At 58.1% G+C, this 57671-nt stretch carries 50 protein-coding genes, 4 tRNA genes and 1 rRNA gene; 24 read left to right on the top strand and 31 right to left on the bottom strand.

All coding sequences use genetic code 11. The annotated features are described in order from the left end of the window. Positions 1-57: 57 nt before the first annotated feature. From OXR61_RS12935 to nnr, 11 genes are all read right to left on the bottom strand, one after another. Positions 58-1356 (bottom strand): adenylosuccinate synthase, encoded by a 1299-nt coding sequence (locus tag OXR61_RS12935; protein ID WP_021509759.1) that lies wholly within the window; start codon positions 1354-1356, stop codon positions 58-60. A 175-nt stretch (positions 1357-1531) separates the two neighbouring features. After that, a complete protein-coding gene (locus tag OXR61_RS12930) occupies positions 1532-1732 on the bottom strand; it encodes a DUF2065 family protein (protein ID WP_031280157.1) in 201 nt (66 codons plus the stop codon). A gap of 57 nt (positions 1733-1789) precedes the next feature. Further along, positions 1790-2794 carry a protease modulator HflC gene (gene hflC, locus OXR61_RS12925; RefSeq protein ID WP_021509761.1) on the bottom strand — a complete coding sequence of 335 codons (1005 nt, stop codon included), beginning with the start codon at positions 2792-2794 and terminating at the stop codon, positions 1790-1792. A gap of 3 nt (positions 2795-2797) precedes the next feature. Further along, complete coding sequence (gene hflK / locus OXR61_RS12920; RefSeq protein WP_021509762.1) at positions 2798-4033, bottom strand: FtsH protease activity modulator HflK; 1236 nt, start codon at positions 4031-4033, stop codon at positions 2798-2800. A gap of 79 nt (positions 4034-4112) precedes the next feature. Beyond that, complete coding sequence (gene hflX / locus OXR61_RS12915) at positions 4113-5393, bottom strand: ribosome rescue GTPase HflX (protein ID WP_021509763.1); 1281 nt, start codon at positions 5391-5393, stop codon at positions 4113-4115. 80 nt (positions 5394-5473) lie between these two features. Next, positions 5474-5788, bottom strand: coding sequence for an RNA chaperone Hfq (hfq, locus tag OXR61_RS12910; protein WP_010618006.1), 315 nt, complete (start codon positions 5786-5788; stop codon positions 5474-5476). A 110-nt stretch (positions 5789-5898) separates the two neighbouring features. Further along, complete coding sequence (gene miaA / locus OXR61_RS12905) at positions 5899-6840, bottom strand: tRNA (adenosine(37)-N6)-dimethylallyltransferase MiaA (protein WP_031280158.1); 942 nt, start codon at positions 6838-6840, stop codon at positions 5899-5901. Next, entirely contained in the window at positions 6833-8692 is a 1860-nt protein-coding gene (mutL, locus tag OXR61_RS12900) for a DNA mismatch repair endonuclease MutL (protein ID WP_267412310.1), read from the bottom strand. The genes miaA and mutL overlap by 8 nt, the downstream gene beginning before the upstream one ends. Before the next feature lie 42 nt (positions 8693-8734). Continuing rightward, positions 8735-10393, bottom strand: a complete 1659-nt coding sequence (gene amiB / locus OXR61_RS12895; protein ID WP_021508128.1) for an N-acetylmuramoyl-L-alanine amidase AmiB — start codon at positions 10391-10393, stop codon at positions 8735-8737. Next, positions 10390-10866: a tRNA (adenosine(37)-N6)-threonylcarbamoyltransferase complex ATPase subunit type 1 TsaE gene (tsaE, locus tag OXR61_RS12890; protein ID WP_021313354.1), complete on the bottom strand. Its 477-nt coding sequence runs from the start codon at positions 10864-10866 to the stop codon at positions 10390-10392. Before tsaE ends, amiB begins: the two co-directional genes overlap by 4 nt. Positions 10867-10869: 3 nt before the next feature. Then, positions 10870-12387, bottom strand: coding sequence for a bifunctional ADP-dependent NAD(P)H-hydrate dehydratase/NAD(P)H-hydrate epimerase (nnr, locus tag OXR61_RS12885; RefSeq protein WP_031279820.1), 1518 nt, complete (start codon positions 12385-12387; stop codon positions 10870-10872). On the opposite strand from nnr, the gene queG reads away from it, so the two are divergent. Further along, the gene (gene queG, locus OXR61_RS12880; protein WP_031279821.1) at positions 12386-13525 is read left to right on the top strand and encodes a tRNA epoxyqueuosine(34) reductase QueG; all 1140 of its coding nucleotides are present in this window, start codon (positions 12386-12388) and stop codon (positions 13523-13525) included. The genes nnr and queG overlap by 2 nt on opposite strands. A gap of 431 nt (positions 13526-13956) precedes the next feature. On the opposite strand, the gene OXR61_RS12875 is transcribed toward queG, so the two are convergent. The 4 genes from OXR61_RS12875 to orn all read right to left on the bottom strand — a co-directional run bounded on the left by OXR61_RS12875 (position 13957) and on the right by orn (position 15262). Continuing rightward, positions 13957-14032: transfer RNA gene (locus OXR61_RS12875), tRNA-Gly, on the bottom strand. A 199-nt stretch (positions 14033-14231) separates the two neighbouring features. Further along, positions 14232-14307, bottom strand: a tRNA-Gly gene (locus OXR61_RS12870). Between the two features lie 91 nt (positions 14308-14398). Continuing rightward, positions 14399-14474, bottom strand: a tRNA-Gly gene (locus tag OXR61_RS12865). Between the two features lie 239 nt (positions 14475-14713). Further along, the gene (orn, locus tag OXR61_RS12860; protein ID WP_021508132.1) at positions 14714-15262 is read right to left on the bottom strand and encodes an oligoribonuclease; all 549 of its coding nucleotides are present in this window, start codon (positions 15260-15262) and stop codon (positions 14714-14716) included. Positions 15263-15364: 102 nt separating this feature from the next. On the opposite strand from orn, the gene rsgA reads away from it, so the two are divergent. The 3 genes from rsgA to mscM all read left to right on the top strand — a co-directional run bounded on the left by rsgA (position 15365) and on the right by mscM (position 20757). Next, a complete protein-coding gene (gene rsgA, locus OXR61_RS12855) occupies positions 15365-16414 on the top strand; it encodes a small ribosomal subunit biogenesis GTPase RsgA (RefSeq protein WP_031279822.1) in 1050 nt (349 codons plus the stop codon). A gap of 93 nt (positions 16415-16507) precedes the next feature. Further along, complete coding sequence (gene asd, locus OXR61_RS12850) at positions 16508-17404, top strand: archaetidylserine decarboxylase (protein WP_021508134.1); 897 nt, start codon at positions 16508-16510, stop codon at positions 17402-17404. A gap of 17 nt (positions 17405-17421) precedes the next feature. Then, the gene (mscM, locus tag OXR61_RS12845) at positions 17422-20757 is read left to right on the top strand and encodes a miniconductance mechanosensitive channel MscM (RefSeq protein WP_267412309.1); all 3336 of its coding nucleotides are present in this window, start codon (positions 17422-17424) and stop codon (positions 20755-20757) included. 46 nt (positions 20758-20803) lie between these two features. Here the strand turns inward: mscM and mdh are convergent, their stop codons facing one another. Next, entirely contained in the window at positions 20804-21739 is a 936-nt protein-coding gene (gene mdh, locus OXR61_RS12840; protein ID WP_021508136.1) for a malate dehydrogenase, read from the bottom strand. Between the two features lie 420 nt (positions 21740-22159). Here mdh and argR point away from each other — a divergent pair, with 420 nt between their 5' ends. The 4 genes from argR to yhcN (OXR61_RS12820) all read left to right on the top strand — a co-directional run bounded on the left by argR (position 22160) and on the right by yhcN (OXR61_RS12820) (position 24113). After that, positions 22160-22630, top strand: a complete 471-nt coding sequence (gene argR, locus OXR61_RS12835) for a transcriptional regulator ArgR (protein ID WP_021508137.1) — start codon at positions 22160-22162, stop codon at positions 22628-22630. Positions 22631-23122: 492 nt separating this feature from the next. Continuing rightward, positions 23123-23386 (top strand): peroxide/acid stress response protein YhcN, encoded by a 264-nt coding sequence (gene yhcN / locus OXR61_RS12830; RefSeq protein ID WP_021508138.1) that lies wholly within the window; start codon positions 23123-23125, stop codon positions 23384-23386. A gap of 90 nt (positions 23387-23476) precedes the next feature. Continuing rightward, positions 23477-23743 (top strand): YdgH/BhsA/McbA-like domain containing protein, encoded by a 267-nt coding sequence (locus OXR61_RS12825; protein WP_021508139.1) that lies wholly within the window; start codon positions 23477-23479, stop codon positions 23741-23743. 103 nt (positions 23744-23846) lie between these two features. Next, positions 23847-24113 (top strand): peroxide/acid stress response protein YhcN, encoded by a 267-nt coding sequence (gene yhcN, locus OXR61_RS12820; RefSeq protein WP_021508140.1) that lies wholly within the window; start codon positions 23847-23849, stop codon positions 24111-24113. 59 nt (positions 24114-24172) lie between these two features. Here yhcN (OXR61_RS12820) and OXR61_RS12815 read toward each other — a convergent pair whose 3' ends face one another. The 5 genes from OXR61_RS12815 to aaeX all read right to left on the bottom strand — a co-directional run bounded on the left by OXR61_RS12815 (position 24173) and on the right by aaeX (position 29129). Then, a complete protein-coding gene (locus OXR61_RS12815) occupies positions 24173-24442 on the bottom strand; it encodes a hypothetical protein (protein WP_021508141.1) in 270 nt (89 codons plus the stop codon). Between the two features lie 15 nt (positions 24443-24457). Further along, on the bottom strand, positions 24458-25912 hold the full coding sequence (locus tag OXR61_RS12810; RefSeq protein WP_021508142.1) for an NAD-dependent succinate-semialdehyde dehydrogenase: 1455 nt from the start codon (positions 25910-25912) through the stop codon (positions 24458-24460). A 111-nt stretch (positions 25913-26023) separates the two neighbouring features. Then, complete coding sequence (gene aaeB / locus OXR61_RS12805; RefSeq protein ID WP_021508143.1) at positions 26024-27976, bottom strand: p-hydroxybenzoic acid efflux pump subunit AaeB; 1953 nt, start codon at positions 27974-27976, stop codon at positions 26024-26026. 11 nt (positions 27977-27987) lie between these two features. Beyond that, on the bottom strand, positions 27988-28917 hold the full coding sequence (gene aaeA / locus OXR61_RS12800; RefSeq protein ID WP_021508144.1) for a p-hydroxybenzoic acid efflux pump subunit AaeA: 930 nt from the start codon (positions 28915-28917) through the stop codon (positions 27988-27990). Positions 28918-28925: 8 nt separating this feature from the next. Beyond that, entirely contained in the window at positions 28926-29129 is a 204-nt protein-coding gene (aaeX, locus tag OXR61_RS12795) for a p-hydroxybenzoic acid efflux pump operon protein AaeX (protein WP_021508145.1), read from the bottom strand. 258 nt (positions 29130-29387) lie between these two features. Between aaeX and aaeR the strand changes: the two genes are divergently transcribed. Beyond that, the gene (aaeR, locus tag OXR61_RS12790; RefSeq protein ID WP_031279824.1) at positions 29388-30305 is read left to right on the top strand and encodes an HTH-type transcriptional activator AaeR; all 918 of its coding nucleotides are present in this window, start codon (positions 29388-29390) and stop codon (positions 30303-30305) included. A gap of 150 nt (positions 30306-30455) precedes the next feature. On the opposite strand, the gene tldD is transcribed toward aaeR, so the two are convergent. From tldD to csrD, 8 genes are all read right to left on the bottom strand, one after another. Continuing rightward, on the bottom strand, positions 30456-31901 hold the full coding sequence (tldD, locus tag OXR61_RS12785) for a metalloprotease TldD (RefSeq protein ID WP_021508147.1): 1446 nt from the start codon (positions 31899-31901) through the stop codon (positions 30456-30458). Positions 31902-31965: 64 nt separating this feature from the next. Continuing rightward, positions 31966-35784 (bottom strand): AsmA2 domain-containing protein YhdP, encoded by a 3819-nt coding sequence (yhdP, locus tag OXR61_RS12780; protein WP_031279825.1) that lies wholly within the window; start codon positions 35782-35784, stop codon positions 31966-31968. 47 nt (positions 35785-35831) lie between these two features. After that, positions 35832-37301 (bottom strand): ribonuclease G, encoded by a 1470-nt coding sequence (gene rng / locus OXR61_RS12775; RefSeq protein ID WP_021508149.1) that lies wholly within the window; start codon positions 37299-37301, stop codon positions 35832-35834. Beyond that, the gene (locus OXR61_RS12770) at positions 37291-37884 is read right to left on the bottom strand and encodes a Maf family protein (RefSeq protein WP_021508150.1); all 594 of its coding nucleotides are present in this window, start codon (positions 37882-37884) and stop codon (positions 37291-37293) included. The genes rng and OXR61_RS12770 overlap by 11 nt, the downstream gene beginning before the upstream one ends. 8 nt (positions 37885-37892) lie before the next feature. Continuing rightward, the gene (mreD, locus tag OXR61_RS12765) at positions 37893-38381 is read right to left on the bottom strand and encodes a rod shape-determining protein MreD (protein WP_031279826.1); all 489 of its coding nucleotides are present in this window, start codon (positions 38379-38381) and stop codon (positions 37893-37895) included. Beyond that, complete coding sequence (gene mreC / locus OXR61_RS12760; protein WP_021508152.1) at positions 38378-39412, bottom strand: rod shape-determining protein MreC; 1035 nt, start codon at positions 39410-39412, stop codon at positions 38378-38380. The genes mreD and mreC overlap by 4 nt, the downstream gene beginning before the upstream one ends. Before the next feature lie 268 nt (positions 39413-39680). Continuing rightward, entirely contained in the window at positions 39681-40724 is a 1044-nt protein-coding gene (mreB, locus tag OXR61_RS12755) for a rod shape-determining protein MreB (RefSeq protein ID WP_003855260.1), read from the bottom strand. A gap of 311 nt (positions 40725-41035) precedes the next feature. Further along, the gene (gene csrD / locus OXR61_RS12750; RefSeq protein ID WP_058759881.1) at positions 41036-42982 is read right to left on the bottom strand and encodes an RNase E specificity factor CsrD; all 1947 of its coding nucleotides are present in this window, start codon (positions 42980-42982) and stop codon (positions 41036-41038) included. 305 nt (positions 42983-43287) lie between these two features. Between csrD and msrP the strand changes: the two genes are divergently transcribed. The 15 genes from msrP (at position 43288) to OXR61_RS12675 (ending at position 57286) form a co-directional block, all read left to right on the top strand. After that, complete coding sequence (gene msrP / locus OXR61_RS12745; protein WP_021508154.1) at positions 43288-44292, top strand: protein-methionine-sulfoxide reductase catalytic subunit MsrP; 1005 nt, start codon at positions 43288-43290, stop codon at positions 44290-44292. Beyond that, positions 44293-44895 carry a protein-methionine-sulfoxide reductase heme-binding subunit MsrQ gene (gene msrQ / locus OXR61_RS12740; protein WP_021508155.1) on the top strand — a complete coding sequence of 201 codons (603 nt, stop codon included), beginning with the start codon at positions 44293-44295 and terminating at the stop codon, positions 44893-44895. A 232-nt stretch (positions 44896-45127) separates the two neighbouring features. Then, positions 45128-45580 carry a type II 3-dehydroquinate dehydratase gene (gene aroQ, locus OXR61_RS12735; RefSeq protein ID WP_021508156.1) on the top strand — a complete coding sequence of 151 codons (453 nt, stop codon included), beginning with the start codon at positions 45128-45130 and terminating at the stop codon, positions 45578-45580. A 21-nt stretch (positions 45581-45601) separates the two neighbouring features. Then, positions 45602-46069: an acetyl-CoA carboxylase biotin carboxyl carrier protein gene (accB, locus tag OXR61_RS12730; RefSeq protein WP_021508157.1), complete on the top strand. Its 468-nt coding sequence runs from the start codon at positions 45602-45604 to the stop codon at positions 46067-46069. Between the two features lie 11 nt (positions 46070-46080). Continuing rightward, positions 46081-47430 carry an acetyl-CoA carboxylase biotin carboxylase subunit gene (gene accC / locus OXR61_RS12725; RefSeq protein ID WP_021508158.1) on the top strand — a complete coding sequence of 450 codons (1350 nt, stop codon included), beginning with the start codon at positions 46081-46083 and terminating at the stop codon, positions 47428-47430. A 71-nt stretch (positions 47431-47501) separates the two neighbouring features. Further along, positions 47502-47744, top strand: a complete 243-nt coding sequence (locus tag OXR61_RS12720; RefSeq protein ID WP_021508159.1) for a YhdT family protein — start codon at positions 47502-47504, stop codon at positions 47742-47744. After that, positions 47734-49179: a sodium/pantothenate symporter gene (gene panF / locus OXR61_RS12715; RefSeq protein ID WP_021508160.1), complete on the top strand. Its 1446-nt coding sequence runs from the start codon at positions 47734-47736 to the stop codon at positions 49177-49179. The genes OXR61_RS12720 and panF overlap by 11 nt, the downstream gene beginning before the upstream one ends. 12 nt (positions 49180-49191) lie before the next feature. Beyond that, complete coding sequence (prmA, locus tag OXR61_RS12710) at positions 49192-50073, top strand: 50S ribosomal protein L11 methyltransferase (RefSeq protein ID WP_021508161.1); 882 nt, start codon at positions 49192-49194, stop codon at positions 50071-50073. A gap of 195 nt (positions 50074-50268) precedes the next feature. Further along, positions 50269-50997 (top strand): carbonic anhydrase family protein, encoded by a 729-nt coding sequence (locus OXR61_RS12705; RefSeq protein WP_031279827.1) that lies wholly within the window; start codon positions 50269-50271, stop codon positions 50995-50997. Between the two features lie 308 nt (positions 50998-51305). After that, on the top strand, positions 51306-52271 hold the full coding sequence (gene dusB / locus OXR61_RS12700) for a tRNA dihydrouridine synthase DusB (RefSeq protein ID WP_040679767.1): 966 nt from the start codon (positions 51306-51308) through the stop codon (positions 52269-52271). A 24-nt stretch (positions 52272-52295) separates the two neighbouring features. Continuing rightward, positions 52296-52592 (top strand): DNA-binding transcriptional regulator Fis, encoded by a 297-nt coding sequence (fis, locus tag OXR61_RS12695; RefSeq protein ID WP_003855228.1) that lies wholly within the window; start codon positions 52296-52298, stop codon positions 52590-52592. A 537-nt stretch (positions 52593-53129) separates the two neighbouring features. Next, the gene (locus tag OXR61_RS12690) at positions 53130-54155 is read left to right on the top strand and encodes an amino acid ABC transporter substrate-binding protein (protein WP_021508164.1); all 1026 of its coding nucleotides are present in this window, start codon (positions 53130-53132) and stop codon (positions 54153-54155) included. A gap of 66 nt (positions 54156-54221) precedes the next feature. Beyond that, complete coding sequence (locus OXR61_RS12685) at positions 54222-55400, top strand: amino acid ABC transporter permease (RefSeq protein ID WP_021508165.1); 1179 nt, start codon at positions 54222-54224, stop codon at positions 55398-55400. 15 nt (positions 55401-55415) lie between these two features. Next, on the top strand, positions 55416-56516 hold the full coding sequence (locus OXR61_RS12680) for an amino acid ABC transporter permease (RefSeq protein ID WP_021508166.1): 1101 nt from the start codon (positions 55416-55418) through the stop codon (positions 56514-56516). 8 nt (positions 56517-56524) lie between these two features. Then, on the top strand, positions 56525-57286 hold the full coding sequence (locus tag OXR61_RS12675) for an amino acid ABC transporter ATP-binding protein (RefSeq protein ID WP_031279829.1): 762 nt from the start codon (positions 56525-56527) through the stop codon (positions 57284-57286). 152 nt (positions 57287-57438) lie between these two features. Here OXR61_RS12675 and rrf read toward each other — a convergent pair. Next, a 5S ribosomal RNA gene (gene rrf, locus OXR61_RS12670) occupies positions 57439-57554 on the bottom strand. Positions 57555-57586: 32 nt separating this feature from the next. Continuing rightward, positions 57587-57662: transfer RNA gene (locus tag OXR61_RS12665), tRNA-Thr, on the bottom strand. Positions 57663-57671: the final 9 nt, after the last annotated feature.

The following is a 57671-nucleotide window of genomic DNA, read 5'->3' as shown; positions in this document are numbered from 1 at the left end:
GCGGAGTCAAAGAGCAGATAAACGAAGGCCGGACAGTGTCCGGCCTGCAAAACGTGATTAAGCGTCGAACGGATCGCGCAGAATCATGGTCTCACTACGGTCAGGACCGGTTGAAATAATATCAATCGGCACGCCAGTCACTTCTTCAACACGTTTGATGTAATCACGTGCTGCCTGCGGCAGGCCTTCCAGTGTTTTAACACCAAAGGTGTTTTCACTCCAGCCCGGCAGAGTTTCATAAATCGGCTCGATGCCTTCCCAGCCTTCTGCCGCCAGCGGCGTGGTGATCATTTCGCGGCCATCCGGCATACGGTAACCGACGCAGATTTTCACCTCTTTCAGGCCATCCAGCACGTCCAGTTTGGTCATGCAGAAGCCGGACAGGGAGTTGATCTGCACCGCGCGGCGCACAGCTACCGCATCCAGCCAGCCGGTACGACGACGACGGCCGGTGGTGGCACCGAACTCGTTACCTTTCTTACACAGGAATTCGCCGGTTTCATCAAACAGTTCGGTCGGGAATGGACCGGCACCGACGCGGGTCGAGTAAGCTTTGACGATGCCCAGCACGTAATCCACGTAGCGTGGACCGATACCTGAACCGGTCGCCACGCCACCAGCAGTGGTGTTGGACGAAGTCACGTACGGATAGGTACCGTGGTCGATATCCAGCAGCGTACCCTGTGCGCCTTCGAACATGATCAGGTCGCCACGCTTACGCGCGCCGTCCAGCAGTTCAGACACGTCAACGACCATGCCGGTCAGGATGTCGGCCACCGCCAGTACATCGCTCAGCACTTTATCGTAGTCTACTGCATCTTCTTTGTAGTAGTTCACCAGCTGGAAGTTGTAGAAATCAACGATCTCTTTCAGCTTCACGGCGAAGGTTTCTTTGTTGAACAGGTCGCTGACGCGCAGACCGCGACGGGCAACTTTATCTTCGTAGGCTGGGCCGATACCACGACCGGTGGTACCGATAGCTTTGGCACCGCGCGCTTTTTCACGCGCCAGGTCCATCGCCACATGGTATTGCAGAATCAGCGGACAAGCTTCAGAGATCAGCAGACGTTCACGTACCGGCACACCGCGCGCTTCCAGACCGTTCATCTCTTTCATCAGGGCTTCAGGCGACAGCACAACACCATTACCAATGATGCTGGTGACGTTTTCACGCAGGATGCCAGAGGGAATTAAGTGGAGGACGGTTTTCTCACCGTTGATGACAAGTGTATGGCCTGCATTGTGGCCACCCTGGTAACGCACAACATATTTCGCGCGTTCAGTCAGAAGGTCTACGATCTTACCTTTACCTTCATCACCCCATTGGGTGCCCAGTACGACGACGTTCTTACCCATTTTCTAAAATCACCGATTGCTTAAAAATGGATTCTACCATCGGATTTTCACTCTTTCAGCACTTTTAGCATACGATTGCGCTGTTTTTTGCCTGAGTTTTGATCACTACAACATGTTGGGGGCAATGCTCTGCAGCAGACACAATTTAGCCGTGCGGCAGCGTGCAGATTTTTGCTCAGCCATTCGCGTGCGTGCTCAGCATGGCGTAAATCACCACGCCCGCCACCACCAGCCCGCCGCCAAAACGGTGCAGTATACGGTCCGGTAACTGCGTCATCGCCAGAATCATGCGACGCCACAGGCGCGGCAGCAGCATCGGTCCTAATCCCTCCAGCACCAGCACCAAAGCCAGCGCCATCCAGACGGTTGTGTTCATTCTGTTTTCCCAAAAAAAAGGCCGACATCAGTGTCGGCCTCAAGGTTATAACAGTTATTAACGCGAGACGTTAGTTGGCGCCTTCATATAGCGGAAGAAATCGCTATCCGGGCTCAGCACCATCACGTCCTGATTGTCCGCGAAGCTGTTCTCATAGGCACGCAGGCTGCGGATAAAGGCATAGAAATCAGGATCCTGGCTGAAGGCGTCAGCGAACAGCTTGGCCGCTTCACCATCCCCTTCACCACGGCTGATCAGCGCCTGACGCTGCGCTTCTGCCAGCGTACGGGTTACCTGATAATCGGCCTGGGCGCGCAGTTTTTCCGCCTCTTCCTGACCCTGTGAGCGCTGGCTACGTGCTACCGCTTCACGCTCGGCGCGCATACGGTTGTAGATCGCGTCCGACACTTCGGTCGGCAGGTTGATCTGCTTGATGCGCACGTCGACCACCTGAATACCCAGCGCCGCCATACTGTTCGGGTTTGGCGCTGGCTCATTGCTGTTGGTCTCGCGCTCAACGCGGGCAGCCGCGCTGGCAATCGCATCGTCAGCGGCTGGCGTCTGCACTTCGTCGTCATTGCCGGCACTGCCGGTGTTCAGCGCATCGCGTACGTCGGTAGTCAGACGGCCACGCGAGTCGGTGACGATATCTTTCACATCAAGACGGCCCATTTCTGAACGCAGACGGTCGCTGAACTTACGTTTCAGCAGTACTTCCGCCTGAGATACATCGCCACCGCCGGTCGCGAGGTAGTAACGGCTGAAATCGCTGATGCGCCACTTGATGTAAGAGTCCACAATCAGGTCTTTCTTCTCTTTGGTGACGAAACGATCGGCCTGGTTATCCATGGTCTGGATGCGCGCATCCAGCGACTTCACGGTTTCAATAAACGGAATTTTGAAGTGCAGGCCCGGTGCGTACACCTGCGGCTTGTTCTCATCATCACGCAGCACTTTACCAAAGCGCAGCACGATACCGCGCTGGCCTTCCTGCACCACGAACAGTGAGGCGTACAGCACCACCAGAACAACAATAATTACGGCGATGATTGGCTTACGCATCGATTACTCCCTCCCTTCGCGCTGGGTATCGTTACGCAGCGCATTGGCGCGACGCTGATCCATGATGCTGTCCGGACTGTAGGATGAAGTGTCGCCGCGGCCGGCATTGCTGCCCGGTGACGACGGTAACTTCATCAGATTGGCATTGTTCTGACCGCTCTGGCCGCCTGCCTGGCCGCCACGCATCAGCTGATCCAGCGGCAGCACCATCAGGCTGTTGCCACGGTCGTTAACCAGCACTTTGCGGGTATGGCTGAGCACGCGCTCCATGCTTTCAATGTAGAGACGTTCTTTGGTGATCTGCGGTGCGGCTTTGTACTCCGGCAGCAGACGCGCGAACCGCGCCACTTCACCCTGCGCTTCCAGCACGGTACGCTCTTTGTAGGCTCGCGCCTCTTCAAGAATACGCTGCGCCTGGCCGTTAGCACGCGGCTGCACTTCGTTGGCGTACGCTTCAGCTTCACGCACGTACTGCTCGCGGTTTTCGCGGGCGGCAATCGCATCGTCAAACGCGGCTTTGACCTCTTCCGGTGGACGCGCCGCCTGGAAGTTGACGTCAAGCAGCGTAATACCCATGTTGTAAGGACGAATGGTTTCGTCGATTTCACGCTGGGTATCGCTACGCACGACGGTACGGCCTTCGGTGAGGATACGGTCCATGGTCGAGCGGCCAATCACGCCGCGCAGCGCGCTGTCAGTAGCCTGACGCAGGCTGTCATCGGCACTGGTCACCGCATACAGGTAGCGCTCCGGATCGGTCACGCGGTACTGCACGTTCATCTCCACGCGCACCACGTTCTCGTCCGAAGTCAGCATCACGCCAGACGCCGCCAGCTCACGCACCGCTTCGACGTTGACGGCCCGCACCTGATCGATAAAGGTCGGTTTCCAGTTGAGGCCAGGCTCAACCAGATGGCTGAATTTGCCGAAACGCGTCACGACCCCGCGTTCCGCTTCTTTAATGGTGTAGAAACCACTGGCTGCCCAGATGACCACTGCCGCCACGGCGACAATGCCAACCAGTTTGCCACCGCTGCCGCCGCTGCGCTGGCCGTTATCGCTCTGTTTGCCACCGCCCAGTCCGCCGAGTTTTTTACTCAGCTTACGGAAGATATCATCCAGATCAGGAGGTCCCTGATCGCGACCTCCTTTATTTCCCCCAGAGTTGCCGCCTTGGTTATTGCTGCTTCCCCACGGGTCGCGGTCCTGTCCGTTATTTCCGGGCTGATTCCACGCCATGTCTCTACTCCATTTATTGTATATAAGTTTACCCTGCCACGTGCCGGGCACGTCTTGGGGTAAATGAGTTGGGCAACGGTCAAACAATATAACTGGCGAGCTGCGGTTCCTGCTTGCACAAGCGGCGCCAGTCAACAATCGGCATTCGCACCTGCAAACCTACGCAGCCATCTTCTTCATTCCACTCTTTTTCAATCGCCTGCAGCTGATAGAAGCGGCTGCGCAGGCGGCCCGCTTCCGGCGGCAGACGTAAATCATACTGCGCCACTTCACCGGCTAAGCGCTCGGACAGCGCCTGCCACAGCAGCGGCAAACCGGCACCGCTCTGCGCCGACAGCCACACGCGCGTCGGCCGGTTTTCTTCGTCGCGATCGATACGCGGCTCAAAGCCATCCAGCATATCGATCTTGTTCATCACCAGCAGCACCGGAATCTCATCGGCTTCAATCTCTGCCAGCACTTCGTTTACGGCGTCGATGTTGTCATTGACGCGCAAATCCGCGGCGTCAATCACGTGCAGCAGCAGCGACGCCTGACGGGTTTCCTGCAGGGTGGCTTTAAACGCCGCCACTAAGTCATGCGGCAGGTGACGGATAAAGCCTACCGTATCCGCCAGCACCACTTCGCCGACATCGGCCACATTCAGGCGGCGCAGCGTCGGGTCCAGCGTGGCGAACAGCTGGTCGGCAGCATATACGTTGGCTGAAGTGATGGCGTTGAACAGGGTGGATTTGCCGGCGTTGGTGTAGCCCACAAGGGAGACGGTCGGCACATCGGCTTTCGCACGCGCCTGACGTCCCTGCTCACGCTGTTTTTCCACGCGTTCAAGGCGGGACAGAATCTGGCTGATGCGGCCGCGCAGTAAGCGACGGTCGGTTTCCAGCTGGGTTTCACCCGGTCCACGCAGGCCGATACCGCCTTTCTGCCGCTCAAGGTGTGTCCATCCGCGCACCAGACGGGTGGCAAGATGGCGTAACTGTGCCAGCTCGACCTGCAATTTCCCTTCATGGGTGCGGGCGCGCTGGGCAAAAATATCGAGAATTAAGCCGGTGCGATCGATTACGCGACATTCGCACAGCCGCTCAAGATTACGTTCCTGAGCAGGGGATAAGGCATGATCGAATAAAACGACCGATGCTCCACTCGCTTTCACCGCATCGGCAATTTCAACTGCCTTTCCTTCACCGACAAAATATTTGGGATGTGGCGCTTTACGGCTGCCGGTAATCACTTGCAGCGCATCGACGCCCGCAGAAGAGACAAGAGTTTCAAACTCCTGCAAATCTTCCAGCTCTTTGTCTTGGGAGAACCAGATGTGTACCAGTACGGCCTGCTCACCGGCATCATAACGGTCAAACAAGCTATAACCTCGCTAAAATAAAATAACCAGGACGGGAAAACGCACTCGCTCCCCAGCCCTGGCTTTACGGCCGTGCAGAATTACTCTGCGTTATCGCCGTCTTGTTGTGGCTGCGACTGAGCGCCCTGGTTGCTTCCGCCATGGTGGTAGTTACTGCCACCGCTGCCGCCCGCGTTGTTGCTATGGTGCGAAACCGGACGAGAAGGAACCACTGTAGAGATGGCGTGCTTATACACCATCTGGCTTACCGTGTTTTTCAACAGAATGACGAACTGATCAAAGGATTCAATTTGTCCCTGCAGCTTAATACCATTCACCAAATAGATCGAAACCGGTACACGTTCACGACGCAATGCGTTCAAAAACGGGTCTTGTAATGATTGCCCCTTAGCCATTCTATCTTTTCCTTATATGCTTGTTGTTTGTTACTTTGTGAACCGTGGTTCAGAAAAACTGCGTAAAAATTTGCGCACGATAACGGACCAATTGTACACAATCATCCCTGCTACGCACTAACAACCTGAAGCACCGCATTACGCGCTAATTCTGGCGCGTCACTGTCTAACCAGTGGACGTCGGGCCAGCCACGTAACCAGGTCATCTGGCGTTTAGCGAGCTGCCGGGTGGCGCAAATTCCCCGATAAACCATTTCGTCGTAATCGATTTCGCCAGACAGATAAGACCACATCTGACGGTAACCAACACAGCGAATGGAAGGCATGTCCGTATGCAAATCACCTCGTGCAAACAGTGCCCGAGCCTCCGCTTCAAAACCTGACGCTAACATCTGGTCGTAACGCAACGCGATGCGCTGGTGTAACAGTTCGCGGCTCGCCGGAGCGATAGCAAACTGGTACACATCGTAGGGTAACGCTTCACCGGCCGTTTTTGTCAGTTCCGTTAAAGTTTTACCCGAAATAAAAAAAACTTCCAGTGCTCGCGAAAGTCTCTGCGGATCATTCGGATGAATACGACTACCGGCGACCGGATCGATTTCACACAGCTGGCGGTGCAGGGCTTCCCAGCCTTTTTCCGCCGCCATTTGCTCTATTCGCTGACGCACTTCCGGATCGGCCGAGGGCAGCGGCGACAATCCTTCCAGCAACGCTTTGAAGTAAAGCATGGTTCCACCAACAAGCAGCGGAATCTTACCTTTTTGGGTAATCTCCGCCATTTCTGCCAGCGCATCGCGACGAAACTCAGCAGCGGAATAGCTCTCCGCCGGGTCGCGAATGTCCAGCAAGCGATGGGGTGCCTGCGCCAACTCCTGTGCCGACGGTTTCGCCGTGCCAATATCCATCCCGCGATAGATTAAGGCAGAGTCAACGCTAATAAGTTCCACCGGAAGTTGCTGACGCAGCGCAATGGCTAATGCCGTCTTACCGGAGGCGGTCGGCCCCATCAAAAAAATTGCCTTTGGCCGGCTAGCCTGGTTCAGTTCACTCATGCTTCAACGCGTTTAGCGCGCTCTCAATCTCAAGGGTCTGTAACAGACCTGAAGGCGGCGATTTCAGCAGATGCGGACAGAGCCGTTCGAGCTCTGCCAGCAGCGTGATCGCCTGCGAGTGATTCCAGTGAGGTTCTGCCGCATCGTCGCGTCGCGCCAGCCACTGGGCCAGTGCGGAAGCAGAAACCTCTTGCTGCCGGGCGAGATAGCCTAACAGGTCTGGAATCAAGATTTGTAAATTTTGTGTTCGTAACGGTAAAGGGACAGCGCGCAGCGTCACATGCTGTCCTTCCCGTTGTAAATCAATGCCCATCTGGCTTAACAGCGCCGCCTGGGCATCAATCACGCTTAACTCTTCGTGAGCGATTTTCAGCCGTACCGGGATCAGCAGCGGCTGCGGTTTGAGCCCCTCATCGCCGGGTTGCAGCTGGGCCTGTTTGAGCCAGCGCGCCGCCACGCTTAATGACAGCAGCTGCAACGTCTCCCCGCGCTCCAGCAGCGCATAGCGCTCGCGTACCACGCTGAGCACCCGGCCAAAACTTTGCGTGTGGGTGGCCAGCGGCGCTTCACGCGCGGGTGCCGGGCGTGGCGCGGGCGCGGGTTCAGCGGCCGGTGCGCGTGGCGTCTCCGCCGCCGGTGTTTTTATCAGCTGCTGATAAACCGCCCCTTCACGCGCGCGATAGCCCGACTCTTTCGGCTGCCACTGGCCGCCCGTGCCGCCAGATGCCGCACTGCCACCGCTGCGCGCACCGGTTGCCGGCTGGGCAAAGTGATTCGCCCCGGCGGCCTGGCGGTTCTCTGGCTGCCACTGCGGCGGCGGCTCTTCGGCATGGGCCAGCGGCAATTCGGCGCTGCGACTGGCCTGCAGCACGCTCATCACGCCCTGCCAGATAAAGTCATGCACCAGACGCGACTGATGAAAACGCACCTCATGCTTCGCGGGATGCACGTTGACATCCACCTGGTGCGGGTCAATCTCCAGATACAGCACGTAGGCTGGCTGCTGATCTTCACCGAGCTGGGTTTGATAGGCCTGGCGGATGGCGTGATTAATCAGCTTATCGCGCATCATGCGACCGTTAACGTAGCAGTACTGCAGGTCGGTAACCTGACGCGACCCCGCCGGATCGGCCACCCAGCCGCGCAGCGCCAGATCGTCGTGCTGCCAGTCAATGCGCAGCGCATGCTGCATGAAAGGTGTCCCGCAGATGGCGCCCAGACGCCGCTCGCGCTGCGCCTCCTGCGTCACGCCGCGATACTGACGCACCAGCTTGCCGTTGTGCGTCAGCGAAATGGCGACGTCGAAACGCGCCAGCGCAATGCGGCGAATCACCTCATCAATGTGGGTGAACTCGGTCTTTTCGGTGCGCATGAATTTACGGCGGGCAGGCGTGTTGTAGAACAGATCGAGCACTTCCAGCGAAGTCCCCACCGGGTGGGCAGCGGGTTTGACCGTCACCGCCATATCGCGCCCTTCGGCATAGGCCTGCCAGGCTTCCTGCTGATCGGCGGTGCGCGACGTCAGCGTCAGGCGCGACACCGAGCTGATACTCGCCAGCGCTTCGCCGCGAAAGCCGAGGCTGACAATCGCCTCCAGATCATCCAGCGAGGCGATTTTGCTGGTGGCGTGGCGGGCCAGCGCCATCGCCAGTTCATCTCTGGCAATGCCGCAGCCGTTGTCGCGGATGCGGATCAACTTTGCACCGCCCTTCTCAATATCGACCTCAATGCGCGTCGCTCCGGCATCAAGGCTGTTTTCCACCAGCTCTTTTACGACCGAGGCCGGACGCTCAACCACTTCGCCAGCGGCAATCTGGTTCGCCAGCTGAGGCGGTAAAATCTGTATTGGCATGGTGGTGATCCTTATCAGGTATGGGCTGCGCGCAGCCCCTCATCAGGATTGTGGAATCTTTAAATTTTGCCCCAGCATCACGTTGCTCGACTTCATGTTATTCGCCTGCATGATGGCTTTCGGGCTGACGCCGTACTTCGCGGCAATCGCCGTCAGCGAATCACCGCGCACCACTTTGTGCCGCGCCGGACGGCTGGCCGCGCTGCTGACGCCGGAACCGGCCGGCACTTTCAGCCGCTGGCCGACCCAAACCACATCGCGCTTCAGGTTATTCAGCTCGCGCAGCGTCGCCATGCTGACCCCGTATCGCGCGGCAATGCCGGACAGCGTCTCGCCGCGCGTCACGGTATGGCGCTGGGTAGCACCGGTGTATTGCACGGTGCCGGTGGCCGGGTTGCTGGCGACGCTAACCGCTGGTGCGCGATCCAGCGGCCGGTTTTCCTCCTTTGGGACCGATTGCAGCGGATGCGCGAGGAAATAGTTACGCAGTCCTTTGTAAATCGACTGGGCAATCTTTTCCTGATACGCGCTGCTGCCTAGCAGCCGCTCCTCCCCGGCGTTACTGATAAAGCCGGTTTCAACCAGTAAAGAAGGGATGTCCGGCGAACGCAGCACGCCGAGGCTGGCATGTTCCGGCAGACGCTTGTGCAACGGCGTTACGCCGCGCAGCTGCTGCAGCACTTTGACCGCCACGTCATAGCCGACGCGCTGTGAATGGCCAAACTGCAGATCCAGCACCGCCTGGCTCAGGTAGGGATCGGCCTGGCTGTTCGCCAGCAGATCGCCCGCACCGCCCAGCAGCTCAGACTGTTTCTCTTTCTGCTCCAGCCAGTTAGCCATTTCGCTGTTGGCGCGACGGTTGGACAGCACCCAAACCGAAGCCCCGGTGGCAGAGTGATTCGGTGCGGCGTCGGCGTGAATCGATACCAGCAGGTTAGCGTTCTCTTTACGCGCCACCTCGGAACGGCCCATCACCGAAATAAAGTAGTCGCCGTTACGCGTCAGCACCGGTTTAAACATTGGGTCCTGATCCATCAGCGCTTTGAGCTTCCGCGCGATGGCTATGGTGACATTCTTTTCATGTAAGCCGTGCTGGCCCGACGCGCCAGGATCCTGACCGCCGTGTCCGGCATCAATCGCCACGATCACCGCATCATTACGGCTGACAGCACCGCCCGGACGCACCGTGGTGTTGCTGCTGGTCACCGCCGTCACCGGATTGGCGTTGAACGGATTGCCCTGGCTGGTCGTAGCGCTGTCGCTCTGGCGCGCACGCGTCACCGGTGCCGCCGCGGTGCTGCGTCTGGCCGGCTGAGTGCCACTGATGGTGAAGACCACGCGATACTGATTGCCGTCGCGCTGCGTACTGGCGCGCGTTTTTGCCGCCTGGGTCAGCTCAAACACCAGCCGGATGCTCTGCTTATCCTTCGGCTGGCTATTACGAATCCGTTTAACGATGTTTTCGCCGCTAAAGTTGAGCGGCAGCCCCTGAATATTGCCGCTCTGGCGAATATCCAGCACCACCCGGTTCGGGTTGTGCAGCGGAAAGAAGCCATACACCGGCTGGCCGTTGAAGCTCAGGGTCACCGTCGCCTGGCTGTCGCCGTTATCGACTTTGATATCCGATAGTGTCGCGGCCAGCGCCGACGAGGAGAACAGACACAGCAGGGCGAGCATCATCCCGGTAACGCGTGACATCATGCCGGTTCCCTGCCCTGCTGAAACTGGTGCAGCAGCGTGTCGCCGAGCGGCGAATGCGCGCGGATTTCCGCTGCGCGCGCGCTGGCGACGTAGCTTAGCGTCAGTGCCAGATCTGGCTCTGGCAGCACACCTGCGCCCTGCTGCGGCCACTCAACCAGGCACAGCGCGTCGCCGCTGAAGTAGTCACGGATGCCCATAAACTCCAGCTCTTCCGGGTCGGCGAGGCGATAGAGATCGAAATGGTACAGGCTACGGTCGCCCAGCTGATAGGGCTCAACCAGCGTATAGGTTGGACTTTTGACGTTGCCCTGATGGCCAAGCGCCTGCAAAAAGCCGCGGCTGAAGGTGGTTTTACCGGCACCCAGATCGCCATACAGATAGATCACCACCGCGCTGCTGCAAACGCGGGCCAGTTGCGCACCCAGATTCAGGGTTGCCGCCTCATCGGGCAAAGGAATAACACAGGTCTTCATGCTTTATTGTTGGATCATCTCTGGATTAACAAACTGCCACAGCAGTGCGAACAAATCAGTGGCTAACATGCCGCGCGTCCCGCGCTGTCGCGCTACCGCATCCGCCGCGGCACCGTGCGCGACACAGCCCGCACAAGCGGCGTCAAACAGGGTGGCCTGCTGGCCCAGCAGGGCGGCGATCATACCGCTCAGCACATCGCCCATACCGCCGGACGCCATGCCTGCATTGCCGACATCCGCAATCGCCATGTCGCCCGTCGCGCTGGCAATTACCGTACCGGCACCTTTCAGCACCACCACGCCGCCGTAGCGGTTTGCCAGGGTCTGCGCGGCGTGTAAGCGGTCACTCTCAATCTCTGCGGTTTTCACCCCGAGCAGGCGTGCTGCCTCGCCGGGATGCGGCGTAATGATGCGATTCTGACGGTTATCTGCATTGATTGCCAGCAGGTTAAGCGCATCAGCATCCCAAAGCATCGGCTTTTCACTCAGTGCCACCTTTTTCAGTGCCTTCTGAGCCCATTCCCGCTGGCCAAGACCGGGGCCGATGGCGATGACATCCGCCCACGCCAGCGCGTCGTCCAGCCGCGCGTCGCTCAGGGCATCCACCATCAGCTCCGGCCGTGCGCTGAGAATCGGACCAATATTATCTTCATGCGTTAACACCCGCACAAGCCCGGCACCGCTGCGCAGCGCCGCTTCGCCGGTCATGCGGATTGCGCCGGCCGTGCCGCTGTCGCCGCCGACCACCAGCAAACGGCCGTGATCGCCCTTATGCGAGGTGGCTTTGCGCGGCTTCAGCCAGCGCGGTAAATCCGCTGCAGCGTAGCGATGAATCGGCGCCGGCTCGCCAGCGAGAAACGCGTCCAGGCCAAGCGTCGCGCAATGCAGCACGCCGACGTGGTCACGCGCTTTGCCGGTGAGCTGACCGGGCTTCAGCGCAATCATACTTAACGTGCAGTCCGCCACGACCGCCGCCCCTGGCGTGGTGCCGGTCGCGGCCACCAGCCCGGAAGGAATATCGACGGCAAACACCGGCGCGGCGTGCGCGTTGATCTGTTCGATCAGCGACTGATAAGGCGCGGCAGGCGCGCGATTCAGCCCGGTGCCCAGCAGCGCATCAACAATCACGTCGATGTGTTCCGGCCAGGCGGCGTCGGCGGCATGAATCACGCCGCCCGCCGCCAGCCAGCCGTCGCGCGCCTGCTGTGCTTCTTCCGGCAGCGGACGTTCGCTGTCACAGGCCAGCAGCGTCACGCTCAGCCCGGCGGCCTGCGCCAGCCGCGCCACCACGTAGCCATCGCCGCCGTTATTACCGTGGCCGCATAAAATCAGCCAGTGCTGCGCCTGCGGCCACTGCTGGCGAATCCGTTCATAGCTGGCCTGCCCGGCGCGTTGCATCAGTTCATACAGCGTCAGGCCCAGGCTATCGGCGGCGTCGCACTCCAGTTGCGGCATGGCCTGCGCAGGCCAGACAGAGTGTGGTAAACTGCGTGCGTTTGCTTCAATTGCCTGGTCTCTCATGTCATACCCTCTCGATCTTCAACAGCTCGCTCAACAGATTAAACAGTGGGGGCGCGAACTCGGCTTTCAGCAGGTGGGTATTTGCGATACCGACCTGAGCGCCGAAGAGCCGAAACTGCAGCAGTGGCTGGAGAAACAGTATCACGGCGAGATGGACTGGATGGCGCGTCACGGCATGATGCGCGCCCGCCCGCATGAACTGCTGCCCGGCACGCTACGCGTGATCAGCGTGCGCATGAACTATCTTCCGGCCAAAGCCGCGTTTGCCAGCACGCTAAAAAACCCGCAGCTGGGTTATGTCAGCCGCTACGCGCTGGGCCGCGATTACCACAAAGTATTGCGCAATCGACTGAAAAAGCTCGGAGAAAAAATCCAGGCCCACTGCGGCGAACTCAATTTTCGTCCGTTTGTCGACTCTGCGCCGATTCTGGAGCGGCCGATTGCCGTCAAAGCCGGACTCGGCTGGACCGGCAAACATTCGCTGGTGCTTAATCGCGAAGCTGGCTCATGGTTTTTCCTCGGCGAACTGCTGATTGATCTGCCGCTGCCGGTGGATGAGCCGCAGCAAGAGCAGTGCGGCCGCTGCGTCGCCTGCATGACCATCTGCCCGACCGGCGCCATCGTCGAACCTTATGTCGTCGATGCGCGCCGCTGCATCTCCTATCTCACCATTGAACTGGAAGGCGCCATTCCCGAAGCGCTGCGTCCGCTGATCGGCAACCGCATTTACGGCTGTGACGACTGCCAGCTGATCTGCCCGTGGAACCGCTATGGTCAGCTGACCGATGAAGAGGATTTTTCGCCGCGCGCGGTGCTGCACGCGCCGCAGCTGGTCGAACTGTTCGGCTGGGATGAAGCCCGTTTTCTGCGCGTCACGGAAGGCTCCGCCATTCGCCGCATCGGCCATCTGCGCTGGCTGCGTAACGTGGCGGTGGCGCTGGGTAATGCGCCCTGGGCACCCGGGAATCTTACGGCATTAGAACAGCGGCGCGGTGAACATCCGCTGCTGGATGAGCACATTGACTGGGCGATAGCGCAGCAGCGGCAAAAGCGCGCGGCGCAGGCGATAGAGGTGCAATCGGCACAGCAGCAGCGGCTGGTGCGCGCCGTCGAGAAAGGGTTACCGCGTGATGCATGATTGAGCAATCGCGCAGGATATTATGCTTTTCCACATGCTGTGAATAAAATTATTTCCCCGAATAGTGACGTGGATCGTTATTTCGTCTAAAAGGGGCATTCACAGTCTGAAATATCATTTACCCAATAAAAAACATAGGGTTAGATAATTACTGTAAACATTTACGTCGGGTTTTGCGCGCAGGGGCTTGTCCAGAGCTTGTGGATAACTCTGTTCAAAACGGTTTTGCAGATAGGGTAAAACGCCGTCAGCACGTTGCGGGCGCATTGTGGATAACCTGTAAGATTACTGCAACAGACGCAGACATCCTGGGCACTCACGCGGCGTGCAAAATTTCCAGATAACAAACGGAACCGCACAGGTAAAACGACTGCAGCAGTTGTATGTCTGATTGTGCCCGCGGGCAAATAACTTTAGTGAATATGAAAATCTGGAGCGGGAAACGAGACTCGAACTCGCGACCCCGACCTTGGCAAGGTCGTGCTCTACCAACTGAGCTATTCCCGCATAATCTTCGTATTTTAGTCTGCCACGGCGTTGGCTGCCTTCGCTCACCCAGGTTACTTACTCGTGTAAGCTCCCAGGGATTCGCTCAGTTGCCGCCTTGTTGCAAACTCAAATACTCGATTATGTACCGGCATTCTTAAGTCACAACAACCGCAAAAAGACTAAATCCGTGATTTGGATGGCGTACTGCAACAGAGACTGGAGCGGGAAACGAGACTCGAACTCGCGACCCCGACCTTGGCAAGGTCGTGCTCTACCAACTGAGCTATTCCCGCATAATCGTCGTCTTTCATTGCGCTGCGGCTTTAACGGCCTGGACGCAGTTGAAATCCTTAATTCTGATGCATTACTTTTTACTGCACGTTCTGGAGCGGGAAACGAGACTCGAACTCGCGACCCCGACCTTGGCAAGGTCGTGCTCTACCAACTGAGCTATTCCCGCATCATCATTGTCTTTCAATCTGCTGCGGCGTTGACCGCCTGAGCGCAACTGAAATCCCTGATTCAGAACATTTGTTACTTTTACTGCTTCGTACCTGCTGTAAATTCTTCACCGGTACGGGGTGCGCATTATACGAGAAATCCTTCCCGCCGCAAGCGTTGCAAAGCAAAATTTTGCGCTTTGCGCGCGTTTGCTGTTTTAATCGGCAAACTGCTGCTTTCCTGCGCACCCGCTGTGGCTTACAGCTGCAGGAAGTGCTCGCGATAATAGGCCAGCTCGGCGATTGACTCGCGAATATCGTCCAGCGCCTGATGCGTACCGGCCTTTTTAAAGCCTGGCAGAATCTCTGGCTTCCAGCGGCGCGCCAGCTCTTTCAGCGTGCTGACATCCAGATAGCGATAGTGGAAATAGGCTTCCAGCTCCGGCATGTACTTAAACAGAAAGCGGCGATCCTGGCCAATGCTGTTGCCGCAAATCGGCGAGGTGTTGGCCGGAACCCACTGCTGCAGAAACGCAATCGTCGCCTGCTCCGCCGCACGATCGTCATGCTGGCTGGCCTTCACGCGCGCAACCAGCCCGCTATTGGTGTGGGTGCGTACATTCCAGTCATCCATCAGCGCCAGCTGCGCATCGGACTGATGCACCGCCAGTACCGGACCTTCGGCCAGAATGTTGAGGTTGGCGTCCGTTACAATGGTGGCGATCTCAATAATGCGATCGCGCTCCGGATCCAGTCCGGTCATTTCCAGGTCGATCCAAATCAGATTGTTTTCATTTCCCGCTGTCATGCATTTCCCGCCTGTTGCCAAAGTCGTCATTAGCCTGAATTAAGGTGTATCATAGACGTTTTGCCCAGCGGGGCGAAGCCTGGCGAAAGCGTGAGAGGATGCGTGAGCAAAAATAAATTGTCGAAGGGTCAACAACGTCGCGTGAGCGCCAACCATCAGCGTCGTCTGCAGCAACGGAACGAAAAGCCGGAACCGGACGACAGCCTGTTTGGTGAAGCCTCTGAAGGCGTAGTGATCAGCCGCTTTGGCATGCACGCGGATGTGGAAGACAGCGCCGGCGAGGTGCATCGCTGTAATATCCGCCGCACCATTCGCTCGCTGGTCACCGGCGACCGCGTAGTGTGGCGCGCCGCCGGCGAAAACGGTGGCAAAGGTATTGTTGAAGCCGTACACCCGCGCCAGACGGTGCTGACGCGTCCGGACTTCTATGACGGCGTGAAACCAATCGCCGCCAACATTGATCAGATCATAATTGTGTCGGCGATCCTGCCAGAGCTGTCGCTGAACATTATCGATCGCTATCTGGTGGCCAGCGAAACGCTCGGCGTGGAACCGCTGCTGGTACTGAATAAAACCGATCTGCTGGATGACGACGCGCGGGCGTTTGTCGATGAGCAGATGGATATCTATCGCCACATTGGCTATCGCGTACTGATGGTGTCGAGCCGCGCCAAAGATGGACTGAAGGATCTGGAAGCGGCGCTCACCGGCCGGGTCAGCATTTTTGCCGGCCAGTCGGGCGTGGGTAAATCCAGCCTGCTGAACAATCTGCTCGGCCTCGACCTGGCAGGCGATGAGATCCTGACCAATGATGTGTCGGATGTGTCCGGCCTCGGCCAGCACACCACCACCGCCTCACGGCTGTATCACTTCCCGCACGGCGGCGATGTCATCGATTCACCTGGGGTGCGCGAGTTCGGTTTGTGGCATCTGGAGCCGGAACAAATTACCCAGGGATTTGTCGAATTTCGTGAATTTCTCGGCGGTTGCAAGTTCCGTGACTGCAAGCACGACAACGACCCAGGCTGCGCCATCCGCGAAGCGGTGGAGAACGGGATCATCGACATTTCACGCTTCGATAACTACCACCGTATTCTGGAGAGCATGGCGCAGGTAAAAACGCGTAAAAACTTTTCCGCCAGCGAAGATTAACGGGTACAACGGCACATTCGCCAACTGACCGGGGCGCTGCTACAATCCGCCCCCTTTTGTGTAAACCAAACGTTATTAAGCCAGGAGGCAACGGTGTTTGATCGTTTTAAACTCGGCCTGAATCACATTCTGCCTAAAAAAGCGCTGACCGAACTCGCCGGTTGGGGTGCCAGCCGCCGCGCTGGCTGGCTGACCAAAGCGGTCATCGACATTTTTGTCTGGTTCTACAAAGTGGATATGGCGGAAGCCAGCAAGCCGCACACCGGCAGCTACCGCACCTTTAATGACTTCTTTGTACGCCCGTTAAAAGAGGGTGCGCGCCCGATCGATCCGGACGCTTCGCTGCTGGCCTTGCCAGCGGATGGCGCCATCAGCCAGCTGGGCCGTATTGCTGGCGATCAGATCTTCCAGGCCAAAGGCCACACCTACTCGCTGCAGGCGCTGCTGGCCGGCAATGACGATTTGGCGGAAAAATTTGTCGACGGTGAGTTCGTTACCACTTACCTCGCGCCGCGCGACTACCACCGCGTGCACATGCCGTGTAACGGCATCCTGCGCGAAATGATCTACGTGCCGGGCGATCTCTACTCGGTTAACCCGCTGACCGCGCGCAACATCCCGAACCTGTTTGCCCGTAACGAACGCGTGATCTGCGTATTCGATACCGATCATGGCCCGATGGTGCAGATCCTCGTGGGCGCCACCATCGTCGGCAGCATCGAAACCGTCTGGGCCGGCACCGTGACGCCGCCGCGCGAAGGGGTGATCAAACGCTGGCGCTACCCATCTGCCGATCATGATGGCGCGGTCGTGCTGCTGAAAGGTCAGGAGATGGGCCGCTTTAAGCTGGGCTCGACGGTGATCAACCTGTTCGCGCCGAACCGCGTTAAGCTGGCTGAAAGCCTTGAAGCCGAAAGCAAAACCCGCCTGGGTCAGCCGCTGGCTATCGCCCTGCCGCAGCCCGGCGACAGCGCTCCGCTCATCGACTAATTCCGGGAAACACCGCCGTGCGCGCCTCTCTTTTTCTGCTGCTGAGCCTGGTGCTCAGCAGCACCGCCTTTGCCGCCACCGTTCCACCCGCCAGCCAGCTGAAACAGGATCTGGAAACGGCGAAATCCGCGAAAAGCTCGCCCAACCAGGCCGAACAGGTGCAGGCGCTGGAAGCAGCAATTAACTTCCTGTCCGAACGCGACGACTCGCTGGAACGGGCGAAACAGTATCAGCAGGTAATCGATGATTTCCCGCGGCTGGCGCGCGAGCTGCGTCAGCAAATCGCCACGCTGACTGACAGCAGCAAGCCAGTGCGCAGCAACATGAGCAATGCCGAGCTGGATCAGGAGATCCTGCAGGTTAGCAGCCAGCTGCTGGAGGAGAGCCGCCAGGCGCAGCAGGAGCAGGATCGCGCCCGCGAAATCAGCGATTCTCTGTCGCAGCTGCCGCAGCAGCAGACCGATGCGCGGCGCGCCATGACCGAAAGCGAACGGCGCGCACAGGGCGTGGCGGCTGCCGCTACCCCGCTGGCACAGGCGCAGATTTATGCGCGTCAGACCGAGAGCGCTGCCAGTAAAGCGCGGGTAGATGAGCTGGAGCTGGCGCAGCTGTCGGCCAATAACCGTCAGGAGCTGGCGCGCATGCGCGCGGAAGTGCATCAGCGCAAAGCCACCCAGCTGGATAACTATCTGCAGGCGCTGCGCAATCAGCTCAATAACCAGCGTCAGCGCGAAGCCGAACTGGCGCTGGAGCGCACCGAACAGCTGGCGGAAAACAGCGGCGATTTGCCGGCCTCCATCAGCGATCAGTTCCGCGTTAACCGCGAGCTCTCCGCCGATCTGAATCAGCAGGCGCAGCGTATGGATCTGGTGGCCTCGCAGCAGCGTCTCGCCACCAATCAGACATTGCAGGTGCGCCAGGCGCTGAGCACGCTGCGCGAGCAGTCACAGTGGCTGGGCGTGTCGAATCTGCTGGGTGAAGCGCTGCGCGCGCAGGTGGCGCGCCTGCCGGAGATGCCGAAATCCCAGCAGATCGACAGTGAAATGGGCCAGCTGCGCGTGCAGCGGCTGCATTATGAAGACCTGCTGGAGCGCCAGCAGGCGCTGCGCAAAGAGAAACAGGCGGACGGCACGCCGTTCACCAGTGAACAGACGCGCATTCTGGATGCCCAGCTGAAAACCCAGCGTGAACTGCTTAACTCGCTGATTTCCGGCTGCGACACGCTGATTCTGGAAATCACCAAGCTGAAGGTTTCCAATACGCAGCTGCAGGACGCGCTGAGTGAAGTTAAAGAGGCGACGCACCGCTATCTGTTCTGGACCGCCGACGTCAGCCCGGTTGGCCTGAAATATCCGCTGGACGTGGCAACCGATCTGACGCGCCTGCTGTCGCTGGACACGCTGGGCCAGCTGGGCAAAGCGCTGGCGATGATGTTCACTAACCGCGAAACGGTGCTGCCGATTATTGGCGCCATTCTGCTGGTGGGCTTTAGCATCAGCACGCGTCGTCACTACAACGCCTTTATGGCGCGCGCGGCCAGCCGCGTGGGGAAAGTGACGCAGGACCGCTTCAGCCTGACACTGCGCACCGTCTTCTGGTCGATTCTGGTCGCGGTGCCGCTGCCGGTGCTGTGGGCCGCGCTCGGGTTTGGCCTGCAGCACGCCTGGCCTTACCCGTTTGCCGTAGCGATTGGCGATGGCATCACTGCCACCCTGCCGCTGCTGTGGGCATTCATGATCAGCGCGGCTTTTGCCCGTCCTGACTGCCTGTTTGTCGTGCACTTCCGCTGGCCGCAGGCGCGGGTCGCGCGCGCCATGCGTTATTACTCGCTGACGGTCGGCCTGATCGTACCGCTGATTATGCTGCTGATTGCTTTCGCCAACCTCGACGATCCGCAGTTCTCCGCTACGCTGGGGCGCCTGTGCTTTATTCTGATCTGCGGGGCGCTGAGCATTGTCACCGTCAGCCTGAAACGCGCCGGTATCCCGCTCTATTTAGATAAAGAGGGCGACGGCGACAACTTCGTTAACCGGATCCTGTGGAACCTGATGATCGCCATCCCGCTGGTGGCAGCGCTGGCCTCCTGCATTGGCTATCTGGCCACCGCGCAGGCGCTGCTGGCGCGTCTGGAAACCTCGGTCGGCATCTGGTTCTTCCTGCTAGTGATTTACCACATCATTCGCCGCTGGATGCTGATTCAGCGCCGCCGCATCGCCTTTGACCGCGCGCGCCAGCGTCGTGCCGATATGCTGGCCAACCGCGCGCGCAGCGAAGAGGAAAAAGAGCAGCAGTCTGCCGTCAGCACCGATACCGTGGAAGTCGAAGAGCCGATTATCGATCTGGATGCGATCAGCGCGCAGTCGCTGCGGCTGGTCCGCTCGATTCTGACGCTGATTGCGCTGGTGTCGGTGATTGTGCTGTGGTCTGAGATCCACTCCGCGTTCAGCTTCCTCGACAACATCCCGCTGTGGGATGCCAGCACCACGGTGCAGGGCGTCGAGAGCGTACAGCCCATTACGCTGGGTGCCGTGCTGATCGCCATCCTGATCTTTATCATTACCACCCAGCTGGTGCGCAATATGCCGGCGCTGCTGGAGCTGGCGCTGCTGCAACACCTCAGCCTGTCGCCCGGTACCGGTTACGCCATTACCACCCTGACCAAATACGCGCTGATGCTGGTCGGCGGTCTGATTGGTTTCTCGATTATTGGCGTGGAGTGGTCAAAACTGCAGTGGCTGGTAGCGGCGCTGGGTCTGGGGCTGGGCTTTGGGATGCAGGAGATCTTTGCCAACTTTATCTCCGGCCTGATCATCCTGTTTGAGAAACCGATTCGTATCGGCGATACCGTGACCATTCGCGATTTGACCGGCAGCATCACCCGCATCAATACGCGCGCCACCACCATTACCGACTGGGACCGCAAAGAGATTATTGTGCCGAACAAGGCCTTTATCACCGAGCAGTTCGTCAACTGGTCGCTGTCGGATTCGGTGACGCGCGTGGTGCTGACCATTCCGGCACCGGCCCACGTTAACAGCGAAGAGGTGACGACCATCCTGAAGCAGGCGGCCGATCGCTGCACCTATGTGCTGGATATGCCAGCGCCGGATGTGTTCCTTGTGGATCTGCAGCAGGGCATTCAGCTGTTTGAGCTGCGCGTGCACGCGGCGGAGATGGGTCATCGCATGCCGCTGCGCCATGAGCTGCATCAGCTGATTCTGCGCGGCTTTGAAGAGCATGGCATTGAGATGCCGTTCCCGCCGTTCCAGGTACGGATGGAAACGCTGGGGCGCAAAACGCCGGCCAGCAACGGTTCGACTGCCAGCCGGACCTTCAAATCCGGTGGCCTGTAAAACAAAACGCCCGGCATGCGCCGGGCGTTTTTTCTTTACGCGCGAGTTACTTCACAAACTCTTCGCCCTGCGCGATATCTTTTTTCAGCGTCTCCAGCATGCCGTTAAGCGCCTGCTGTTCGAAATCACTGAGCGGCCCGAGCGGACGGCGTTCGGCGATACCGTTTTTGCCCAGCAGCAGCGGCTGCGAGAAGAAGCGCGCGTACTCGCCGTCGCCTTCCACATAGGCGCACTCTACGACATTGGCTTCGCCCTGCAGTGCACGAATCAGCGACAGACCAAAGCGCGCCGCCGCCTGGCCCATCGACAGCGTCGCCGAGCCGCCACCGGCTTTGGCTTCCACCACTTCGGTACCGGCATTCTGAATACGTTTCGTCAGGTCGGCGATCTCCTGCTCGCTGAAGCTGACGCCTTTAACCTGCGACAGCAGCGGCAGAATGGTCACGCCTGAATGCCCGCCGACCACCGGCACTTCAATCTCCGTAGGCTGTTTGCCCTTCAGGGCAGCGACAAAGGTGTTGGCGCGAATCACATCCAGCGTCGAGACGCCAAACAGCCGGTTTTTATCGTACACACCGGCTTTTTTCAGCACTTCGGCGGCAATCGCCACCGTGGTATTTACCGGGTTAGTGATGACGCCAATCAGCGCTTTTGGCGCGGTGGTCGCCACCTGTTCAATCAGGTTACGCACGATACCGGCGTTGACGTTAAACAGATCGGCGCGGTCCATGCCAGGTTTGCGTGCCACACCGGCCGAGATCAGCACCACATCGGCGCCGTGCAGAGCCGGCGTCGCATCTTCGCCACTGAACCCTTCAACTTTCACGGCGGTAGGAATGTGACTGAGATCAACCGCGACGCCTGGTGTCACCGGGGCAATGTCATACAGTGAGAGGGCTGAACCTGCGGGTAATTGGGTCTTGAGCAGCAGAGCGAGTGCCTGGCCAATACCACCAGCTGCACCGAGAACGGCAACTTTCATCCTGAACTCCTTATTAAGGTGGGGCAGAGATATGCCGGAAATCCATCAGGTTACGAGTTTAATCAACTTCTCAGGCGATAGCGACACACCTGTCGCGCAATAACATTACGCCGCAATCGGCTCCCGAGACATCTCCACTTCAGAAGTCGCCTGAATGATCCAGTCGCAGCCAGAAGACTATGGACGGCAATGATCATCGTTTTGTTGTTACCACTTCAATAATATAACAACTTTGCAACCTTCGCTTTGCGCGCCAGCGCGCGATTTTGGTGCAGGATAAAACTCTGTTATCATGCCCGCCCCACACGCGCATGCCGTGAATTCACGCATCCGCTTATTGCATAAAAATTCATCTAAATGCATAATAATTTATCTGCGACGGGCCTGTTGCCTGCTGCAACCCTCTTTTATTGGTAGCTTATGCGAAACCCATCTAAACAAGACGATCTGATAAAGGCGTTCAAAGCCTTACTGAAAGAAGAAAAGTTCAGCTCTCAGGGCGAAATTGTCCAGGCGCTGCAGGAAGACGGCTTCGGCAACATCAACCAGTCAAAAGTTTCTCGTATGCTGACCAAGTTTGGCGCGGTGCGCACGCGTAACGCCAAAATGGAGATGGTGTACTGCCTGCCTGCCGAACTGGGCGTGCCTACCACCACCAGCCCGCTGAAGAATCTGGTGCTGGATATCGACTATAACGATGCGCTGGTAGTGATTCATACCAGCCCGGGCGCAGCCCAGCTGATCGCCCGCCTGCTCGACTCCCTCGGCAAAGCCGAAGGCATCCTCGGCACCATCGCCGGTGACGACACTATTTTTATTACACCAGCGCGCGCCTTTACGGTGAAGCAGCTGTATGACGCCGTGCTGGTGTTATTCGAACAGGAACTATAAAACCCTGTATGTTACCGGCGGTTCACCTGCCGGTAACCTTGCCCGCCCGCCCGCGTTTCTCCCGCTGTTTTATCGCCAACACCTTACAAAATAACCGCTTAGCCATATTCCGCCGGGTTCTCAATGCGGGGAAGTATTGGTACGACCTTTTCGCCTGCTTAACCCTTTGCGCTATTTTACGCTGCTTTACAATTAGTGCTCAGCGGTTATCTCTTGCTTTTAGCGCACAGCCAGCTTGATCAACCACATTGTTTCGCACAAAAAGATAATTTGATGCAGATCATTGTTTTTGCATGGAAATACACCCTCCTGGTTAAGATCCAGGCGGTTTTAATAACTTTGCGTTATAAAAATGTGCCATAAGGATAAAGAATTACAACCAATCATTATTAGCGGGATATTAATTTCATGGGTGATTAGATCTATACTTCTTTTCGTGATGCAAATCACACGAAATCAAAAAGAGAAAAACAGAAGACGAGGAAAAATACCATGAACGTTAAAACTACTATCGCCACCCTGAGTGTTCTATCTGCCCTGTCATTTGGTGCTTTCGCCGCAGATTCTATCAATGCCGAACAGGCAGCGAACCTGCAGCCGGTCGGCACCATCAGCGTCAGCGGCATTGGCGGCTCACCGATGGATATCCATCAGCAGCTGAACGCCAAAGCTGAAGCGCAAGGTGCTAAAGCCTATCGCGTTGTTGAGGCTTATAACGACAACAGCTACCACGCAACCGCGGAACTTTATAAATAAGTTTGCCGGAACAAGATGCAGTGTGAACGGCGACCCATTTGAGAGGCGTTTGCCTCTCAGGTTGCCCACCCCATTTCAGGAGAGTGAATCATGAAAACCAAATTATCTATTGCTGTACTGAGTCTGGCTTCCGTTCTGTCTTTTGGCGCCAGTGCTGCCACCCTGGTAACCAACACCCAGGCTGAAAATCTGCAGCCGCTGAATCAGACCATTAGCGTGAGCGGCGTCGACGGCGACCAGACCAATATCCGTCAGGAACTGTCCCAGAAAGCCGATGCTCAGGGTGCCAGCCATTACCGCATCATTGAGAACAATCAGGACAACACCTTCCACGTGACGGCTGAACTGTACAAATAAACTTTAACTATCGATCCGGCGTTATGCAGTCGCCGGGAGAAGATCGACGACCCGCTTACCCTCTTAGTGCCGCAGGTTGTTGATTCTAATGAGGAGACGAATTATGAAAATCAAAACAACCATCGCAACCGCTACGCTGCTTTCTCTGTTCGCTTTTGGCGCTTCAGCTGCCCAACTGGTAACGGATGAATCCGCGCAGAATCTGCAATCTACCGGCCAGACTATTACCGTTAGCGGAACAGGCGGCTCACCTATGGATTACCGCGCTCAGCTTTCTCAGAAAGCCGATGAGCAGGGTGCCAGCGCGTATAAAGTGATTGAAGCGCGCACCGGTGACAGCTATCACCTGACTGCAGAGCTGTACAAATAATTCCTCGTCAATTCTGACGAACCCTTTGGCCCCGCCTGCCGGGGCCCTTTTTGGTTGTGCTACTGAACATTAAAGCGGAGCTGGCCTTCCAGCTCCTCTTCTGCCTCATCGAATAGCAATATCAGCGCACCATAGCGGCGTTTCTGCCCTTTCCCCAGATTGATGAACGCAATTTCCAGCGGCAGCGGGATCTGCTCGCCGATGATCATTTCCCACAGATCGTCCAGATCGTGAATGGTGCGATCCGCCAGCGCGAAACGTTCGCAAAACTGACGGTAGAAATGAGCCTGATCGACGATTTCATTGAAGTCGAAACGCTCGGTTCTCATGGTGACATCCTCTCGCTACGCCAGACCGCCGAGGTGCAGCGCTTTGACTTCCAGATACTCTTCCATGCCCAGCACCGATCCTTCGCGTCCCAGTCCGGACTCTTTCACGCCGCCAAACGGCGCCAGCTCGGTCGAGACCGCACACTCGTTGATTCCAATCATGCCGGCTTCCAGCGCCGCCGAAACGCGAAACACGCGCTGCAGATTCTGCGTATAGAAGTAAGCCGCCAGACCGTATTCGGTATTGTTGGCGCGCGCGATCACCTCAGCTTCATCGTCAAAGCGGAAGCAGGCGGCCACCGGACCGAAGGTCTCTTCCTGCGCCAGCTGCATCTCTTCATGCGCATCGGCAATCACCGTCGGCTGCCAGAAGTTCCCGCCCAGCGGATGGCGCTCGCCGCCCACCAGCAGTTTCCCGCCTTTGCTCAGCGCATCTTTGACATGCTCCGCCACTTTCTCCACTGCGGACGCCTCAATCAGCGGCCCGACCACCACGCCCGGCTCCACGCCGTTCCCCACTTTCAGTTTGCCCACCGCCTCAGCCAGCTGATGCACAAAGCGGTCGTATATTGCGTTGTGGATATAGAAGCGGTTAACGCTGACGCATACCTGGCCGGCGTTGCGGAATTTGTTGGCGATAGCCCCCTGCACCGCCGCGTCGATATCGGCATCGTCAAACACGATATAGGGCGCGTTGCCGCCCAGCTCCATCGAGACTTTCTTCATAGTTTCGGCCGCGTTCCGCATCAGCGTTTTCCCCACCGCGGTGGAACCGGTAAAGGAGATTTTACGCACCGCGCGGGAAGCCATAATGGCGTCGCTGATGGCGTGCGTGTCGCCGGCTACCGCGTTCAGCACGCCGTCCGGCACGCCCGCTTTTTGTGCCAGCGCCACCAGCGCAAAGGCGCTGAGCGGGGTGTTATTGGCTGGCTTGATGATGCCGGTGCAGCCGGCCGCCAGCGCCGGGCCGAGTTTGCGCGTCAGCATCGCCATCGGGAAATTCCACGGCGTGATGGCAGCGACCACGCCAATCGGCTCGCGCGTCGCCAGAATGCGTGAACCGGCTTTGGCCGGCGGGATAATTTCGCCGTTGGCGCGCTTCGCCTGCTCGGCAAACCATTGAATAAAGCTGGCGGCGTACTCTACTTCCCCCTCGGCTTCCTTTAGCGGTTTGCCCTGCTCGGCGGTCATCAGCTGGCCCAGCCAGCTTTTGTGCTCAATGATCAGCTGGTACCAGCGATAAAGGATTTCGCTGCGCTGTTTGGCGGTTTTGTCGCGCCAAGCCGGAAAAGCGCGCTGCGCGGCGGCAATCGCCTGTTCGGTTTCAGCCTTGCCGGCTTTCGCCACCTGCGCCAGTACCTCGCCGGTGGCCGGATTGGTGACATCAAAGGTGCTGCTGGCGGTGTGCCACTGGCCGTCAGAGAAGTAGCCAGTGTTGAACAGTTCGTGTTGTTGCAGGGAAGTGGACATCGTTATTCTCCTGTCAGTAAGCATCCTGTCAGGAAAGTATAGATGGCAATAATCGGGCAATGAGGGTCAGCGTGGCATCAGGCCAGCCGCTGCGCCAGGCAGCGGCCAGTTTCAGATTTGGATGAGGGTGTTCTGGTACTTATCCAGCATCATCGACAGCCGTTTCACCGGTTCCGTCACACTGGCCGGGGCGGCATAGTGCTGCAGCTTCTGCTGATAAACGTCCAGCTCCTGCAGCAGGCGCTCAAAGTAGTAGCGCCGTTTATCATCGCTGCTGGCCGCAATAATGCGGTCGGCGGTGGCGCGCAGCTGGCGGTGATACGCCGACAGGTCGGCATTGACCGGTACCTCCGCGTTGCGCAGGCGCTGATGACCAATAATCAGCGTGAGCGCAATCCGGTACTTGTCGATATCGCCCGGGAACAAATTAAGCAGCAGGAACAGCTGCTGATAAAGCGCCGGTAAATGGTTTTCCCGCCGGCGCGCCTGATTGGTGGTCAGCGCGGCCACCGCAGCATACATAAAGCGATTCAGCAGCTTGCGTCCGGTGCGGGCTTTGGATTTGTCACGAATCAGTAAAATCACCATCATCGCCACAAAGCTGCCAATCCACTGGCCGAGCGCGTTGTCGAGAAACACATTGAACTCAAACTTCATCGGGTTATCCAGCACCAGCACGTTGATGGTGCCGATCAGCGCGCCCAGCGTACCAATCTGCCGCCGCTGTACAAAGATGCCGCCGATAAAGCCGAGTGCGCCAATCGCGATACACAACAGCAAGGCACTTTGCTGGGTGCCTGGCAATACCCAGATGAAGTAGAGCATGCCCAGCGGCACCGCAAAGGCCATGCCGTAGAAGAAGTCTTTCGCCATCATCAGCGGATTCGGCATACGCATCGCCAGCGCGGTAATCACCGCCAGCATCACCATACAGCCGCTGCCGGAGGTCCAGCCGGTATACAGCCAGAACAGCGAACCGAGTGCGGTGGCGACAAAGGTGCGCACGCCATTGATCATCGCATGATGCGTCTCCGCTGAGCGCGCCTGGATCACCACCTCACGCTGCAGAATGCTCTCCTCCAGCGTGGTGATACGGCTGTTGCTTTTAACGCCATTGATCAGCAGCAGATATTCGGTCGCGGCGCCGACCCAGCTGGCCAGGGTAAACGGCACGCTTTTACTGCTGACGCCAATAACGCGGCGCATCAGCTTCATGCGCTTATGTACGTCGCTGACGCTGGTTACCTCTTTTTCAATCAGCAGGCGATACTGCGGCGGGATGTAATCCGGGCGCGAATTCTGAATCAGGAAGGTCTCAGCGGCCTGAGTAATCAGCGTCAGCGATAGCGTGTTGAGCATTTGCAGCCGGCGGCTGGTGTTGCTCCAGCGCGACGACTCCATCAGCAGCTGGCTGCGCATACCGTTGAGCGCGGTCGTGCGGCGCACCAGTGCGCTCCAGGCTTTGTCGACTTCCTCTTTATCCTCGTGTGCCACGCACAGCTGCAGCAGGCGGTAGTGCGCTACCAGCAGCGCATCCACTTCCGCATCAATCACTTTCTTGATCGAGCGCGGAGAGAACAGCATGTCGGCGAGAATGGCGCACAGGATACCGAGCACAATTTCGCTGCAGCGCTCCACGGCGAACTGCGGCGCCAGCGTCAGGCCGCCGCTGGCATCCGCGGTCACCACGATGATCAGCGCGGTGTAACCGGCGAGGCCCAGCGCATAGGAGTTTTCGACTTTAATCAGCGATGAGAGCCAGACGCACATGCCGGCCCACAGGCAGCACAGCAGCAGCATCACCACCGGCGCGCGCACCGTCGCAATCATGATGGTGAGTGCCGCGATACAGCCGATAAAGGTGCCGATAATACGCAGAACGCCACGGTAGCGCAGCGCGCCAGAATAAGGATCGCCGCCCGCGGCAAAGGCGGTGCCGCCAGCCACGATGCCGGCGGTCATCACCGCCCAGCGCGGCGTTTCCAGATTGAAGTGAAAGCCAATCATCAGCGCTGCCACCAGCGCGAAGGTCAGCTTTACCGGGAAACGCAAAAACTCAATCATATCGCCCCCGCTTAACCAAACTCACGCAGGCGGTTGAACAGCTGCGCCATCGGCGACACTTTGGTCTGGCGGTCTTTGTCACCGGTGATCACCACGGTGGCGGTGGTCCCCGCCGGGAAGCGGTTGCCGGGTTGATCGTCAAGGCGAATACGCACCGGTACGCGCTGCGCCAGACGCACCCACTCAAGGTTGGAGTCCACGGTGGCCATGCCTTTGCTGTCTACGCTGCTGCTGCTGTTGGTCACGCCAGCCGCGATGCTGTCAACCGTGCCGCGCAGCACCGTGTTGCTGCCCAGCGGGGTAATCTCCGCGCGGAAGCCGGGACGCACGCCATCCAGCTTGGTCTCTTCCATGTAGGCCAGCACGTAGAACGAGTGCTGCTGCACCAGCGCCACGGCCACCGAGCCGCGCGTGATGAATTCACCCTGATAGACGTTGAGGTTGGTGACCCAGCCGTTGGACGGCGCTTTGATGGTGGTGCGATCGAGGTCGATCACCGCCAGATCGCGCGTCGCCACCGCTTTGGCCAGCTGATGTTCACTGGTCTGCAGGTCGCTATTCGACTGCTCAATGGCTTCACGCGACATCGCGCTGGTACCGAGCTGGTTACGGCGCGCCGCTTCACGGCGTTTTTCACTAACCAGCGCCTGGTAATATTCGACATCCGCCTGCGCCTCATCCAGCGCTTTCTGGTAGCGCGGACGGTCGACGATAAACAGCGTATCGCCTTTTTTCACCAGCTGGTTGTCGTGTACCGGGACGTCGGTGATCAGTCCGGTCACGTCCGGGGAGATCGCCACCACGTCGGCGGAGAATTTGGCGTCACGCGTCCACGGCGACTCGGTATAGAACACCCAGGCGCGGAAGATGATAACAACAGCGATGATAACCAGCAGGAGCGTAATGGCGTAACGCGCGATTTTTCTTATAAGCGCTTTCACTTAAAACCTCAGACGAATAGACGGGATACAAGGTAAAACACACAGCAATACAGCGCTGTGTTAAAAAGTGCCGGATGCCACACCAGATCGTAAATCCCGCTGGGCGTCAGCACGCGTTTCACCAGCCAGAACAGCGCCAGCGAAACCAGTAGTTCAATGAATATGGGCGGAAAAGACAGCCCGAATACGACAAATACCGGAAGCACACTCATTTCGGTTCCTTAGTTCGACCTTGCCGGATTGCACCGATACCTGCCCTCATGCCCTCTGGCACGTCGGGTTGATGATAGTGGGATGACGGATAATCTGATGACAACATTCAGGCCGCGTTGAGCTAATCATAGCGTATCATCGGGTAAACACTGCCGTGTTCAGGTGCGGTGAAGAGACCCAGCGTGCGTATAGTAACGCGCTTGACTATACGTTTTCTACATATTGTGAGCTAAATCACTTTTTAGCCAGAGTAAACAATGGAACGACTCAAAGGCATGTCCATTTTCGCCAAAGTGGTTGAATTGGGCTCATTTACCGCCGCCGCACGCCAGCTGCAGCTCAGCGTCTCGTCAATCAGCCAGATTGTTGCCAGACTGGAAGATGAGCTGCAGGTGAAACTACTTAACCGCAGCACCCGCAGTCTGGGCCTGACCGAAGCCGGTAAGATTTATTATCAGGGCTGCCGCCGCATGCTGGCAGAGGCCTCGCAGGTGCACGAACAGCTGTACGCCTTCAACAACACGCCGATCGGGATTTTACGCATCGGCTGCTCAACCACCATGGCGCAAAATGTCCTGTCCGCCATGACCAGCGAGATGCTGCACGAATACCCGGGACTGAGCGTCAACCTGATGACCGGCATACCGGCGCCGGACCTGATTGCTAACGGGCTGGATGTGGTGATACGCGTCGGTGAGCTGCAGGATTCCAACCTGTTCTCGCGCCGGCTGGGCGCCATGCCGATGGTGGTATGCGCGGCGAAGAGCTACCTGGCCCAGCACGGCACGCCGGAAAAGCCGGCTGAAATCGACAACTTTTCCTGGCTGGAGTACAGCGTGCGCCCGGATAATACCTTCGAGCTGGTGGCACCGGAAGGCCAGGTGACGCGCCTGACGCCGCAGGGGCGTTTTGTCACCAATGATTCTCAGACGCTGATTCGCTGGCTGAAAGCGGGCTGCGGTATCGCCTATGTGCCGCTGATGTGGGTGATTGATGAGATTAACGCCGGTGAGATCGATATTTTGTTTCCGCAGTATCACTCGGAGCCGCGCCCGGTGTATGCCGTTTATACCGAGAAGGATAAGCTGCCGCTCAAGGTGCAGGTGTGTATCAATTATCTGACCGAGTATTTCAGGCAGGTGGCGAGGCAGTATCAGCAGCACCGCAAAAGTTAGCCAGGGTGGCGCGCGGGTATTGCCGGCCTTGAGGACGCAGACGGGGAAGTGCAGTTCAGTTATACATGCCAGGTCACCACGAAGGGTGACCCTGCAGGGAGAGTGGCGCGGTTTTGACAGGGTGCGCACTGATGCGCACCAGCATGAACCTTAAGCCGTTCCGCCCACGGTAATTTTATCCAGCTTCAGCGTGGGCTGACCTACGCCGACCGGCACGCTCTGGCCCTCTTTACCGCACACGCCGACGCCCTTATCCAGCGCCAGATCGTTACCGACCATGGAAATCTGCTGCATCGCCTCAATGCCGGAGCCGATCAGCGTCGCGCCTTTCACCGGTTTGGTGACTTTGCCGTTCTCGATCAGATAAGCCTCGGAGGTCGAGAACACAAACTTGCCGGAGGTGATATCGACCTGGCCGCCGCCAAAGTTAGGGGCATACAGACCATACTCCACACTCTCAATGATCTCCTGCGGCGTCGATTTGCCCGCCAGCATATAGGTGTTGGTCATGCGCGGCATCGGCAGGTGCGCATAGGATTCACGACGACCGTTACCAGTAGGCGGCACGCCCATCAGACGCGCATTGAGCTTGTCCTGCATATAGCCTTTCAGCACGCCGTTCTCGATCAGCACGTTGTACTGTCCCGGCACGCCTTCATCATCCACCGCCAGCGAACCACGCAGCCCCTGCAGGGTACCGTCGTCAACCACGGTGCAGAGTTCGGACGCCACCAGCTGGCCCATCTTACCGCTGAAGACGGAAGTCTCGCGGCGGTTGAAATCCCCTTCCAGACCGTGGCCCACCGCTTCGTGCAGCAGCACGCCTGGCCAGCCCGCACCCAGCACCACCGGCAGCGTACCGGCTGGCGCCGCGACGGCGGACAGGTTAACCAGCGCCATGCGCACCGCTTCGCGCGCCCAGACATCGGCCCGTACGTCGCCGCTCTCATCGGCGAGGAAAAATTCGTAGCCGGTACGCGCACCGCCGCCGCTGGCGCCGCGCTCGCGTTTACCCTGATCTTCCACCTGAACGCTAATGGACAGGCGCACCAGCGGGCGAATATCCGCCGCCAGCGTACCGTCGGTGGCGGCGACCAGCACCTGCTCGTAGACGCCGCTCAGGCTGGCATTCACTTCCTGCACGCGCGGATCAGCAGCGCGTGCCACTTTATCAACCCGGTGCAGCAGCGCGATTTTGTCTTCGCGCGTCAGGCTGTCCAGCGGATTGACTGGTGCGTACAGCGAACGGTTAAGCACCGCGGAGAGCGCGTGCGCTTTACCGTTGCCCTGCTCGCGCACAATACTGCGCGCCGCTTCGGACGATTGGCGCAGGGCGTTGAGGCTGATTTGATCGGCATAGGCAAAACCGGTTTTCTCGCCGCTTACCGCGCGGACGCCCACGCCCTGATCGATGTGATAAGAGCCATCTTTAATGATTTTGTCTTCCAGCACCCAGGATTCATGGAAGCTGGACTGAAAATAGAGATCGGCATAGTCCAGACGACGTTCTGAAAGCTGCCCTAACAGGGAAAAAAGGTCCTGCTGATTAATGCTGTTCGCAGCTAGTAACTGCTCACTTACCAGATTCAGAGTCATCGTTTCTCACTCATTATGTGCTCGGATAGTCATAGCCTGCGGCAATTCCCCGACGGCGTCAAATTCACTTCTTATCGGCTTCGCGCGGTTTGCGCAGCACTTCATTGATTTCCGGCTTATCCAGCGGTCCGCTGATGTGATAGCGCAGCAGCGAAATCTTATTCCACAACGGTGCCAGCACCTTGCTGGCGGCAAAAACCGCCGCGCCGACCACCGGGTTAATCACAAACGCGGTGGCCACGCCAACCGAGGCACCGATCTCCGGTGCCACCACCGCTTCCATGTCGATTTGCCGCTGCACAAGATCTATTTTGCCCTGCATGGCGATATCCGCTTCGAGGCCATCCACCAGCAGGTTATCGGTGCGCATCACGCCGTTTTCAATCCACGCCGTGCCGTTAATCGAATCAAACCAGAAACCTTCATTAAAGGTATCGCTAAAATCGAAGCGCAGCTTACGCAGCAGGGCATCGAAGCTCACCAGCCGCAACAACTGTCCGGCACGACCGGTGTTCACATCCGCAATCTGCCCTTTGCCGAAGTGGGTTTTCAGCGTGCCGCTCAGCGTCTTTTCTGAAGGCTGCCACGGTGCGGAGCGCCAGTGCAGGTCATAATCAATTTTAAACGGCGCATCGCGCAGCGGCGTGTTCATGCCAAACCAGTTGGTGGCATCATTGATATTTTTGCCGCTCAGGCTGCCTTTTAACGAGGTGCGCTGCTCGCCCGCTTTGTTCACCCATTCACCCGCGACATTGAGCTTCGAGCTGCCGGTATCGACGCTGCCGTTAGTGAGTGCTAACGTCTCTCCCTGCGGCTGGAGCCTGGCCTGGATGTGGCCGAACTTCTGGCCGCGCAGCCAGCACTCAGCGCAGTTGAGCTGCAGCGCTGGCCAGCTGCGGAAATCAATGCCGCTGTCACCGCTGAACGGCGAGGAGGCCTTGCCCGCTTCACCGTCACTCCATTGCGGATTGTAATAAAGATAGCTCAGGTCGATTTGCCACGGCGCGTGTTGTGCGGTTCGCAGGCTGCCGCGCGCTTCGCGGCTCTCCAGCTGCAGCTGCGTGCTGCCGCCCGCGCCCTGGGTCACCGTGGCATTAACATCGTGCCACTGCTGGCCGCCGAGCGTCAGGGCCGGGGTGCGCAACGTCACATCGCCCGGCAGCAATGCGCCGCCGATGTCCGTCTCGCCCTGCGCATTGCGTGAACCCGTCGCGCCGGTCATCAGCCCCAGCCAGGCTTCGCCGTCCAGCGCCGGCAGATTGAGTACCATCCCGCGCCGATCCGGTAGCACCGGCGTGCTTTTGGCATCATTCAGCCAGATACCGCGATCGACGCGCAGCTGCGGCTCCAGCAGCCAGCGGCTATTAAAGCGATGGTGCTCACGCACGCTGCCGCTGAGGTTAAAACTGTGCAAATCGCCGCTGGCATTAATGGCGATGGGCAGTGCCTCACCGGCCTCTTTATCCAGTGGTGGAGGTAAGTGACTGCTCACTGTCTTGCCGTCACCATTGATATCAACCTTGTAGCGCGCCCCACCCTGATGCGGCAGCGTGATGTCGACATTGCCCTGCCACGCCAGACTGCCGCCCAGCTTACTGCTTACACTGGCAGGCAGCATGGCCAGTTTTGCCGGCTGCCAGTCGCCCAGCAGTTTGACGTTAACGCCAAAATCATCGGGATTTTCCGTGGTGGTGAAACGCACGCCGGTGGGCTGACCGAACCAGTTGGCCTGCAGCTCTTCACTCTCCAGGTTTCCGTTGTTGTAGCGGAAACGTCCGGTCAGGTTTTTCAGCGTGGTGTTGAGCGGCTTAATGTGCAGGCTGTTGTTATTCAGCACCACGTTACCGCTGGCGTGCACCAGTTCCCCATCCAGCGGAATATCCAGGTTGAGCGAACCACGCACGTTGCCGCCAATCTGCAGCTGCTCCAGCGCCGCACCCAGCGTGGATTTGAGCGGCGTGCGGGCGAAATAGTCGGCGATATCTTTACCTTCGCCGCTCAAATCACCGTCAATGATCAGCTTCTCTTTCAGGTAATCCGGGATTACCGCACTGACGTTGCGCGCGTCCACCGCACCCAGCCGGGTTTGCGCCGCCTTCATCCACAGACCATCGTTAATAAAATCGAGGTCGATATCGAGGTTTTGCAGCGCCGGCCAGCCCGGCTGGAACTGGAAGGTAGCATTGCGCACCGGCACGGCCACTTCAAACATGCCGTCGTGGTGCTTAAACGGGAACAGACGCGGATCCCCGGCAAACAGCAGCGTGGCATTCTCCACCTGGCCGCCTTTGACCGCTTCGCTGAGATACTGCGTCAGATCGTGGCCCATCAGCGGCTCGGGGAAGTAGCGCCAGGCATCACCGGCGTCGGTGACGCGAATCCCGGCAAGAATGTCGAGGCGCGGCGCTTTACCGACATTTTGCTGATAGCGGAAATCGCCGCGCGCCCATAGCGAACGTGCCTGCACGTCCAGCTGCTGGCCATCCAGCGTCAGGCCGTTGCCATCGCGCAGCCAGTTAATCCTGCCGGTGACCTGCTGAATCTGTAACGGCGCCTGGAACATATCGCCGTACGGCACTTCGGCCTGGCCCATCTGCACATCCAGCTGGCCGTGGTTCAGACTGCCGCTGGCGCTGCCGCTCAGATTGCTGATGCCCGGCAAAAGCTGCCAGTGCTGCCACGCCAGATCGCGCCAGCGCGCCTGCAAACGCGTCTGCTCCGGCTGCGCCAGCGGAATATCCAGCGCCAGCGCGTCGATATAGCCGCGCGGCTGCAGCGCCCGCCAGTTGTCCAGCAGCGTGGGCGAGAGCGGCGCAAACAGCGGCACCAGCGGTGCCAGACGCTGCAGATCGAGCCGGGTGGCACGCACCCGCACTTCTGCTGCACTGTTCGCGCCGATCATCTGTTTATCTTCCGGCTTCCACAGCAGGGCGATATGGCCGGCATCCCAGGCCACGCCGTCAGTCATCAGCCGGGTTTGCGGCACCGTCAGGCTCCAGCCATTCTGGTAGCGCGCCAGATGCGCGGTCAGGCCATCCACCTGCAGCTGATGATCGCCCTGCTCGCCGCGCCAGCGTGCGCCGCCTTTGCTCAGCAGCAGATCGCCCGCGTACACTTCGCCGTCGCGCAGGTTGACCCACGCGGCCAGGCTGAAACGCGCGCTTTGCAGGCTGGTATTATCACGCAGCCAGCGGCCAATCCACGGGCGCACGTCCACATCATCGGCCTGCATCCAGATGCGGCCGTCGTTGAGTAAGCCGTTAGTATCGTTAAGATCGAGCCGTACCTGCACCACGCCGTGCTGGCCGGTGAAGCTGGACAGGCTCACTTCGCCTTCGGCGCGATGGCGGTTGTCCTCGTTCAGCCAGGTAAGGCGGGGAATCGCCAGTTCGGCATGCTGGCCGGAAGGCGTGAGAAAACGGATGCTGCTGTCGCGCAGATCGAAATGGTCAAACTGGCGTAAGAACAGATCGTTGATTTGGGCCGGTTTGAAGCTGTTTTTTTGCTCGTCGCTGGTGAGCAACGGACGGTTGGTTGCCAGCCGCAGCTGCCAGAAGGTGAGATCGCGGAACTGCCAGCGCCAGTGCAGCAGCGACTGCCACACATTGAGCGCCAGCGTAACGCGGCCAATCTGCAGCTCGCCATCTTTTTCCATGTCGATACGCAGATCGCGTACCTGCAGGGTCGGGCCAAAATTCTCCCATTTTCCCTGAACTTCACTGGCATCGATGGTGACGCCGCTGACGCGCGAAAGGGTATGCAGCACCTCGCCGCGATAGCTGTTGAGATGCGGCATCACAAGGCGCAGCCCGCTGACCAGCAGCGCCACAATGACGATGATTGCGGCGAGCAGCAGTAACAAAATCCCCGGCAACCGCCTCACACACCTCTCCTTGCTTTCCGTTGGGTTACGGCGTTCAACCTCACGACTTACATCATGACGACGTCAAACTGCTCCTGCGTGTAGAGCGGTTCAACCTGTACTTTGACCTGCTTGCCGACAAAAATTTCCACTTCGGCCAGCGCGTGCGACTCATCGCTTTTCAGCGCTTCACCCACTGCGGGCGACACGTACACCAGGAAGCTGTCGGAGTCGTAAGCGTGATGGACACGGACGATTTCACGCATGATTTCATAGCACACGGTCTCCACCGTCTTCAGCGAACCACGTCCCTGGCACACCGGGCAATCGGCACACAGCACATGCTCAATGCTTTCGCGCGTGCGTTTGCGCGTCATCTCGACCAGCCCCAGCGCGGAGAAGCCGTTGATGCTGGTTTTGACGCGATCTTTGCTCAGCGCGCTCTCCAGCGAGTGCAGCACGCGCCGGCGATGATCGTCATTATTCATGTCGATAAAGTCGATGATGATAATGCCGCCGAGATTACGCAGCCGCAGCTGGCGCGCAATCGCCTGCGTGGCTTCGATATTAGTATTAAAAATGGTTTCGTCGAGGTTGCGGTGGCCGACAAACGCACCGGTGTTAATGTCCACCGTGGTCATCGCTTCGGTCTGGTCGATAATCAGGTAACCGCCAGATTTCAGTTCCACCTTGCGCTCGAGCGAACGCTGAATCTCGTTCTCCACGTCATAGAGATCGAAAATCGGCTGCTTGCCGTTGTACAGCTCCAGCTTGCTGGCCATCTCCGGAATATATTCGCTGGTAAATTCCACCAGCAGATCGCAGGTCAGGCGCGAATCGACGCGGATGCGATCCAGCGCTGCGCCGGCGAAATCGCGCAGCACGCGCTGCGCCAGCGCCAGCTCGCCGTACAGCAGGCAGCGCGTCTGGTTGCGCTTCTTACGCTCGCTGACTTTGGTCCACAGGCGCTTTAAAAATGCCGCGTCCTGCGCCAGCTCTTCTGCGCCAATGCCTTCTGCGGCGGTACGAATAATAAAGCCGCCGAGATCGTCACAGTAAGCGGCAACCACCGCTTTCAGCCGCTCACGTTCGGCTTCGCTTTCAATGCGCTGTGAGACGCCCACGTGTGAAGCCCCCGGCATAAAGACCAGGTAGCGCGACGGCAGCGTAATATCGGTGGTGAGGCGGGCGCCTTTGGTGCCGAGCGGATCTTTCACCACCTGCACCATTAAATCCTGTCCCTGACGCACCAGCTCGGCGATATCGCGCACGATAAAGTTCTTCTTCTCATCACCCGCCACGCATTCGGTGTGCGGCATGATGTCCGAGGCGTGCAGAAAGGCCGCTTTGTCCATCCCGATATCGACAAATGCCGCCTGCATGCCCGGCAGTACCCGGCTGACGCGCCCTTTGTAGATATTGCCGACAATACCGCGCCGCGCTTCGCGCTCAATATGGATTTCCTGCAGAATGCCGCCGTCAATATAGGCAACACGGGTTTCAGAAGGTGTCACATTTACCAGCAGTTCAGCCGTCATCTTGTCCCCTTAACGCACGCAGCGACTGAAAATGGCTCAGCAGTTCGCTGGTTTCCACCAGCGGCAATCCCACTACGGCGTGATAACTTCCATTGATGCGGCGCACAAAGTTGCCGCCCAGGCCCTGAATTCCGTACGCGCCGGCTTTATCCATCGGCTCGCCGCTGGCGATATAGTGCGAAATTTCCTCTGCCGTGATAGTGCGGAATGTCACGTCTGTGGTCACCAGGCAATCCAGCTCGCCCTGCGCATCGGCCAGCGCCACGGCCGTCATGACCTGATGGGTTTGCCCGGCCAGTTTACCCAGCATCTGCGCGGCATGCGCCGCATCGCGCGGTTTCTCCAGCACTTCGCCATTCAGCACCACGATGGTGTCAGCGCCCAGCACCGGCAGATCCTGCGGTGCTATCCGCACGCCGGCCCGCGCCTTATCGCTGGCCAGACGCCGCACATAAGACTCCGCCGCTTCGCCCGGCTGACGCTGCTCTTCAACATCGGTAATCAGGCGCTCAAACTGCAGGCCAAGCTGCGTTAACAGCTCGCGCCGACGCGGTGAGCCGGAAGCCAGGTAGAGGGTTATCATTGTATTCCTTATTGCACAGCAAACTGACGGCGAATCTTTCTCATCAGTAAGAATAGCCAGGGCCACAGGATACCGTCGACCACGCTACTCCAGAAGATTTCCGGGCGGAAGGAGACGTTGATGACCAGAAATTCTGCCCAGAAAACAATCACATCAACCGCCAGCGACAGCACCATAACCATTAATGCCTGCTGCCACAACGCCAGATTGCGGAATAGCTGAAATTTAAAGGCCACCAGATAGGCGATAATGCTGAACGCCAGCGCACGCACGCCCAGCGTTGAGCCGGCGACCAGATCCATAATAGCGCCGAGGAAAAAGCCGGTACCCACATTGACCCGGTGCGGCAGCGCCAGCACCCAGTAGATCAGGATCAGCAATAGCCACGATGGCCGGAACATGTAAATCTGATCCGGCCACGGCATGATTTGCAGGATAAGCGCAACAAGGAAGGACAGCCAGATCACCCAACGCCCCTGGCTGCGATATCGACTCAAGGCTGGCCTCCGCGCGAGTTCGCCGGATTACCCTGCGAACGGCTGCTGGCGGCGGGCTGTGGCGGCCCCATCTGCTGATTTTGCTGCATCATGGCGGGTGCCGGCGGCCCCATTTCGCCCGCGGGCGGCAGCACCTGCGGCATCATCTGCATCAGGCGTTCGTTGGCCACGCGATGCACTTCGTCCGGTGCCATCGGCATGTCGCCGTTCTTATCCGCACCCCACAGCAGTAGCAGGTAGCGCAGACGCTGCAGACCGGCGGTCGGACGCGCCTGAATCACGGTATAAGCACGCTGCGTATCCACTTTCACTGACGACACCACGCCGACCGGATACCCTTCCGGGAAGCGTCCGCCCAGGCCCGACGTCACCAGCACATCACCGACGCGAATATCCGTATTGCCCGGCAGATGCTCCAGTTGCAGATCTTCGCTGCAGCCGTTACCGGCGGCGATGACGCGAATATCGTTACGCAGCACCTGAATCGGCAGGGCGTGCGAGGCATCGCAAATCAGCAGCACGCGGCTGGTCATCTGCCCTACCGCCACCACCTGGCCGACCACGCCTTTATCGCTGATCACCGGCTGGCCTTCATACACGCCGTTGACGCTGCCTTTATCGATGATCACCTGATCGGTGTAAGGATCGGTGCCGGTGGAGATCACCTGGGTCACCATTTTGTGCTCATCCTGACGCAGCGGCGAGCCGAGCAGCTCGCGCAGACGCGCGTTTTCCTGCTTGTATTGCCCCAGCATCAGCAGGTCACTGTTTTTCAGGAAGAGCTCACGGCGCAGCGCTTTGTTTTCCAGCTCCAGCTGCTGGCGCGAGGCCAGCGTTTCGGAAACGCCGTCAAGAAGCTGTCGTGGCCCGTTGGCCAGGAAGTAAAATGGACTGACCGACGTGTCCAGGTAGTTGCGGATCTGGGAGAACGTGCTGATCCGGCTATCGGCGACAATAATCGCGATAGCCACAATCACGGCCAGAAACAGGCGCAACTGCAGGGAAGGTCCCCTGCTAAAAATCGGCTTCATAAATTCTGCGAATTCCTCGACATCAGGGAAGAAGCGTGAGTGTCAGCACTCACGCCTCCAGGGCTGGACGCTATACGCCGTCGTGCGCAGCGTCGCCAGTTACCCCGCATCCTGCAAACCGCAGTGACGACGTTGTGCCGCTGCTGCCCGGTGCCTGCTGCTGAGGCTGCCGTGCGGCATGCGATGGCCATCGTCCTGCCGTTGTGCTGATTTTGGGTATCGTCGCTATTCCCTGCGCAATTTGACCACGGTCTCAGCCGGAGAGGAATTACTCCTCGCTGAACAAATCGCCGCCATGCATGTCGATCATTTCCAGTGCTTTACCGCCGCCGCGCGCTACGCAGGTCAGCGGATCTTCTGCGACTACCACCGGAATACCGGTCTCTTCCATCAGCAGACGATCCAGGTTACGCAGCAGCGCACCGCCACCGGTCAGCACCATACCGCGCTCGGAGATGTCAGACGCCAGCTCCGGCGGGCACTGCTCCAGCGCGACCATCACGGCACTGACGATACCGGTCAGTGGCTCCTGCAGCGCTTCCAGGATTTCATTCGAGTTCAGCGTAAAGCCACGCGGCACGCCCTCAGCCAGGTTACGGCCGCGCACTTCGATCTCGCGCACTTCGTCACCCGGATAAGCAGAACCGATCTCATGCTTGATACGCTCAGCGGTGGCTTCACCAATCAGCGAGCCGTAATTACGGCGCACGTAGTTAATGATAGCTTCATCAAAGCGATCGCCACCAATACGCACAGAAGAAGAGTAAACCACGCCGTTCAGGGAGATAACCGCGACTTCGGTCGTACCGCCACCGATATCCACCACCATCGAGCCGGTCGCTTCTGACACTGGCAGACCCGCGCCGATTGCCGCGGCCATGGGTTCTTCAATCAGGAACACTTCACGGGCACCGGCGCCCTGCGCCGATTCGCGGATGGCACGGCGCTCAACCTGGGTCGCACCGACCGGCACGCACACCAGCACGCGTGGGCTGGGGCGCATAAAGCTGTTGCTGTGCACTTGCTTGATGAAGTGCTGGAGCATTTTTTCAGTCACGAAGAAGTCGGCGATAACGCCATCTTTCATCGGACGGATAGCTGCGATGTTACCCGGCGTACGGCCAAGCATCTGCTTTGCATCATGACCAACAGCCGCTACGCTCTTTGGGGAGCCGGCGCGATCCTGACGAATGGCAACCACAGAAGGCTCGTTCAGCACGATGCCTTGTCCTTTTACGTAAATCAGGGTATTCGCGGTACCCAGGTCAATGGACAAGTCATTGGAAAACATGCCACGAAATTTTTTAAACATACTAAGGGATAATCCTGCAAGCTGGGGGCGGAAAATAAAATCCGCCTACTTTACCAACCACGCGAAGCCGCTACAAGGCGCAAAAACGTTCTGCTTCGGTGAAAAACCAGGCTGAATAATTTTTCGCGGCGGTGCTGCCGTCCGACACCGGCGTTAAACGGCGCTAAGCTGCCGCTCTAAACGCAAATTCACCCGCCGGTCGCGGGTGAATTCCGACATAAAATCTAACATTTCCCGCCGCCGATCGCGCCGGCTGCGCACGGCATAAAGGCGAAAAATAGCCGCCTGCTGCCGTATCTGTGGCTGACGCGCTAAATCCGGTAACGTTGCGAGTGTTTCTTCACGTTACTGTTCACCGGCAGCGAAGGAGCAAAAAAGTCGCCCTGGCCGCCCGCGACGCCCAGCCCGGCCAGCGTTTGCCACTCCGCGCGCGTGCGTACACCGGCGGCAAAGACTTTGGTGGGCGTGGATTTACACACTTCCAGCAAACTTTGCACGAACAGCTGATTTTCTGTACGGCGCTCAATGTTGCGAATCAGACCCGGGTCGAGCTTGATCAGCTCAATCGGGAACTGCTTGATGTAAGCGCTACTCACCACCGTTAATCCGGCCTGATCTACCGCAATCCGACAGCCAAACGCGGTCAGCATACGGAAAACCGGCACTAAACGATTGATGTGTTGACAAACATCCGCCTCAGCAAGTTCAAATAAAAATCGTTTTCTTTGCGATTTACTGCACTGCAGCAGCAATTTTTGCAGCCAGCGCTGGAACGGCCGTTGCAGCAGCGAATCGATATTCACCGGCAGCGCCAGCGTTTCATCCGGCCAGACCTCCGACAGCGCCGCAATACGCATGACCAGCTGGCGATCCCAGCTGTCGGCCATGCCAAGCTGCAGCACCAGCGGCATGAATTCTGCCGACACCACCTCTTTATCGCCGTCGAACACGCGCGCCAGCATTTCACGGTGATGCACTTTGCCGTCCAGCAGCACCGCCGGTTTCTGGTACAGACGCGGGCCGCCGCGGTTCACGGTGTTTTCCAGCAGGGTGCGCCAGCGCACGCTGCCGCGCCCCATCTCCAGCGTATTGCCCTCGCCCACCGACCAGTTGTTGCCGCCCTGCAGCGCCGCCCGCCGCGTGGCCAGTTCGACATTCTCCATCACCTGCGACACCGACTCGCCGCTGCGCCAGGCGCTGATGCCAATGTGGATCAGATCATCGCGATCCACCATGCGCATCGGCGGCAGCGAATCCACCGCGTTGATCAGCTGGTCGGCAATGCTGTTGGCCTCTTTCAAAGTGCGGTGCGGCAGCAGTACGGCAAAGTCGCTGCGGAAATAGCGCGCCAGCAGCGCACCCGGATAGCGCAGCACGAAGGTGGAGAGCATGTTTACCAGGTCGAACAGGTATTCATCGACCAGCGTCGGTCCGAGGGTTTCATGCAGGGTATCGAGGTCCGGCAGCCGCACCATCATCACCACACCGTGCGTACCAACGTCTTCCTGGTCTTCCAGCAACGTGGCCAGCTGGTTATCGAAAAACAGGCGATTATTCAGGCCGGTACGCGAATCCTGCGCGGCAAAGGTGCGGATTAAGGTGTCGATACGCAGACGCTGCTCGCCGGCTTCCTGTAAATCCCCCAGCAGCAGATCGATAGCGCGGCTGGCTTTCGGCGGCCATTCGGCGATGGTATCGCTGCGTGGCGCGCGCTCGCCGGCCAGAATGCGCTCCGCGCGCGCCTCCAGCCGCTCCATATGCTGCCAGCGGCGGTTAAGCCAGCGGTGCGTCATCACCAGCAGTGCCGACATGATCGCCACCACCGTCAGCAGGATAATCAGCGTGTAGGCACCGGTGAACGAGCGGAACCAGGTTTTGGCGGGATCGAGCACCACCACGCGCAGCGCCATGCCCGGCGCGTGCACCAGCGGCACATCCAGTTGAATGAAACGGTTGGGCTCGTCTTCCAGCATCGGATTTTCATGACGCGCGAGGCGGAACAGCACGGTATCATCGTGATGCAGTTCCAGCTGTTCGGCATTGATGACGGGCATCAGGCGCGTCAGCCACTGCGTCAGTTCCTGCGGTGACTGGCTGGCCAGCGCTTTATCGACTTCCGTCGCCAGCGTCTGCACACGGTTCTCTACGCGCTGCTGCGACAGCCAGATAAAACTAAAAGCGCAGCCTACCAGCATCAGTAACATCGCCAGTAAGCTTAATAAGGTAATAAACGCAGAAAACTTGGTTGTTAATCGCATCCCTGTGCCTGTATCACTGCGGTTTATGAACGCCAGCCCACGGTTCGCGCCAGCCGCGCTGGTGCAAACCTGAGCAAATTATCACAATTACCGATCCAAATCAGCGCCCGCCCGGCGCCGGTTTCGCCATCCTGCGGCGCGAGTATAACGTCAAAGTGTGAAGCGCTGGCTTCCGGGGCGGCTTTTTCGTCCTATTCTCAACAGAACGCACCGGCCAGGAAATTTCACATTTTGCCAGCGAAAGTGGCGCGCCGGGCAGCGTTTGATCATGCTAGCTGCAGTTAATCGATTTGCCGGAGAACGCCATGAAGCGCACGCACATCCTTACCGAAGCCGATGTTACGCCGGAAAGCATTTTTAATCTGCGCCGCCGCCAGGTGCTGAAAGCGCTGGGGCTTGGCGCTGCCGCGGCCAGTCTGCCCGGCGGCGCACAGGCCGATGTGCTGAGCTGGTTTAAGGGCAATGACAGGCCGCCGGCGCCTGCCGGACGCGATCTGCAGTTCAGTAAACCGGCCCAGTGGCAGGCGGACCTGCCGCTGACACCGTTTGATAAAGTCGCTGGCTACAACAACTTCTACGAATTTGGTCTCGACAAAGCCGATCCTGCCGCCAATGCCGGCACGCTGAAAACTGACCCGTGGCAATTGCGCATTGAGGGCGAAGTGGCGAAGCCGATGACGCTGGATATGGACGACATCTTCAAACGCTTCGCCATGGAGCAGCGTATCTATCGCATGCGCTGCGTTGAAGCCTGGTCGATGGTGATTCCCTGGGTAGGCTTTGAACTCAACAAGCTGCTGAAGCTGGCTGAACCCACCAGCAATGCCCGCTATGTCGCCTTCCAGACGCTATACGCGCCCGATCAGATGCCGGGACAAAAGGACCGCTTTATCGGCGGCGGGCTGGATTATCCCTATGTTGAAGGCTTGCGGCTGGACGAAGCGATGCATCCGCTGACGCTGCTCAGCACCGGCGTTTACGGCAAAGCGCTGCCGCCGCAAAACGGCGCGCCGATTCGCCTGACGGTGCCGTGGAAATATGGCTTTAAAGGGATTAAGTCGATCGTCAAAATTACCCTGACGCACGATCGTCCGCCTACCACCTGGAGCCAGATCGCCGCTAATGAGTATGGCTTCTACGCTAACGTGAATCCGCACGTCAACCACCCGCGCTGGTCGCAGGCGACTGAGCGCTTTATCGGTGCGGGCGGCATTCTCAAGGTGGAACGCCAGCCGACGCTGCTGTTCAACGGTTATGCTAAAGAGGTGGCCTCGCTGTATCGCGGTCTCGATTTACGGGAGAACTACTGAGTGCGCCTGACATTACGCCACGTTACGCTGCTGAAAGTGGTGCTGCATCTGGCGGCGTTTCTGCCGCTGGTGTACCTGTTTCTGGCGGCAAATCAGGGCTGGCTGAGCGCCGATCCGGCGAAAGATATCCAGCATTTTACCGGCCGCATGGCGCTGAAGCTGCTGCTGGCGACGCTGCTGGTGAGCCCGCTGACGCGTTATCTGAAGCAGCCGCTGCTGATTCGTACCCGCCGGCTGCTCGGCCTGTGGTGCTTTGCCTGGGCCTGTCTGCATCTCACCAGCTACTATCTGCTGGAACTGGGTTACGATCATCTGCGATTACTCGGCAGTGAGATTGTCTCGCGCCCCTATTTGTTACTGGGCATGATCAGCTGGATTATTCTGTTTGCTCTCGCCATCACCTCTTTTCAGCGCGCCCAACGCAAACTGGGACGCCGCTGGCAAACGCTACACAACGGCATCTATCTGGTCGCGATCCTCGCGCCTGTCCACTATCTTTGGTCAGTGAAAGTGCTGTCACCGCAGCCGTGGATTTATGCGCTACTGGCGCTGGCGCTGTTAGGCTGGCGTTACAATAAGTTGCGTAAACTTCTGCGCCGATAATTCCCGCAAGGTTGTTTTCCTGCTGCGAGATCTGTTAAAAGGTGTGGCCTTCGGGCCTCGCCGGATCAACTTCGCAGATAAGACCAGTATTTTGCTGCGAATTGCCTCGAAACGGATATAATGCCCGGCTTTATTGCAAGCGAAGTCTTCTTTTTCACTCTGAAGAGTGACAAATGAAGGATGTCGCGGTATTTTACGCGATGCCTCACTGATTGCAGGAGATAGCCGCAAGATGGCGCATAAATTTCACATACTGCTGTTAAACGGACCCAACCTGAACCTGTTGGGAACGCGCGAGCCTGACAAGTATGGTCACACGACGCTGGCGCAGATTGTCAGCGATCTGACGCAACAGGCCGACCAGCACCATGTGAAATTGAGTCATTTGCAATCGAATGCGGAATACCAGCTGATTGATCGTATTCACGAAGCCCGCGGCAACGTCGATTACATCATCATCAACCCGGCTGCGTTTACGCACACCAGCGTTGCCCTGCGCGATGCGCTGTTGGCGGTTAGCATTCCTTTTATTGAGGTGCATCTCTCTAATGTGCATGCACGCGAACCGTTCCGACATCACTCCTATCTTTCCGATGTATCTGCCGGCGTCATCTGCGGACTGGGCGCCGACGGCTACTCGTGGGCTTTACAAACGGCCGTAAAACGCCTGTCACATTCCAATTAAACAGAGTACGGAACCACACTCATGGATATTCGTAAAATTAAGAAACTGATCGAACTGGTTGAAGAGTCCGGCATCGCTGAGCTGGAAATCTCTGAAGGCGAAGAGTCGGTTCGCATCAGCCGTTCACCTGCCAATGTCGGTTACCCAATGATGCAGCAGGCTTATGCTGTTCCGACTCCACAGCCTGCGCTGGCTGCTGCGGTTGCACCTGCTGCTGCGCCTGTCGCTGCAGAAGCGGCTAAACCTGAAGTCAGCGGCCACATCGTGCGTTCGCCGATGGTCGGTACCTTCTATCGCACCCCAAGCCCGGACGCCAAAGCGTTTGTGGAAGTGGGTCAGAAAGTGAACGCTGGCGACACCCTGTGCATCGTTGAAGCGATGAAAATGATGAACCAGATCGAAGCCGATAAATCCGGCGTTGTGAAGGCGATCCTGGTGGAAAGCGGCCAGCCGGTTGAATTCGACGAGCCGCTGGTCGTCATCGAATAACGAGGCGAAGCATGCTGGATAAAATTGTCATTGCTAACCGTGGTGAGATTGCGCTGCGCATTCTGCGTGCCTGTAAAGAACTGGGCATCAAGACTGTGGCGGTACACTCCACGGCAGACCGCGACCTGAAGCACGTGCTGCTGGCGGACGAAACCGTCTGCATCGGCCCGGCGCAGTCGGTCAAAAGTTATCTTAATATCCCGGCGCTGATCTCCGCCGCCGAAATCACCGGCGCGGTTGCGATCCACCCGGGCTACGGCTTCCTCTCTGAGAACGCCGATTTCGCCGAGCAGGTTGAGCGCTCTGGCTTTATCTTCATCGGTCCGAAAGCCGACACCATTCGCCTGATGGGCGACAAAGTGTCAGCGATCAACGCGATGAAAAAAGCCGGCGTACCGACCGTACCAGGCTCCGACGGTTCGCTGACCGACGACATGGAGAAAAACCGTGCCATCGCCAAGCGCATCGGCTACCCGGTGATCATCAAAGCCTCTGGCGGCGGCGGCGGTCGCGGTATGCGCGTTGTGCGCAGCGACAAGGATCTTGAGCAGTCCATCAACATGACGAAAGCGGAAGCCAAAGCGGCTTTCAACAACGACATGGTGTACATGGAGAAATTCCTCGAGAATCCACGCCACATCGAGATTCAGGTTCTGGCCGACGGTCAGGGCAACGCCATCTATCTGGCCGAACGTGACTGCTCCATGCAGCGCCGCCACCAGAAAGTGGTCGAAGAAGCGCCAGCACCGGGCATCACGCCAGAACTGCGTCGCTACATCGGCGAGCGCTGCTCTAACGCCTGCGTGGAGATCGGCTATCGCGGTGCCGGTACGTTCGAGTTCCTGTATGAAAACGGTGAGTTCTACTTCATCGAGATGAACACCCGTATTCAGGTGGAACATCCGGTCACCGAGATGATCACCGGCGTCGACCTGATCAAAGAGCAGCTGCGTATTGCTGCCGGTCAGCCGCTGTCAATCAAACAGGAAGATGTGGTGGTGCGCGGTCATGCGGTCGAGTGCCGTATCAACGCCGAAGACCCGAACACCTTCCTGCCGAGCCCGGGCAAGATCACCCGTTTCCACGCGCCAGGCGGTTTTGGCGTGCGCTGGGAATCGCACATCTATGCCGGCTACAGCGTGCCGCCGTATTACGACTCAATGATTGGTAAGCTGATCACCTACGGCGAAAACCGTGACGTGGCTATCGCGCGCATGAAAAATGCGCTGGCGGAACTGATCATCGACGGCATCAAGACTAACGTCGATCTGCAGATGCGCATCATGACCGACGAAAACTTCCAGCAGGGTGGTACTAACATCCACTATCTGGAGAAAAAACTCGGCCTGCACGAGAAGTAAGCGCAGCGCAGAGCAATGCAGAGGCCGGTTAAACCGGCCTTTTTCATTTTTGTTGCCTTTGAGGTTGCATGATGGATGGGCGTTTTTTGCAAGCTAACAAAGAGGCGCGCTGGTCGCTGTACCTGACGCTGGCGTACCTCGCCGTCTGGGGCGTGTCCGCATGGCTCGGCGGCACACAAAGCGGTTTCACCGGTTTACCGCGCTGGTTTGAGTTCTCCTGCGTGTTCGCGCCCGTGCTATTCATTGGCCTGTGCTGGCTGATGGTGCGCGTGGTGTTCCGCGATATGTCTCTGGAGGACCACGATGGAAACTGAAATCATTCTGCCACTGCTGGCCTATCTGGTGCTGATTGCCGGGCTGTCGGTGTTTGCCATGCGCAAACAGCGCCACGGCAACTTCCTGAGTGAGTATTTCCTCGGCAGTCGCTCGATGGGCGGTTTTGTGCTGGCGATGACCATCACCACCACTTACATCAGCGCCAGCTCATTTATTGGCGGGCCGGGCGCGGCGTATAAATACGGCCTGGGCTGGGTACTGCTGGCGATGATCCAGGTGCCGGCGGTCTGGCTGTCGCTCGGCGTGCTGGGCAAAAAATTCGCGATTCTGGCACGACGCTACAACGCGGTGACGCTCAATGACATGCTGTATGGCCGCTACCGCAGCCCGCTGCTCATCTGGCTGGCCAGTATCAGCCTGCTGGTGGCGTTTATTGGTGCCATGACGGTACAGTTCATCGGCGGCGCGCGCCTGCTGGAGACGGCCGCCGGTATTCCTTATGACACCGGGCTGCTGATTTTTGGCGGCACCATCGCACTGTATACCGCGTTTGGCGGCTTTCGCGCCAGCGTGCTCAACGATGCCATGCAAGGGCTGGTGATGCTGATTGGCACCTTCCTGCTACTGTTTGCCGTCATCCATCAGGCAGGTGGACTGGCAACGGCGGTCACCAAACTGCGCAGCATTGATCCGCAGCTGGTGTCACCGGAAGGCGTCGGCAACGTCATCAATCCGACCTTCCTCAGCTCGTTTGCCGTGCTGGTGTGCTTTGGCGTGATTGGGCTGCCGCATACCGCCGTGCGCTGTATTTCCTACAAAGACAGCAAAGCGCTACACCGCGGTATCATCCTTGGCACCATCGTGGTGGTGATCCTGATGCTCGGCATGCATCTGGCCGGCGCACTCGGCCGCGCGGTACTGCCGAATCTGGCAATTCCGGATCGCGTGATCCCGACGCTGATGATCACCGTGCTGCCACCGATGGCGGCTGGCGTGTTCCTCGCGGCGCCAATGGCGGCGATCATGTCGACGATTAATGCGCAGCTGCTGCAATCGTCCGCTACGCTGATCAAAGATCTTTACCTGCGTATCGCGCCGCAGCACAGCGAGAACGAGGCGCGTCTGCGGCTGCTCTCCGGCACCATCACCTTTGTGCTCGGTCTGCTGCTGCTGCTGGCGGCCTGGAATCCGCCAGATATGATTATCTGGCTCAACCTGCTGGCGTTCGGTGGCCTTGAAGCGGTCTTTCTGTGGCCGCTGGTGCTGGGACTGTACTGGGAGCGCGCCAATGCGGCGGGCGCCATCAGTGGCATGGTGGTGGGGGCCGGATGCTATACGCTGCTTGCCAGCCTGAAAATCGAACTGTGGGGCTTTCACCCTATCGTGCCATCGTTGACATTAAGCCTGCTGGCCTTCCTGGTGGGTAATCTGTTCGGCAGCGCGCCTGATGCTCGCGATGCTGCCCTGGAATAAAAGAGAAACGCTATGCCATGGATTCAAATCAAAATTAACAGCACCGGCGAGCACGCCGAAACCCTCAGTGATGCGCTGATGGACGCCGGTGCGGTGTCGGTCACCTTTCAGGACACGCACGACAACCCGGTGTATGAGCCGCTGCCCGGTGAAACCCGCCTGTGGGGCGATACCGATGTGACTGGCCTGTTCGACGCGGAAACCGCCATGGACGACGTAGTGGCCGAACTGAGCCAGCATCCGCTGCTGGGATCGGGTTTCCGCCATAAGATCGAACAAATCGAGGATAAAGACTGGGAGCGCGAATGGATGGATAACTTCCATCCGATGCGCTTCGGTGAACGCCTGTGGATCTGCCCCAGCTGGCGCGACGTGCCGGATCCGGATGCGGTTAACGTGATGCTTGATCCCGGTCTGGCCTTTGGTACCGGCACCCATCCCACCACGTCGCTGTGTCTGAGCTGGCTGGATGGTCTCGATCTGCAGGGCAAAACGGTGATCGATTTCGGCTGTGGCTCCGGCATTCTGGCCATCGCCGCGCTGAAACTCGGCGCAGCTCAGGCGATCGGCATTGATATCGATCCGCAGGCGATCCAGGCCAGCCGCGATAACGCGGAGCGCAACGGCGTGGCCGACCGCCTGTCGCTGTATCTGCCGCACCAGCAGCCGGAAAACCTGCAGGCGGATGTGGTGGTCGCCAATATCCTCGCCGGTCCGCTGCGTGAACTGGCGCCGCTGATTGGCGTGCTGCCGAAAGCCGGCGGCCATCTCGGTCTGTCCGGCGTGCTGGCCAGCCAGGCGGAAAGCGTGTGTGAAGCCTATGCGGAGCGCTTTGCGCTGGACGCCGTGGCGGAAAAAGAGGAGTGGTGTCGCATCACTGGCGTGCGCCGCTAACCGACGAATGGGCCAGCAACTGCTGGCCCGATTTCCCCCGCCTGAGACCTGTCTCAAATCCCCGCCAGCCCCGTTTTCCTGCCGTTTCTTTACATTGAAATCAGTAGACTGCTGCACCAGGCGATAGCGCTATCCCTGTTAACCGTGCCGTGCGCGGCACATAACATTGATATATCGCTTAGTGAATAAATGATGATGAAAAGCAAACACACACTGATCGCTCTGCTGCTGGCAGCAGCGCCTTTTGCTCACGTTCAGGCTGCCGCCTGGGATTACGCACAGCCACAGCAGTGGGGCGACCTGTCCCCTGATTTTCACGTCTGCAAGCAGGGCGTGAATCAGTCACCGATTGATATTCGCCAGGCGCTGCATGCCAGTCTGCCGGCGCTGACGCTGGAACTGCAGGCGCGCCAGGCCGCCATTGTTAATAACGGCCACACCGTGCAGATCAACCTGCAGCAGGGCGATACGCTGACGCTGGACGGCGAGACCTTCACGCTGAAGCAGTTTCACTTCCACACCCCGAGCGAAAACCTGATCGACGGCAAACGCTATCCGCTTGAGGGCCACTTTGTATTCAGTGACGAGCAACAGCAGCTGGCGGTAATCGGGGTAATGTTCGAAGCCGGTGCGGCAAATCCGGTGCTGACGACGCTGCTGGATACGCTGCCGGCGCAGGTCAATCAGCCGGCTACGCTGCAGCAGGATGTCGATATTACGCCACTGCTACCCGCCGATCGCCGTTACTACCGCTTCAGCGGTTCACTCACCACGCCACCGTGCAGTGAAGGCGTGCGCTGGCTGGTGATGAAGCAACCGGTAACGGCTTCCGCACAGCAGCTGCAGGCGTTTAGCGCGGTGCTGGGTGAACACGGTAACAGCCGCCCGGTGCAGCCGCTCAATGGCCGGCTGGTGGTTGAGTAACGAAATACTCACTAAACGTAAATAAACCGTTCACTTTTCAATCAAATCACCGCCATTTCTCTTGCCGATTCGCGGAAGTGGCGGTTTTTATGTTGTGATTCAGCGCATATTTTTGGAAAAACTTTTGCTCACAATTTCAGCGTATTTTTGTAATACACTGAATTTAAACAAGTAATGATCAATACCCCGCTGCTAAGCCCCATTTCCCTGATCTTAAACGGCGAATTGTTCAAAGTTTGGCCTTTCATCTTCCGGAAAAAATGCGTAATATACGCCGCCTTGCGAACAGTTAGGGTCACTTCTTTTTCATGCGCATTGGACATCACCAGCTACGTAATCGACTCATCGCTGCGCCTATGGCCGGAGTTTCCGACAAGCCATTTCGCACCCTGTGTTATGACAACGGCGCCGGTATGACTGTCTCCGAGATGCTGTCATCGAACCCGGAAGTCTGGGCCAGTGACAAATCGCGTTTGCGTATGGTGCATAGTGACGAGCCCGGTATTCGCGCCGTGCAAATTGCGGGTTGCGATCCCGATGAGATGGCCGCCGCCGCGCGCATTAATGTTGCGTCCGGTGCACAGGTTATCGACATCAACATGGGCTGCCCGGCTAAAAAAGTGAATCGTAAGATGGCAGGTTCAGCGCTGCTGCAGCATCCGCAGCTGGTGGAGTCAATCCTCCGTGCGGTGGTGAACGCAGTCGATGTACCGGTTACGCTGAAGATTCGCACCGGCTGGGACAAAGAAAATCGTAATTGTGTAGAGATTGCCCAATTGGCTGAACGCTGTGGTATTCAGGCCCTGACCATTCATGGCCGCACGCGCGCCTGTTTGTTTGAAGGGCAAGCTGAATACGACAGCATTCGGACAGTTAAGCAGAGCGTCGCTATTCCGATTATCGCGAATGGTGACATTACTGACCCGCACAAAGCCAGGGCAGTGCTCGACTACACCGGAGCCGATGCTCTGATGGTGGGACGCGCTGCTCAGGGAAGACCGTGGATCTTCCGGGAAATCCAGCATTATCTGGACACAGGGGAGCTGCTGGCACCGAAGCCGCTGGCTGAAGTGAAGCATATGCTGATTGGACACATACGGGAGCTGCACGACTTTTACGGTCAGCGCAAGGGATACCGTATTGCCCGAAAACACGTTTCCTGGTATTTGCAGGAAAGTGCCCCTGACGACCAGTTTCGGCGCACATTCAACGCCATAGAGGATGCCAGCGAACAGCTGGAGGCGTTGGAGGCATACTTCGAAAATCTTGCGTAAACGAAATAAAGAGCTGAAAGAACTATGTTCGAACAACGCGTAAATTCTGACGTACTGACCGTTTCTACCGTTAACTCACAGGATCAGGTGACGCAAAAGCCTCTGCGTGATTCGGTTAAACAGGCACTGAAGAACTATTTTGCTCAACTGAACGGTCAGGATGTAAGTGACCTGTATGAGCTGGTACTGGCTGAAGTCGAGCAGCCTCTGTTGGACATGGTGATGCAGTATACCCGTGGCAACCAGACCCGCGCTGCCCTGATGATGGGCATCAACCGCGGTACGCTGCGTAAGAAGCTGAAAAAATACGGCATGAACTAAGCGTTCTGGTTCCTTGCTGCGATAACGCCAGCCTTTGGGCTGGCGTTTTTGTTGCTGCTATTTGTGCGTTAACACCGCGTGAAACGATTATCGTCAAAATGGTAACGATAGTTGCAATCGCCGGCGTGATAGCTCATCTCTCTCAGGGCCGCTGCCCTGCCCTGTTTTTGCGCAGAAAAAAACCTCCCGCTCGCCCCTCAGCCCGCTTTGTTTGTGATCCTGAACCGCTTCAGCGGTAATTCCACTTTGCCGTACACCTGTTCATGAGCGTTAGCTCACACTGCTTCCATATAGTGAAACTTTTTGCACTATTTGTGATCGTGGCGACTCGTCATGCTGCCTTTTGGTGCGCGATAGTAGCGACAACTTTCCGGATACGTCCGTTTATTAAAAGATCTTTCCAGTGAATTCAGGATTCTGCAAACCTGGCATCAGCTTTGCAGTGTCGTGGATGGCTAAACGCCACAGAAAGAAATAAGCGCACAGTAAAGTGCGCGCAAACATAACAACACACGATCTCGCCACACAGGATGCTTTATGAAAAAGATGATGCTTTCCACCCTGATTGCTGCCGCCTCGCTGTTCGCCATGACCCAGCAGGCGCACGCAGGCACCACGCTGGACGCCATTAAGAAGAAAGGGTTTATACAGTGCGGTATCAGCGATGGTCTGCCAGGGTTCTCCTACGCTGACGCCAGCGGCAAATTCACCGGTATCGATGTTGACGTGTGCCGCGCCGCTGCCGCTGCGGTCTTCGGCGATGCCAGCAAAGTAAAATACACCCCGCTGACCGCCAAAGAGCGCTTCACTGCGCTGCAGTCAGGCGAGGTGGATATCCTGTCGCGTAACACCACCTGGACCTCATCACGTGATGGCGGCATGGGCTTCCTGTTCGCCGGCGTAAACTATTATGACGGCATCGGCTTCCTGACCCATAAGAAAGCCGGTCTGAAAAGCGCCAAAGAGCTGGATGGTGCCACCGTGTGTATCCAGGCCGGTACCGATACCGAGCTGAACGTGGCCGACTACTTTAAAGCTAACAAAATGCAGTATACGCCGGTCACCTTCGACCGCTCTGATGAGTCCGCTAAAGCGCTGGATAGCGGCCGCTGCGATACCCTCTCTTCTGACCAGTCACAGCTGTATGCGCTGCGCATCAAGCTGGGCAAGCCGGATGACTTTATCGTACTGCCAGAAGTGATTTCGAAAGAGCCGCTGGGCCCGGTCGTGCGTCGCGGTGATGATGACTGGTTCACCATCGTGAAATGGTCGCTGTTCGCCATGCTGAATGCGGAAGAGATGGGCATCAGCTCGAAGAACGTTGATGAGATGGCGGCGAAGCCAACCACGCCAGATATGGCACACCTGCTGGGCGCAGAGGGTGATTTCGGTAAAGACCTGAAGCTCGACAACAAGTGGGCGTACAACATCATCAAGCAGGTTGGCAACTATCAGGAAGTGTTCGATCGTAACGTTGGTAAAGACAGCGCGCTGAAAATTGCACGCGGCCAGAATGCGCTCTGGAACCAGGGCGGCATCCAGTACGCTCCACCAGTGCGTTAATTGTCTCCTGCCAGTCGGGCACCGCATCCTGCGGTGCCCACGCGTATTCTTCACTGAGGTTTTAACATGTCGCAACGCCCAACCGTGAAAAGGGATTTTTCGTTCGGTAATCCTACGGTTCGCGCCTGGCTTTACCAGATTGTCGCGATTGTGGCGGTGTTTGCTGTGGTGGGTTATCTGATCCACAACACGGTGATCAACCTTGCCAATCGCGGTATCACCTCCGGCTTTGGCTTTCTTGAGCGCAATGCCGGTTTCGGCATCGTCCAGCATCTGATCGATTACAGCGAAGGCGATACCTACGCGCGCGTGTTTATGGTCGGGTTAACCAACACCCTGCTGGTCTCCGCGCTCTGTATTGTCTTCGCCTCCATCCTCGGCTTCGCCATCGGTCTGGCGCGCCTGTCGGATAACTGGCTGCTGCGCAAGCTGTCGACCATTTATATCGAGACGTTCCGTAATATCCCGCCGCTGCTGCAAATCTTCTTCTGGTACTTTGCCGTGCTGCGCAATCTGCCGGGCCCGCGTCAGGCGCTGAACGCGTTCGATCTGGCTTTTGTCAGCAACCGCGGTTTGTATATACCGTGGCCGGAGTATGCACCCGGCACCTGGCCATTCCTGATCGCGCTGGCGATTGCCATCGCCGCCAGCGCCGCGCTGTTCCGCTTTAACCGCAAGCATCAGCTGAAAACCGGTCAGCTGCGCCGCACCTGGCCCGCTGCGGCCGGTTTAATTGTGCTGCTGCCGCTGATCGCCCATACGCTGTTTGGTGCCGCCACGCACTGGGATGTGCCCGAGCTGCGCGGTTTCAACTTCCGCGGTGGCTTTGCCATGATTCCGGAACTGGCAGCGCTGACGCTGGCACTGTCGATCTACACCTCTTCCTTTATTGCTGAGGTGATTCGCGCCGGGATTCAGTCAGTACCGCATGGTCAGAGCGAAGCGGCACGTTCGCTCGGGCTGCCCAACCCGGTTACGCTGCGTCAGGTGATCATTCCGCAGGCGATGCGCGTGATTATCCCGCCGCTCACCAGCCAGTACCTTAACATCGTAAAAAACTCCTCGCTGGCGGCCGCGATCGGCTATCCGGATATGGTGTCGCTGTTTGCCGGCACCGTACTGAATCAGACCGGCCAGGCAATTGAAACCATTGCCATCACCATGGCGGTTTATCTGATTATCAGTCTGCTCATTTCGCTGCTGATGAACCTCTATAACCGCAAAATTGCGCTGGTTGAGCGTTAAGAGAACGGAACCATTATGTCTGTGACCACACACGAAACGCCGCCGGTGTCGGGCAATCCACTGGGTAAAGCCTGGCTCTGGGCGCGTAAAAACCTGTTCTCCAGCTGGCTGAATACGCTGCTCACGTTACTCAGCCTGTGGATTATCTGGAGCGTTATCCCGCCGGCGCTGAACTGGTTGATCTTCCAGGCTAACTGGATTGGCGAAACCCGTGCGGACTGTACGAAAGCGGGCGCCTGCTGGGTCTTTATCCACGCACGCTTTGGCCAGTTCATGTACGGGCTCTATCCGCATGAGCTGCGCTGGCGCATCAATCTGGCGCTGGTGATTGGCCTGCTGTCGATTGTGCCGATGTTTATCAAATCCATGCCGCGCCGCGGCCGCTATATCGCCTGCTGGGCGGTGATCTATCCGGTCGTCGTCTGGCTGCTGCTGTATGGCGGCTATTTCGGGCTGGACCGCGTGGAAACGCGCCAGTGGGGCGGCCTGACGCTGACGCTGATTATCGCATCTGTCGGCATTGCCGGGGCGCTGCCGCTCGGCATTCTGCTGGCGCTGGGTCGTCGCTCTAAAATGCCGGTGGTGCGTACCCTGTCGGTGATTTTCATTGAGTTCTGGCGTGGCGTACCGCTGATTACCGTGCTGTTCATGTCTTCAGTGATGCTGCCGCTGTTTATGGCGGAGGGCACCACCATCGATAAACTGGTGCGAGCACTGGTTGGCGTGATCCTGTTCCAGTCGGCGTATGTCGCGGAAGTGGTGCGCGGCGGGCTGCAGGCATTGCCGAAAGGCCAGTACGAAGCAGCCGAGTCGCTGGCGCTTAGCTACTGGAAAACCCAGGCGCTGGTGATTTTACCGCAGGCGCTCAAGCTGACCATTCCTGGTCTGGTGAATACCATCATCGCGCTGTTTAAAGATACCAGCCTGGTGATCATCATCGGCCTGTTCGATCTGTTCAGTAGCGTGCAGCAGGCAACCGTCGACCCTACGTGGCTGGGTATGTCGACCGAGGGCTATGTTTTCGCTGCACTGGTCTACTGGATTTTCTGTTTTAGCATGTCGCGCTATAGCCAGTATCTGGAAAAGCGCTTTCACACCGGGCGTAAATCGCACTGAGGTTTTACATGACACAAACTATGACAACGGCGGCCAACGCCATGATGATTACGCTCGAAAACGTGAATAAATGGTACGGGCAATTCCACGTACTGAAAGATATCAACCTGCAGGTGAAACCGCGCGAGCGTATCGTATTGTGCGGCCCTTCCGGTTCCGGTAAATCCACTACCATTCGCTGCATCAACCATCTGGAAGAGCATCAGCAGGGACGGATTGTCGTGGATGGTATTCACCTGAATGATGACGTACGCAATATTGAACGCGTGCGCACTGAAGTCGGCATGGTATTTCAGCACTTCAATCTTTTCCCGCATCTGACCGTCCTGCAGAACTGCACGCTGGCACCAATATGGGTACGCAAGATGCCAAAGAAAGAGGCCGAAGAGCTGGCGATGCACTATCTGCAGCGCGTGCGCATTGCTGAGCATGCCCATAAGTTTCCCGGGCAGCTCTCTGGCGGGCAGCAGCAGCGTGTGGCCATCGCCCGTTCGCTGTGTATGAAGCCGAAGATTATGTTATTCGATGAGCCCACCTCCGCGCTCGATCCTGAGATGGTTAAAGAGGTGCTGGATACCATGATCGGTCTGGCGGAAGACGGGATGACGATGCTGTGTGTGACGCATGAGATGGGCTTTGCGCGTACGGTTGCCGATCGGGTGATCTTCATGGATCGCGGTGAAATCGTGGAGATGGCGCCGCCGGAAGAGTTCTTTGCGAATCCGAAATCCGAGCGGACCCGGGCGTTTCTGTCGCAGGTTATCCACTAAGCGAACCCGATTAGCCGCATCATTCAGCCCTTGCCAGCCTGGCAGGGGCTTTTTTTATGCCTGTGGATTTTATTGAGCGTTTTTATTGAGATAAAGGTCATCGCGGAAAACAAAAAAGCCCTGAACAAATGTTCAGGGCTTTCGTGTTTGATGCCTGGCAGTTCCCTACTCTCGCATGGGGAGACCCCACACTACCATCGGCGCTACGGCGTTTCACTTCTGAGTTCGGCATGGGGTCAGGTGGGACCACCGCGCTGTTGCCGCCAGGCAAATTCTTTTAAACCGAACTCATGCCATAACTGGTGCTGATACCCAGAGTCGAACTGGGGACCTCACCCTTACCAAGGGTGCGCTCTACCAACTGAGCCATATCAGCACACTAAAT

This window comes from Pantoea sp. GM_Pan_4, from assembly GCF_026541005.1.
In the GTDB taxonomy this organism is placed as follows: Bacteria; Pseudomonadota; Gammaproteobacteria; order Enterobacterales; family Enterobacteriaceae; genus Pantoea; species Pantoea dispersa.
The sequence above is the reverse complement of the archived record's forward strand: the minus strand, read 5'-3'. Positions and strand labels throughout refer to the sequence as shown.

What these genes read in the sequence shown, in the direction of transcription:
- OXR61_RS12935 (WP_021509759.1), bottom strand. Translation starts at nt 1,356, where the DNA reads ATGGGTAAGAACGTCGTCGTACTGGGCACCCAATGGGGTGATGAAGGT.
- OXR61_RS12930 (WP_031280157.1), bottom strand. Translation starts at nt 1,732, where the DNA reads ATGAACACAACCGTCTGGATGGCGCTGGCTTTGGTGCTGGTGCTGGAG.
- hflC (WP_021509761.1), bottom strand. Translation starts at nt 2,794, where the DNA reads ATGCGTAAGCCAATCATCGCCGTAATTATTGTTGTTCTGGTGGTGCTG.
- hflK (WP_021509762.1), bottom strand. Translation starts at nt 4,033, where the DNA reads ATGGCGTGGAATCAGCCCGGAAATAACGGACAGGACCGCGACCCGTGG.
- hfq (WP_010618006.1), bottom strand. Translation starts at nt 5,788, where the DNA reads ATGGCTAAGGGGCAATCATTACAAGACCCGTTTTTGAACGCATTGCGT.
- miaA (WP_031280158.1), bottom strand. Translation starts at nt 6,840, where the DNA reads ATGAGTGAACTGAACCAGGCTAGCCGGCCAAAGGCAATTTTTTTGATG.
- mutL (WP_267412310.1), bottom strand. Translation starts at nt 8,692, where the DNA reads ATGCCAATACAGATTTTACCGCCTCAGCTGGCGAACCAGATTGCCGCT.
- amiB (WP_021508128.1), bottom strand. Translation starts at nt 10,393, where the DNA reads ATGATGTCACGCGTTACCGGGATGATGCTCGCCCTGCTGTGTCTGTTC.
- tsaE (WP_021313354.1), bottom strand. Translation starts at nt 10,866, where the DNA reads ATGAAGACCTGTGTTATTCCTTTGCCCGATGAGGCGGCAACCCTGAAT.
- queG (WP_031279821.1), top strand. Translation starts at nt 12,386, where the DNA reads ATGTCATACCCTCTCGATCTTCAACAGCTCGCTCAACAGATTAAACAG.
- nnr (WP_031279820.1), bottom strand. Translation starts at nt 12,387, where the DNA reads ATGAGAGACCAGGCAATTGAAGCAAACGCACGCAGTTTACCACACTCT.
- orn (WP_021508132.1), bottom strand. Translation starts at nt 15,262, where the DNA reads ATGACAGCGGGAAATGAAAACAATCTGATTTGGATCGACCTGGAAATG.
- mdh (WP_021508136.1), bottom strand. Translation starts at nt 21,739, where the DNA reads ATGAAAGTTGCCGTTCTCGGTGCAGCTGGTGGTATTGGCCAGGCACTC.
- argR (WP_021508137.1), top strand. Translation starts at nt 22,160, where the DNA reads ATGCGAAACCCATCTAAACAAGACGATCTGATAAAGGCGTTCAAAGCC.
- yhcN (WP_021508138.1), top strand. Translation starts at nt 23,123, where the DNA reads ATGAACGTTAAAACTACTATCGCCACCCTGAGTGTTCTATCTGCCCTG.
- OXR61_RS12825 (WP_021508139.1), top strand. Translation starts at nt 23,477, where the DNA reads ATGAAAACCAAATTATCTATTGCTGTACTGAGTCTGGCTTCCGTTCTG.
- yhcN (WP_021508140.1), top strand. Translation starts at nt 23,847, where the DNA reads ATGAAAATCAAAACAACCATCGCAACCGCTACGCTGCTTTCTCTGTTC.
- OXR61_RS12815 (WP_021508141.1), bottom strand. Translation starts at nt 24,442, where the DNA reads ATGAGAACCGAGCGTTTCGACTTCAATGAAATCGTCGATCAGGCTCAT.
- OXR61_RS12810 (WP_021508142.1), bottom strand. Translation starts at nt 25,912, where the DNA reads ATGTCCACTTCCCTGCAACAACACGAACTGTTCAACACTGGCTACTTC.
- aaeB (WP_021508143.1), bottom strand. Translation starts at nt 27,976, where the DNA reads ATGATTGAGTTTTTGCGTTTCCCGGTAAAGCTGACCTTCGCGCTGGTG.
- aaeX (WP_021508145.1), bottom strand. Translation starts at nt 29,129, where the DNA reads ATGAGTGTGCTTCCGGTATTTGTCGTATTCGGGCTGTCTTTTCCGCCC.
- aaeR (WP_031279824.1), top strand. Translation starts at nt 29,388, where the DNA reads ATGGAACGACTCAAAGGCATGTCCATTTTCGCCAAAGTGGTTGAATTG.
- tldD (WP_021508147.1), bottom strand. Translation starts at nt 31,901, where the DNA reads ATGACTCTGAATCTGGTAAGTGAGCAGTTACTAGCTGCGAACAGCATT.
- rng (WP_021508149.1), bottom strand. Translation starts at nt 37,301, where the DNA reads ATGACGGCTGAACTGCTGGTAAATGTGACACCTTCTGAAACCCGTGTT.
- OXR61_RS12770 (WP_021508150.1), bottom strand. Translation starts at nt 37,884, where the DNA reads ATGATAACCCTCTACCTGGCTTCCGGCTCACCGCGTCGGCGCGAGCTG.
- mreC (WP_021508152.1), bottom strand. Translation starts at nt 39,412, where the DNA reads ATGAAGCCGATTTTTAGCAGGGGACCTTCCCTGCAGTTGCGCCTGTTT.
- mreB (WP_003855260.1), bottom strand. Translation starts at nt 40,724, where the DNA reads ATGTTTAAAAAATTTCGTGGCATGTTTTCCAATGACTTGTCCATTGAC.
- csrD (WP_058759881.1), bottom strand. Translation starts at nt 42,982, where the DNA reads ATGCGATTAACAACCAAGTTTTCTGCGTTTATTACCTTATTAAGCTTA.
- msrP (WP_021508154.1), top strand. Translation starts at nt 43,288, where the DNA reads ATGAAGCGCACGCACATCCTTACCGAAGCCGATGTTACGCCGGAAAGC.
- aroQ (WP_021508156.1), top strand. Translation starts at nt 45,128, where the DNA reads ATGGCGCATAAATTTCACATACTGCTGTTAAACGGACCCAACCTGAAC.
- accB (WP_021508157.1), top strand. Translation starts at nt 45,602, where the DNA reads ATGGATATTCGTAAAATTAAGAAACTGATCGAACTGGTTGAAGAGTCC.
- accC (WP_021508158.1), top strand. Translation starts at nt 46,081, where the DNA reads ATGCTGGATAAAATTGTCATTGCTAACCGTGGTGAGATTGCGCTGCGC.
- OXR61_RS12720 (WP_021508159.1), top strand. Translation starts at nt 47,502, where the DNA reads ATGGATGGGCGTTTTTTGCAAGCTAACAAAGAGGCGCGCTGGTCGCTG.
- panF (WP_021508160.1), top strand. Translation starts at nt 47,734, where the DNA reads ATGGAAACTGAAATCATTCTGCCACTGCTGGCCTATCTGGTGCTGATT.
- prmA (WP_021508161.1), top strand. Translation starts at nt 49,192, where the DNA reads ATGCCATGGATTCAAATCAAAATTAACAGCACCGGCGAGCACGCCGAA.
- OXR61_RS12705 (WP_031279827.1), top strand. Translation starts at nt 50,269, where the DNA reads ATGAAAAGCAAACACACACTGATCGCTCTGCTGCTGGCAGCAGCGCCT.
- dusB (WP_040679767.1), top strand. Translation starts at nt 51,306, where the DNA reads ATGCGCATTGGACATCACCAGCTACGTAATCGACTCATCGCTGCGCCT.
- fis (WP_003855228.1), top strand. Translation starts at nt 52,296, where the DNA reads ATGTTCGAACAACGCGTAAATTCTGACGTACTGACCGTTTCTACCGTT.
- OXR61_RS12690 (WP_021508164.1), top strand. Translation starts at nt 53,130, where the DNA reads ATGAAAAAGATGATGCTTTCCACCCTGATTGCTGCCGCCTCGCTGTTC.
- OXR61_RS12685 (WP_021508165.1), top strand. Translation starts at nt 54,222, where the DNA reads ATGTCGCAACGCCCAACCGTGAAAAGGGATTTTTCGTTCGGTAATCCT.
- OXR61_RS12680 (WP_021508166.1), top strand. Translation starts at nt 55,416, where the DNA reads ATGTCTGTGACCACACACGAAACGCCGCCGGTGTCGGGCAATCCACTG.
- OXR61_RS12675 (WP_031279829.1), top strand. Translation starts at nt 56,525, where the DNA reads ATGACACAAACTATGACAACGGCGGCCAACGCCATGATGATTACGCTC.